Below are 57,671 nucleotides of genomic sequence, written 5' to 3'. Positions count from 1 at the left end.
GCAATATCGAACGCTTCTGTTCTGTCGACCACCGCCGCTGTCGCTCCGCACCCGTCAGGATCTCAACCTTGGCCATTCATACCCTGTTACGTCACAAATGATTCATCTGTGACGTAACTTGCGCCAATTATGCACACGACCAAAACCGGCTCACCGGACGCTCACGATCTAAATCCTACGCCGAAGCCATATACTGCTGGCATGCCCCTAGAAAGTGTTTTTGAACAGCACCATCTAAAAATTTTACGCTTATTTTATTGATCAGCAATTGCTGAAACAAGAAAAGGCGCTTGCGCGCCTTCTCCGTTGTTTCGATTTTGAGCAAATGTCACTTAGACGTGAGAGAGGTTTGCCGAGTGCTTGTCGTCGTCGAAGAGGATCTTGACCGCTTCGGTGTGATTCTGGAGCACGGCGACGTCCTTCCAGCTGTCGGTCGCCACCTGAACGCTGACGGTCGTGTCGTTGCCGCTGATCGTGGTGCGGACATTCGCGGCAGCCTCTTCACCGGTTGCCTGATGGCCAAGCAGGGTATCGAGGAGCTTCGAAACATCGACCGCATCGCCTTCGCTCGACTTGTAGTCGGTGATGACGTCGGCCATGTCGAGTTCGTGCAGGGCCGAAGGATCGAGCACGAACGTATCCGCGCCGGCACCGCCGGTCATCTGCGTCAGACCCGGCAGGGCGGCGAGGATATCGTCACCGTCCGTACCGACCAATGAATTGGCATGGCTATAGTCGCCATAAATAACCGCGCCAATCGACTTATCAAAGTCAACTTCAACAAAGGCTCCAGCAGTACCGTCCTCGAAAGTGAACTGACCATGGGCAGAGACCGCTTGTCCGTCGATCTCTTCTGAAGTTCCGACCGTGGTCAGCGAAATGCTGGAGATTCCAATCTCTGTCAAAGATTTGAGCTCGCCCACGTCGCTGATACCATCGTGATTTGCATCCTGCCACACTAACAGTTTGCCGAAGTCAAAATCTTTGCTGTCAATCACACCATCGCCGTTGCTATCGATCGTGCCGAGTGCCGCCAAACTGCTATTGTAGCTTCCGCCTCCAAACACGGTCGAGAAGATTTCCTTCCCATTTTCGATGCGCCCGTTGCCATTGATGTCCATACTCAGGACACCATCCTCACCGCCCATCCACGCAGTCTTATCAGCTACTCCATCCCCGTTGACGTCGAAAGCAACTCCGTTTTCCAGCGAGGTGAAAGAGATACCCGCATTGCCAAGATCAAGCACGATTGGATCACCAGATGGCGAGACAATCGAGACGTGCAACGTATAGGTGTCGTTGGAGTTATTGAACTTGTCCTGATATTCCTCAACCCAACTAGAATTCCATTCGCCTACTTTTAGATAATACGTTCCCGCGTTCAGGGTTGCGGTGAGATAAGAATCTAGGTTGGACGAACTTCCCTTGTCTCTGCTTGAGAGCACATCGGTGACGTCATCGTTTTGTCCGATCGTTTGTCCATCTTTTTGAAGAACCAACCACGTGTCGAATGAAGCTCCATCGACATCAAACCTAACTGTCGTACCGTTCTCGGTGATGACAAGCTTGTAGAAGTCGAACTCCTTAGCCGAAGTCGTAGCATTCACAGTTATAGTAGGACTTGTAACTGCGTTAGTGACATCGGCGTCAGTCGATTTGAGATAGGAATATGCTGCGTTCGTGAGATCCACAGCGTGCTCAACGTCCCTATTGTCGCCTTTCCCGAGGTTGTAGGAATTTGGTTCTGCTGCCGTGTCGGTAGCGCCTTGGATGGTAATATTAACAGTCTTCGCTGTCCCGTCCGCGGTTTTTACGACGAAGCTGTCGGAAAGCTGCGATCCAGAATTCAATGCGTTGACAACAGAGTTCGCATTATTGAGTGAATACGTCCAAACGCCCTGTGCGTTGATAGTATACGAACCGTAACCGCTTGGCGTGGAGGTTGCGCTGGATACTGCTTGCCACAGGTCGTTCTGATCGTCGGCGTCCGTCGACATAAGATTTCCGGTGACAATTGCTACACCGGCGTTCGTTGGGGTCGCCTCTGTAACCGTTCCAGACGATATCCCCGTGATTACCGCTGTGTCGTTGGCACCGGTCAGGTTTACGACAAAGCTCTGGGTGGCGGTGGCGTTCGAGCCGTCCGTCACGTTTAACGTGAAGGTTTCGCTCCCGTTCGACTTCAGGCCTTCGATCGCTCCGTCATTAGGCACGAAGGTGTAGGCACCGTTCGAGCTGTTCACATAGAGAACACCGTAGCTGCCGGTCTTCGCGATATTATACCCGCTCATCGCATTCGAAGCCGAGCCTCCCTGGATGCCGAAAGTCAGCGTATCAGCTGCATCTCGATCAGAGCCCGTCAACGTGCCGGTCACAGCATTGAAGCTGTCGTCGGCAGCCGTATCAATGTAGGTCTTGCCGCCAAGAGATGCCGTCAAAGTTGGCGTGTCATTGGTACCGGTCAGATTGACAACAAAGCTCTGAGTCGCAGTCGCGTTCGAGCCGTCCGTCACGTTTAGCGTGAAGGTTTCGCTCCCGTTCGACTTCAGGCCTTCGATCGCTCCGTCGTTAGGCACGAAGGTGTAGGCACCGTTCGAGCTGTTCACATAGAGAACACCGTAGCTGCCGGTCTTCGCGATATTATACCCGCTCATCGCATTCGAAGCCGTGCCTCCCTCGATGCCGTAAATCAGCGTCTCAGTTGCATCTCGATCCGAGCCCGTCAACGTCCCGATCACAGCATTGAAGCTGTCGTCGGCGGCCGTATCAATGTAGGTCTTGCCGCCAAGAGATGCCGTCAAGGTTGGCGTGTCGTTGGTGCCGGTGATGTTGATCGTCAGGCTGGCACTCGATGTCAGACCATGGGCATCCGCCATTGTGTAGGTGAAGACATCGCTCGCAGCCGCACCTTGGCCAAGCGCCTGGGTGTCGCTGTCATTGTTATCCAGCGCATAGGCATAGCTGCCATCGGAATGGATGGTGAGTATGCCATAAGCGCCTGCGATCGTGACGTCACCGTTGCCGGCCGGAACGGCTGTCGCCGGGCCTGCACCGAACTGGATCGCGGTCACATGCTTGCTGTCGAAGGCATCGGCGTCGGTGTCGTTGGTCAGAACGTTGCCGATTGCCGAAGCGTCACCCGCCGTGCCATTGGCAACGCCGCCGGCCTCGACCACCGGGTCACCGGTATTGTTGTCGGCAGCCGCATGCGGTGCGTCGTTGATGAGGTCGATCGCCTGCATCGTGCCGCCGGCGCCACCATTCTCGCCCTGGAAGGTGAACTGTTCGATATTCTTCGCCGTCGCCACGACGTGGCCGCCAAGGCTGAAGGTGAAGGTACCGTCAGTTGCCCTGACGATGTCGTAGTCGGACCACTTGCCGGCAAGCTTCACCGTATCGATGTCGCCGCCCGTGGTGTCGTCCACATCGTTGATCTCGACCTTGGTGCCGACCAGGCCGGTCAGGTCGATGGTGTCGCTGCCGACGCCGCCGTTGATCACAACCGTCGTCGGCGCGATTGCCGTGCCGCTCAGGTCGCCGACAGCGATGCTGTCGCCGGCACTTCCGAGCGTCACTTCGATACGCTCGATTTCATCGGCGCGGACAGTCGCACCATTGGCGCCGGTATAGCTGACCAGTATGTCGGTGGCATTGATGCCCGCAACGATATCGGTGCCACCGGTTGCCTTGGCGATGGTGAAGCTGCGCTGAACCGCATCGCCGGCAATCTTGAGGATGTCGTAGTCCAGATTGCTTGTCCCGGTTTCTTCGCCACCATCGACGATATCGTTGCCGTCGCCGACCTTATAGATAAAGGTATCGTTGCCGGCGCCGCCGGACAATACGTCGTTACCGCCACGGCCTTCGATGACGTCATCGCCGGCATTTCCGACGAGGGTGTTGGCGTCATCGGTACCGCGCAGCGTGTCGTTGTTGATCGTGCCTTCGGCATTTTCAAAATTGGTGATCAGGTCCTGGGCGATCAGCACGTCGGTCGCGTTGTTAAAGCGGTCAACGATGCCGAGCTGCAGGTCGATCTCGACGCGTGGAGCCGAGAGCTGGTTGTAGATCACCGTGTCGATACCATCGCCGCCATCAACGACAGCCGCAGGTGTCTGGTTGCCGGCGATGAACAGATCGTCGCCTCCGGCAAGGTTCGCGGTCAGCTTGGTGTCGGAAGTGAGATAGGCACTGGAGAGCGTATTGCCCTGATCGGAGCCGGTTATCTTCACGTCGGTGACGCCAACCAGATTTCCATGGCCGCTGGTCCCGACGATTGCGGTCTCGTAATCGCCGATCTGCACATCAAACTTCTCGACGCCGGCTGCGCCGAGCAGAGCGTCGCCTGGCGACATGCCAGCGATATTGTCGGTGAGCTGGATCTCGATACCCGAGGCCGTTCCGCCGATGCGGGTCTCATAGACCCCTGCGACAGCTGTCCCCTTGCTGATGGTTAGCGTATCGATATCTCCGCCGCCGTCGATTGTGTCGGAACCGTCGCCGCGAGTGTAGACGAACGTGTCGTCGCCGGCACCGCCAGACATCTGGTCGTCGCCATGGCCGCCCACCAGTGTGTCGTTGCCATCTTCGCCATAAAGCTTGTCGTTGCCGCCATTGCCTTCGATATGGTCGTTGCCGCCGGCAGCGAAGATGATGTCGTCACCGGGATCTGAATCCGGGTTGCCGTCGTCTTCGCCATAGAGCCAGTCGCCGTCGGAGCCGCCATAGATCAGGTCGTTGCCGCCGCCGCCCTTGGCGGTACCGCCGCCATTGCCGAGGATAAGCACGTCATCGCCGGAACCTGCGAACAGCCCGTCTGCGACATTGTCGTCGCCAGCGATCAGCAGGTCGTTGCCTGCACCGCCAAGAAGCGTGTCGGAACCTGCGCCACCGCGCAGGATGTTGTCGTTTCCGTCGCCGACAAGCACGTCGTTCGCCGAACCGCCGGTCAGGTTTTCGATACCGACAAGTGTGTCCGTTCCGACCGCATCATCGGCAGCGTTACTGTCGATCGCGCTATGGGCCGGAATGGCGGCCGGCCAGGTAGTGGCGTCGCCAAGATTGGCAAGTACACCCGTCGTCACCGACGAGTAGTCCGCGGTGTCGCCGCCGAGGGCCGAAGCGATGATCGCCGCAGCGTCACCCGATGCCGGGTTGGACGGATGGTTGAAGGCAACAGCACTGTTGCTGCCGCCATCGAGCAGATCGTCGCCCTTGCCGCCGATCAGCGTGTCGTTGTCGGCATTGCCATAAATCTTGTCGTCGCCTTCGCCGCCCCAGATTTCGTCGTCGCCGCTGCCTCCGTCGAGTGTGTCGTTACCGCCGAGACCAGAGATGAGATCGTTATCGGAGCCACCGAGAATATGATCGGCCTGAACGTTCGAACCCTGCAGGACATCGTCGCCGGCACCACCTTCCATATAAAGGGGATCAGTGCCGGACGTGTAGGACTGCGGCAGCAGAATGATGTCGCTACCGTCGGTACCGATGAACCGCTCGACGCCCGACAGCGTGCCCGGATAGTTGGCGCGGTCGAATACGAAGCCCGTAGCGCCGGCTGCGGAAACGAACTCAACCGTATCCACACCCGCTCCACCGTTGAGGCTATCGCCTTCACCGGAAAGATGATCCAGCGAAACGGTAACGGTCGAGCCGTCACCCAGCGTTACCGTCCGGCTGCCCTGACCGGTTGCGTCGTCGAGATCGGCGCTGACAATGAACGTATCGTCCCCGTCGCCACCGTTCAGGGTATCGCCGGACTTTCCGGACGTGATAACGTTGGCGCCGTCATTGCCCTGTACCCCGTTGCTGAGGTCGTTGCCGACCACGTTGATCGGCGCGGTGCCACCCAGCACGATATTCTGAACGCCATCGAGCGTCAGGTTGATGCCGGTATCGTCGTCGCCGCCGACAACCGTCAGGTTTTCCTTGGTGATCGTCGCATCCTCGTCGGTAACAGTACCGACCAGCTCGATGCGGTAACCCGCAAGCGTTGTCGCAGCATCATTGGCGAGCTGGATGGTGTCGTAGGTACCAACGAGGTTGGTGCCGTTGAAGACACGGACCGGATCGGTCAGATCGAGCACGACGCCATTGGCGAACTGGATCAGTTCGATGCCGTAAAGGTTATCCGTCGTTGCATTCTGAGTATATTCCGGCGCGCCGTTCAGGGCTTCTACCTGCCAGATGCCATCGCCGCCGCCAGTGAAATTCGGCGTGAAGAAGACGCGATAATCACTCGCTGCGCCGCCATAGGCTGCGGTGTCTGTTTCACCAGCAGTTGCATTGAGATCTGCACCGATATTCGTCGTACCGTTCCCGAACAGACTGTCGGAGTGCTTTCCACCCCACAGGACATCGTTGCCAGCTCCGCCAATCAGCGTATCGGCACCGGCTCCGCCCTTGAGGGTGTCAATGCCTTCGCCACCGGTGATGACGTCATTGCCCTTGCCACCCGTAATGGTGTCGTCGCCCTTACCGCCGTTGATGGTGACGCCGCCATTGGCCTGGTCGCTGAGGTAGTCGTCGCGCAGAGTGATGGTGTCGTTGCCGTCGGTGCCGGCGATTTCTTCGATATGGGCGATGGTGGTGACGTTGCCATCAAGCAGGAAGCCCTGCGTGCCAGTTGTCAGGACGATCTTGTCGTAGTCGGCACCGCCGTCGACGCTGTCCAAGGTCGTGGCCAGGCCGCTGGCGATCTGATCTGCCCCTAGATTGATGATATCGCTGCCAGCGCCACCATGGATCGTATCGGCGCCGAGGCCACCCCAGATCACGTCGTCGCCATTGCCACCGGATAGGGTGTCATCGCCACCGAGACCCGAGATCAGGTCGTTGTCGTCTCCGCCGTTGATTATGTCGGCGGAATTCGAGCCTCCGAGGATGTCATTGCCGTCACCGCCTTCGATGGTGATCGGTCCGCCGTCTGCCGTGGAGCCTGCTGCCAGAAGAATGACGTCGTTGCCATCGGTACCGACGATCTTCTCGACACCGGAAAGGTAGCCGGGAGCCGTGCTGTAGTCGGCCACGAAGCCCGGTTTGCCGTCCCGCTCGAGGATGATCGTGTCGCTTCCTGTACCGCCGACCACCTTGTCGGCGGTGCCGGCAAGACCATCGATATCGACCGCCAGGAGGCTGCCATCGCCCAGTTGAATGTTGCGGGTACCGGAACCGGTCACATCTGCGCCGAGGACGAAGGTGTCGTTGCCGGCACCGCCGTCGAGAATGTCGGCGCCGAGACCACCATCGAGATAGTCATTGCCGCCATTGCCTGTAAGCTTGTTGGCTTCGTCGCCACCGATGAGAACGTCGTCGGCAGAGCCGCCCAACGCATCGTTGATGCCGGTCACATTGTCGATGCCGACAATCTTGTCGGTGACGAGAGCACCATCGGTCGCCCTGTCACCGGCAACCGTCTGCCCGAGGACGATATGCGTGTCGTCGTCGAGATTGACGAAGACGCCGGAAGTCAGGTTCGAGTAGTTGATCGAGTCGATCGAACCTGCGGCATCGACGCGGACCACGAAGGTCTGCTCGGCCGTCGTGTCGTGATCCGAATCCGTTGCATGATAGGTAAAGGCCAGGTCGATGTAGTCGGCAGTGCCCGCAGGCGCCGGATGATCCAGCGGCTGCAGCAGGTTGAACGTGTAGCTTCCCGAAGCAAGGTCCGACAGCAACACGTTGAAGACGACAAGATTGGCGTCGGTCGCGCTCGCCGGAACGGTCGAGCCGATATAGGCCACGAGATACGCGCCAACGAATGCGAACTGTACCTGATTTCCATTCGAGGTCAGGTTGGCAAGGGCGCCCGCAGGACCGGAAACGGTTACGTTGTTGGCGGCAACCGGCTTTGCGAACGTGACCGACCGATCATTGTTTCCAATGTCCGGATTGGCGTCGTCATTACCCCACGAAATGGAGAGCGGCACGGCGCTGAGCGTCCGGGTGCCGTCTTCGAACACCGTCTGCATCTCCGGCGCGGCACCCACGGTCGCCACGCCATCTGCCACATCAATGTGGAACGGCTGATCAACGAAATCACCATCGCCGTCATAAACGCGGGCGACGAGATCAAGCGTGAGATTATCGCTGCCGGCGGGATGATCGAGATTCTGATGGAGAGTGACGACAAAGCTGCCGGGATGAACCACGGACACGATAAAGACCGGACTATCGACCGTATCGCCATCCTTGAAGGCAACGAGCTGCTGATCGACGCCGTTTGTCGTCAGGATGGCATACTTCAATGCCACGCCATCCGAGGTGAGGCCGGCATTGATCATCGGATCGCCATGAACGTCCGTGCCAATAGCGACATGGTTGTTCTTGTCGGCCCCAATCTTCACATTCAGACTGTCGAAGTCGAAGGAAACCGACGGCAGGCCAACTTCGGATACATTGCCCGAACCGGCAGGACCGGCGATGACCGGGCTGTCGTCGATGACATTGACCTGGAAGTTGTTCTTGACGATATCGCCGTCGCCGTCACGGGCGGTTGCCGTGAAGGTGAAGGTCAGCACGTCTTCGTTGCCGGCGCCGCTGGCCTTGACCGGATGGTCGAGCACTCCGTCGAGGTCGAAGTCGTAGCGGCCCGAACCCGTATCGGAGAGAGTGACCGTGAACACCGCAACACCGCTGGCGGAGCCCGCATGCGCCACAAGAACCGTGCCGTTCTGCGACAGCGTATAGACCAGTGCCTGGCCGCCCGAGGTCAGGCTGTCGAGGCCGATCGTTGTGTTGCCGCTCTTGACCGTCATGAAGGCTGCAGCGTCAGCCGCGCTGACCACTGTTGCCGCGACGCTTGCGCTCGCTGCAAACACGATCGAGCGGTCGCCCATCACCTGTGTGCCGGTAAAGCCGCCATTGGCAGTCGTGTTGGAGTCGTCGCCGCCCCAGGAGATATTCAGCGAGGCGCCGATCTTGTCGGTGATCAGGCCGCCGTTGAGCACGGCGCCGGAGAGTTCGACGCCGATCGGGCTGACATCTTCATTGCCGCCCGAAAGCGCTTCTTCTTCGACATAGCGGGCAAACACGGTGCCGGCCGTCGGCACGTCGTCGATCACCTTCACCGTGAAGATCGCCGGCGCAGTCGTGTCGCCGTCCGAGTCGGTTGCCGTAAACTGGAAGTTCAGCGCGATCTGGTCTTCGCCGGAAGCCGGATGATCCAGCGTGTCGACCAGCGTGAACGAGTACGAGCCGCTGCCATTGTCCGACAGCGTCACCGTGAACACCGTCTGGCCGGTTTCGGTGCCGGCATGCGCCGTCAGAACCGTGCCGTCGGCAGACAGCGTATAGACCAGGTCCAGGCCGCGCGAAGACAGATTCTGGGCTTCGAGATTGGCGATGGCCGCCGGGCCGAAGGAGACCGAACGGTTGCCGGCGCCTGATGTGATCGCCTCGTTGTCCGCATTGTCCGAACCCCACGAGATCGCAAGCGTCCCGCCGGTGTTCTGCGTCGTGCGATCCAGCAGGCCGAACAGAGCGTCGGCGTCGCCGGCACCGCTCATGTCCTCGTTGCCGGCGCCGATCACGGCACCCTGCTCTTCCTCCACAATCCCGCCCGCAAACGGCGTCCCGATCTGGGCAACGTCATCCACGATATTGACGGTGAACGTGCTGGACGAGCTATCGCCGTCCGAGTCGGTTGCCGTGTAGTTGAAAGTCAGCGACAGGCTGTTCTCGCTGTTGGCCGGCGAGGTGTCGTGGTCGAGCGGCTTGACCAGCGTGAAGTTGTATTCGCCGTTGTTGACGTCGGAGACAGTGGCGAAGAACACCACATTGCCGGCACCCGTCGTTGTCGGAGCCGTGTTGCCGGTATAACCGACAACCGTGCCGTTCGCCAGGATCGCCGTGTGAACTTCGACGCCGAGCGAGGTCAGCGAATTGCCAGCCTCACCGGCGACGGTCACGTTCGCATTGCGGAACGCAACTGAGCGGTCGCCCGGCTGGCCGTTGCCGTCATTGGCATTGTCGGCGCCCCACTGGATGTTCAGCGAGACATGTTCGGCCTTGGCCGAGTAACCGTCTCCAGCCTCATTGTTGCCGGAGTTGACGCTTTCGTCCTCGACCGTCGAGGCCGTGCCCGGGTTGGCAACCGGGCTGTCGTCGATGACATTGACCTGGAAGTTGTTCTTGACGATATCGCCGTCGCCGTCACGGGCGGTTGCCGTGAAGGTGAAGGTCAGCACGTCTTCGTTGCCGGCGCCGCTGGCCTTGACCGGATGGTCGAGCACTCCGTCGAGGTCGAAGTCGTAGCGGCCCGAACCCGTATCGGAGAGAGTGACCGTGAACACCGCAACACCGCTGGCGGAGCCCGCATGCGCCACAAGAACCGTGCCGTTCTGCGACAGCGTATAGACCAGTGCCTGGCCGCCCGAGGTCAGGCTGTCGAGGCCGATCGTTGTGTTGCCGCTCTTGACCGTCATGAAGGCTGCAGCGTCAGCCGCGCTGACCACTGTTGCCGCGACGCTTGCGCTCGCTGCAAACACGATCGAGCGGTCGCCCATCACCTGTGTGCCGGTAAAGCCGCCATTGGCAGTCGTGTTGGAGTCGTCGCCGCCCCAGGAGATATTCAGCGAGGCGCCGATCTTGTCGGTGATCAGGCCGCCGTTGAGCACGGCGCCGGAGAGTTCGACGCCGATCGGGCTGACATCTTCATTGCCGCCCGAAAGCGCTTCTTCTTCGACATAGCGGGCAAACACGGTGCCGGCCGTCGGCACGTCGTCGATCACCTTCACCGTGAAGATCGCCGGCGCAGTCGTGTCGCCGTCCGAGTCGGTTGCCGTAAACTGGAAGTTCAGCGCGATCTGGTCTTCGCCGGAAGCCGGATGATCCAGCGTGTCGACCAGCGTGAACGAGTACGAGCCGCTGCCATTGTCCGACAGCGTCACCGTGAACACCGTCTGGCCGGTTTCGGTGCCGGCATGCGCCGTCAGAACCGTGCCGTCGGCAGACAGCGTATAGACCAGGTCCAGGCCGCGCGAAGACAGATTCTGGGCTTCGAGATTGGCGATGGCCGCCGGGCCGAAGGAGACCGAACGGTTGCCAGCGCCTGATGTGATCGCCTCGTTGTCCGCATTGTCCGAACCCCACGAGATCGCAAGCGTGCCCCCGGTGTTCTGCGTCGTGCGATCCTGGAACTGCAGGCCGAGGAAGCCCCCGAAGCCGTCCGCATCGCCCGTGCCGCCCGTGTCCTCGTTGCCGGCGCCGATCACGGCACCCTGCTCTTCTTCAACAATACCGCCCGCAAACGGCGTCCCGATCTGGGCGGTATCGTCGTCGATATCAATCGTGAGCGTGCCGGTGGCGACGTCATTGTCGCCATCCTTTACGTCATAGGACACCGTGACGGAGACATTGTCTTCAAAGCCAGGATTGGAACCGTCATGGTTGACGGGCGCCAGCTGCTCGACATGGTATGCACCGGTCGAAGCGCTGTCGATGACCAGCTTGAACACCGGTACATACGTGCCATTCTGGTTTTGAGTGATCGTCAGCTGCGAACCATCTTCCGATCGGGCGAACCAGAAGCCGTAGGGCAGCGTGAGCCCGCTGCCCGACCACGAGATCGAGCCTGCGACATCAGCCCCGAAACTGTGGCCAAGGATACCGGAGGTGGCAGTTGTAGTGTCATCACCTACACCATTGGCATTGCCGCCCAAGGTATCGTCATCGAGCTTTAGCGTGTCATTGGAAACGACAGTCGGCGTGTCGTCGTCGACATTGATGGTCAGCGTGCCGGGCGTTGCGGCCGCGTCGCCGTCCTTGTCGGTGGCCTGATAGGAGATCGTGAACTGAACGTTGTCTTCCGTGCCGGGGATCGTGCCCTGCGGATGGTCGATCGGCGCAAGCTGGGTGACCTGGTAGGCGCCCGTTACCGTGTCGGTGATGGTGATCGAGACCACCGCGCGTTCGCCCTGGAAGATGGTCATCACCTTGCCGTCTTCGGACGGAGTCGCGGTGAAGCCTGCAGGCAGCGTCAGGCCGCTCCCGATCCACAGAACCGAACCGGCGCCATCGGCACCATAGGCATGCGCAAGGAAACCCGTCGCATTGACGGAGTCGGCGTCATCGCCGTTGCCAGCCGGATTGCCGCCGGTCAGTGTATCGTCGTCGAGCTGCACAAGCGCGTTCGCGCCGATCGTCGGAATGTCGTCGTCGACATTGATGGTCAGCGTACCGGGCGTTGCGGCAGCATCGCCGTCCTTGTCGGTGACCTGGTAGGAGATCGTGAACTGGACGTTGTCTTCCGTGCCCGGGATCGTGCCTTGCGGATGGTTGATCGGAGCAAGCTGGGTGACCTGGTAGGCGCCCGTTACCGTGTCGGTGATGGTGATCGAGACGACAGCGCGTTCGCCCTGGAAGATGGTCATCACCTTGCCGTCTTCGGACGGAGTGGCGGTGAAGCCTGCAGGCAGCGTCAGGCCGCTCCCGATCCACAGAACCGAACCGGCGCCATCGGCCCCATAGGCATGCGCAAGGAAACCCGTCGCATTGACGGAGTCGGCGTCATCGCCGTTGCCAGCCGGATTGCCGCCGGTCAGTGCATCGTCGTCGAGCTGAACCAGCGAATTCTCGCCAACGGTCGGAATGTCGTCATCGACCGTGACAGAGAAGCTGCCGATCTGCGAATCGCCGTCGGCATCCGTTGCCGTGTAGTTGAAAGTCAGCGGGAGAGCGTTGCTTTCGGAAGCATGGTCAAGGGCGCCCTTCAACTCGAACGTCGCCGTGCCATGCTCCGAGGTCGGATCGAGGGTGACAGTGAAGACCGCCGGACCTTCGATGCTACCCTTGAATGCGGTGATGGTGACGATACCATTGGCCGAGACCGTGGGCGCACCGTAGACGACCCCAACGCCGCCCGAAGTCAGACCCTGCGGCAGGCCGTCGCCATTGAACGCGATAGAACGGCCGAAGGTATCGCCTTCCGACTCGCCCTTCACATTGGCGTCGGCACCCCAGGAGATACCGAGGGTCGCCGAGGTGACGAGGCTCTCACGCGCTTCTCCCTCATCATTGCCGTTTGAAAGATCATCCTCGTCCACCGAGACCAGCGTCACGGCGCCGCCGATCGACGGGCCGTCATCACCAATCTCGATCGAGAACGAACCCGTGTCGGAATCGCCATCCTTGTCTGTGACGGTGAACGTAAAGTTCAGTCGCAGGGCGTCATCGGCACCGATCTCGCCGAGATCCGGATGGTCGAGAGGCTGCGACTGCGTGTAGGTGAAGGCGCCGGTGATCGGGTTGGTGACCGTCAGCGTAAAAACGGTGACCGTGGTCTCGCCAACGGTGATCGTGCCGGTGACCGTCAGGCCGTCAGCCGAGGTCGACACCGTGACCGGCTGACCGCCGGACGTGAGCGGCGCAGCAACACCGCTGCCGGTCCCTTCCGCCATGTCGGAAGTGCTCTGGTAATTCACCGAGGAGACAATGCCGAAATCGTCACCACCGTCGAAAGCGAGCGTGCCCGTGATCGTCTCGTTGCCGACGACGTCATCGGCCAGAACCGATTCGGAGAAGATGAACGGCGACCCCATGTCGAAGGCGTCCGGCTGATCGTCCGCCGCCGTCCGGTCGTCAAGCCCTGCGCCATCGCCAAATTCCGTGTCGCCGAGCAGCGAGGCGAGCTGAATGGGGTCGTTCTGGCTCTGCTGGATCGAATCTTCGAAGTCAGCGCCGGAGCTGTCCGGGCGTCCGCTGGCGCTGAAGGATCCGTCCGGGCCGGCTGCGACGTTGATGCCGCTGTCTTCCAGCGCCGCGAAGAGCACCTGCTGGGGGACCTCCACCTCGCCGATCAGCATCGTCGGGATCTTGGCCGCGCCGTTGACGATGACGATCTCGGTTCCGTCCGCCTGCACCAGGATGAGGTTGGCGCCATCGACCCGGATATCGTCGATCGACACGCTCGTCGCCAGGTGAACGATGTTGTTGGCGTCCGGGGCCACTTCCGCAGCCGGGGCCGCGGGAGCAGCCGCCGGCGCATTCGGATCGGTCGGTATGCGGTTCGTTGTCGGGGTGCGGCTATCACCGGCCTGCGCCACCTGGATCTCATGCTCGATCGGAGAAGGAGTAGAAGAGGCTGCGATCTCCTCCTGGATCTCCGACGAGAAATTCTCAGTCAGATTTTCTTCCGAGATGTTCGACAGGCGCGGATCTTCAACGGACATTGTGTAACCCCCAACAAAACTATGTCGGTATCAATCCCGTCTCTGAACATAACGCAAGACTTCCTTAACCTTCACGACATAGCGGGTTATGTGTAGAAATGAGTTTTTTCATAGAAGGTTAACTACAGTCGTTGAGGTAATATTAAAGCCAGACATCTTGTCCGGCCCCTTCATCGGTCGGCTACAAGCCACCGGCACCCGAAGCATCCGTCTGGCCTCGCCAAATGGACCGGCGTCAAAACCGGCAGTGGCCAGCAGGCCGAGCATGCACTAATATTCCAAACGGATCACCACGTGGGGCAGGCCAAGCGCTTATGCGTCCGGCTCAGCTGAAGAGGCGTCACGGCCAACTCAACCGTCGAATACCCCTGAATTGCCGATCGAACGTCTATTGACGGTGCGCGATAGGATGAGCGCCTTGCTACCGGAGCGAACGTGGCGAACTATGGCTCCTTGCTCGCGGAGCTTGCATTACGTGATCTTACGATTGTCATATGCTTGCGGCCGCCATCGCTGGGAAAACGTCTGCCATCAAAGAACCTCAAGAATTTTCCCAAGCGCAAGTATTTTGTCTTCCAATCGGCGGGTTGCTCACTTCCAGTTGTTATGCCTGATAGTTCCAATCGGTGAGATGGGGAATAGGCATGTACGAGCGGCTCATCGAGCATCGGGTCGACGAAGCTCTTTCAGATACCCCGGTGGTCCTGATCGTAGGACCGCGCCGGGCGGGCAAGACTACACCTGTCCGGAAGATGGCCCTGCGGGCGAATTGTTTATGTGACATCGATCACGTTCGTCCCTGCCGCTTTTACGCGCCTCAGCGACACCGATGACTGGATCGACGCTATTCCTGGAATCTTCGTGAGCTTGCTGGTGAGGAAATGTTCGTACTCGCGCAGGCCCGGGGAAAGGATACGCAACAGGTAGTCGTTCTCCCCGGTCATCAGCCAGCAGTCGACGACTTCGGGATATTTCATCACCTCGGCTTCAAAGACCTTGAGCTGGGAATCGATCTGCCTGTCGAGCTTGACCGACATGAAGACGGCAACCGGCAGGCCGATCCGTTCTTCATCGAGGTTGGCGGTATAGCCGGTGATGACCCGCTCGTCCTCCAGTCTTCGCAGGCGGCGCAGGCATGGAGAGGGACTGAGACCGACACGTTCGCTGAGGTCCTGGTTGGATATGCGTGCGTCGGCGAGCAGTTCGCGCAGGATCACTCGGTCGATTTTGTCGAGTTGAATAGCTTTGGCAGACGTCATATCTTTTTCTGGCATCCTTGGCAGAAACGTGCGCAATATTAGGTATTTCTGCACGAATACGCAAGAACTACCTTCCGAAACTTTCCTATCCTGCTGCCCGCCGCTGAACAGGGAGGAAGATCAATGGCAAAGAAGACTGGCCAATCGAGAATTGAAGTGTTGCGCGATCTGGAGCGGAGGATCCTTTGGCTCGCCTGCTGGATGATCGACCAGGCCAATCGGCGCGAGAAGATCGATGGCGTGAAGGTCGGTGGCCATCAGGCCTCCAGTGCCTCGCTGGTCTCGATCATGACCGCACTCTATTTCGACGGTCTCAATCCCGAAGACCGCGTGGCGGTCAAGCCGCACGCTTCCCCTATCTTTCATGCCATTCAGTATCTGATGGGCAATCAGACCGTGGAGAAACTCAAAAACTTCCGCGGTTACCGTGGTGCGCAATCCTATCCCAGCCGGACGAAGGACATCGACGACGTCGATTTCTCGACGGGCTCCGTCGGATTGGGTGTCGGCATAACCGCGTTCGCCTCCATCATCCAGGACTACATTGCCGCAAAGGGCTGGAAGAGCGCCCACGGAAAGCCCGGACGCATGATCGCGCTGGTCGGCGACGCCGAGCTCGACGAGGGCAATATCTATGAGGCGCTGCAGGAAGGCTGGAAACATGACCTGCGCAATTGCTGGTGGATCATCGACTACAATCGCCAGAGCCTGGACGGCGTGGTGCGCGAAGGGCTCTACAGCCGCATCGAGCCGGTGTTCAAGGCGTTCGGCTGGAACGTCGTCACCCTGAAATACGGTGCCCTGCAACGCGCGGCGTTCAAGGAGGCGGGCGGCGATGCGCTGAAAGCTTGGATAGATGCCTGCCCGAACCAGCTCTATTCGGCGCTGCTCTTCCAGGGCGGGGCTGCCTGGCGTAAGCGCCTCCTCGACGACATGGGCGACCAGGGCGACGTCAGCGCTCTGATCGAGCGGCGGACCGACGATGAACTCGCCACGCTAATGAACAATCTCGGCGGCCACTGCCTTGAAACCCTTTGCGAGACCTTCAACGGGATCGACGATGACCGGCCGACGGCCTTCATCGCCTACACCGTGAAGGGATGGGGCACACCGCTTGCCGGCCACAAGGACAATCATTCGGGTCTGATGACGAGTGCGCAGATGGAGGCATTCCAGCAGCAGATGAATGTACGCCCTGGCCGGGAGTGGGAGCGTTTCGAAGGACTAGAGTGCTCCGAGCGTGACGTCCGTGAACTGTTGGAAGGCGCACCCTTCTTTGCGCGCGGCCTGCGCCGCTATTCCGCCGATCGCATCGAAGTGCCGGCCACTGTCTCGGTCAGTCCGGCCGCCCTTCGCGAGGAAATATCCACCCAGGCCGCCTTCGGAAAAATCCTCGACAACATCGCCAGAACCGATACGGAGCTCGCGGCCCGCATCGTGACGACATCCCCCGACGTCACGGTGTCGACCAATCTCGGCCCCTGGGTCAACCGGCGTGGCCTGTTCGCGCGCAAGGATCTGGCGGACACGTTCCGGGCCGAACGGATTCCCAGTGCTCAGAGATGGGAATTCCAGCCGAGAGGCCAGCATATCGAGCTTGGTATTGCCGAGATGAACCTGTTCCTGCTTCTGGGTGCGGCGGGGCTTTCGCATTCCCTGTTCGGTGAGCGCCTGCTGCCGATCGGAACGCTTTACGATCCCTTCGTCTCGCGCGGCCTCGATGCACTCAACTACGCCTGTTACCAGGACGCACGCTTTATTGTGGTGGGCACGCCCTCCGGCGTTTCTCTCTCTGGAGAAGGTGGTGCACACCAATCGATTGCGCAGCCGCTCATCGGCATGAGCCAGGATGGTCTGGCAAGTTTTGAACCTGCTTTTGCCGACGAGCTTGCCGTCATCATGGGCTGGGCGCTCGACTACATGCAGCGCAACGGAGAAGGCGACCCGGATGAGAAGACCTGGCTGCGCGACGAAACCGGCGGGTCCGTGTATCTGCGGCTTTCCACGCGCCAGATCGAACAGCCTGGCCGCAAGTCCAATCCACGCTTTGCAGAAGAAGTGATCGCCGGAGCGACCTGGCTCAAGGGACCCGGCCCCAACGCCGAACTGATCATTGCCTACCAGGGCACGGTTGCGACTGAGGCAATCGCTGCGGCAGGCATGCTCGCCGATCGAAGACGCGACATCGGCGTTTTGGCGATCACTTCGGCCGATCGATTGCAGGCCGGATGGCAGGCTGCGCAACGGGCGCGCAGACATGGACCCGCGCAAAGCCACATCGAACGTCTGCTCGACCCCCTCCCCGCGCATTGCAGGATCGTGACCGTGATCGATGGACACCCGGCCACGCTCTCCTGGCTTGGCGGAGTGGCGGGCCACCGCACGCACAGCCTTGGAATCGAGCATTTCGGTCAGACTGGAACAGTCAACGACCTCTACCGACACTACGGAATCGACGCAGACTCGATCGCGCAGACTGCCATGCGCACGACGGCTGGAAAGCCGTTCTCCGCCGTCCGGTCCGGCTAAGGCGCCAACCACCGCGCTCCGTAAGACCCCTAGAAAACATAGCTTTAGCTTGAGCACCTGTCCCCAATCATCTGGTGACGGGTGATCATCTTTGCGCTTTTCCGGCCCGGAAATCAGGCGCGGAATCTACTTTTGACGAACGACACGAAAATTATTGACTTGAAGTCAATTTTTTGGTCTCAATATCGAGCGAGCAGGAAATTCGGCGGCAGGAGGGCCGCAGGATAGCCAAACAAACGCTCGTTGCAGGCCCGGAAACCAGACGCCGGCCGAAGCCGCCATTGGGCGCAAACACTTGGGAGGAGAGACAAGTGAACAGGAGATTTGCATTCGCGTCTGCCGTCGGGCTCGCTGCCATCATGGCGGCAGCGTCCGTCACTGGCAGCCACGCCGCGGACCAGAGGGTCACGCTTGCCCTTCCCGCGCAGTCCATTCTTTTCAGCCCGATCTACATCGCGGCCGACAAGGGTTACTTCAAGGACGAAGGTCTGGACGTTTCGACAGTGGTCGTCGCCGGACCGGGAACCTTGAGTGCGGTCGTCAGCGGCAGCGCCCAGTTCGGGACCATTGCGGGCGGGATCGTCCTGGCGGCAGCCGCAAAAGACCAGCCGACGCAGATCGTGGGTCTAACCCAGACGGCCTTCAGCACCGAGATGGTTCTGAGCAAGGAGGCGGTGAAAAAGACCGGTGTAGCCGCCGACGCCCCCGCAGATAAACGCGGCGCCGCACTCAAGGGCCTGACGATCGGCGTTGATGCCGTCGGGGGCCTTCCGCACTCCTATCTGCGCTACATTGCCAAGAAGTATGGCCTGGACGCCGGCAAGGACATGCAGGTAACCCCGCTCGCACCACCGGCCATGGTGGCAGCCCTCCAGCAGGGCCGCATCGATGGCTTCGTCTTTTCGCAGCCGTTCACGCTGCAGGCAGTGGATGAGGGCGCTTCGGTCTGGTTTTCGGGTGCTCGGGGAGACCTGCCGGAACTCAATCCGAATGCGTACAATGCCATCATCACCAAGCCGGGCTATTGCAAGGCAAATGCTGACACCTGCAAGCACTTCATGGGTGCCATCAACAAGGCGCTGTCGCTGATGAAGTCCAACCCGGACGAAGCACTCGGCTCAATCAAGAAGGTCTTCGGCACGATGCCGGAAGGCTTGCTGAAGCGGTCGTTCGATCTCTCCGTGAAGCTTGCGCCTGCCAATGCTTCGGTGACGGAGGAGGCCATGAAGAACACGGTCGAATACGTGAAAACGTCAGGGATTCTTCCCGCTGACGCGAAGCTGCCGCCGCTGGCGGATCTCTACGACAATAGCTTCAACGCACAGAAATGACGATGGCGACGGTAGAGACAATGGCTCCGTCTTCCAAGCCGGCGAAATTGCGCAACCATGCCGCGCGCGATCGCCTGATCGTCGTTGCGGCCTGGCTGGCGGTCTGGCAGCTGACCAGCGCTCTCGTGGGCGCGCAATGGGTCAGCTCGCCAGTGCTTGTCGCCAGGGAACTGGGGCAGTGGGCGCAGACCTATGACATCTATCAGCATGCCGGTTACACATTGCTGGCAGCGCTGCTGGGCTTCGTTATCGGTGGTGTGCCGGGCATGCTTCTACCCTTCGCAATCCGGCGCCTGCCTTTCGTGGCCAACACGCTGGAGCCTTTCATGGTGGCGGGCTACGCGGTGCCAAAGCTCGCCCTCATGCCGCTCTTCCTCATCTGGTTCGGCATCGGCATGTGGTCGAAAGTCGCCCTCGTTGCGAGCGTGAGTTTCTTCCTCATCTACTTCAACACGATGGCCGGAATTCGCGCCATCGAGCCACAGCTCGTTCGCGTTGCGGAGATCCTCGGCGCGAACGTGCGCCAGGTGTCGAGGAAGATCGTCTTCCCGGCGACTGTTACCTTCATCTTCACCGGCATTCGCGTGTCGCTGCCGCTCAGCATAGGCGGCGCGGCGATTGCCGAGATGTTTTCCTCGAATGTCGGCCTTGGATACCTCATCCAGATGTCGGCGACCAATTTCGATTCCACCGGCTCTTTCGCGGCAATCCTGGTACTGGCGGGACTAGTCGCGCTGACCAACATGGTGGTCGACCGGATCGAGCGCCGCGTCCAGGCATGGAAGCCGAGAGCCAACGAGTTCATAGCCGAAGGGATAGCCCCATGACCGCTGTTGCAGACTTCTTCGAGATCTCCAATCTGGGAAAGCGCTTCCCGCCCAAGGACGGCATGAGCGCGATCTGGATCCTGCAGGACATGACCTTTTCCGTTCGTGAAGGGGAATTCCTGACGATCGTCGGGCCATCGGGTTCCGGCAAGTCAACCATGCTGAATGCTCTGGCGCAGATCGACAAGCCGAGCAAGGGCGAAATTAGGCTGCGCGGGAAGGTGATATCCGATAGCAGCGACCGCATGCTGAAGCCCGGCTGGAACTGCGAAATCGGTTATGTGACCCAGGAGGATAACCTTCTTCCCTGGCGCAACGTGCTCGACAACGTCCTGTTTCCGCTCGTGGTACAGGGCAGGCTTAACAGCGAAACGCGCGCACGCGCCATCGAGTTGATGGCCGCAGTTGGTCTGAAGGGCTTCGAGAACTATTACCCGCACGAACTGTCCGGCGGCATGCGCAAGCGCGTGGCGCTCATCCGAACGCTCGCTTATGACCCGCCTGTCATCCTGATGGACGAACCGTTTGGCGCCGTGGATGCGCAGACGCGTATCTCACTCCAGACGGACCTGCTGAACCTTTGGCAAAGCGGCCGCAAGACGATCATTTTCGTCACCCATGACATTGGCGAGGCCATCGCGCTCGGTGACCGGGTTCTGGTGCTGACCCGCTCGCCCGCCCGGATTGCCGGGGAATTCCTGATCGACATTCCACGCCCCCGCGGCATCCACGATGTCTTCGCGATGCCTGGCTTCCCCGCAATATACAAAGACATCCGGTCGAAGGTGGTGTGATGGCGAGCGCAGGCGAAGAATACGGCCCGGCGCCGGGCAAAGGCTTGGGCCTTTCCTCCACGTCGAGGCTTTTCGCGGCTCGCGCCGCCCTTCTGATCATCTTGCTCCTGGGTTGGCACTGGCTTTCCATTGCACTGGGGCCTTATGTGCTGCCGGATCTGCTGAACGTCGCGAGACGGCTGCTGGAAATCAGCGCCTCGGGAGAGCTGCTGTCGATGACGGCCATCACCTTGGGCGAGGTTGCCGGCGGTCTGATCATCGGCGGCGGACTGGGCATTCTGCTGCCGTTTCTGGTCAGTCGGTCGCCACGGCTTGCGCGGACAGTCGAGCCGTTCATCAAGATGACGATGGGCGTACCCAAGCTTGCGCTGAGCCCGATCATCATCCTGTGGTTCGGGATCGGCCTGTTTTCGAAGGTCGTCCTGATCGCGCTGATGGTCTTCTTCATGATTTTCGTCTCGACCTTCGCCGGCATCAGGTCAGCCGATATCAAGCTGATGTCCATGTGCCGAATTCTGGGCGCCAACCAGACCCGGCTCACGCGCGAGATTCTCTGGTATTCCGCCCTCCCTTTCATCATGGCGGCGATCAAGACGGCACTGCCCTGGGCGATCAACGCCGCCATCGTGGCCGAGTTTCTGGCTGCCGAAGCGGGCCTCGGATACTACATCCGGCACGCCTACGACTCTGCCGATACGGTCGGTGCCTTTGCGGGCGTCGTCGCAGTGACCATCGTCATGGTGCTGGTCGATTTCTGCTTCTCCGCCTTCCAGAAACACATGCTTCGCTGGCGTCAGGTCGACGTCCACGCGGTCCATTGATTCGGACGTGACAGCGACCGCGGGTTCCACCGGGTTCGCAGATTGAAATTCGGGTGCGCGGCAGCGCATCCCTGGACAGAAACACCGCCCGCTTCGCAGGAAGGAGACAATCATGTCGATTACATCGCTAGGCTATATAGGTGTGCGCTCATCGAAGCTTGCCGACTGGAGCGACTTTGCCACCGATCTGCTGGGCATGCAGAAGGTCGACGGCAGCCGGTCGGGACAACTCTTTCGCATGGACGACCGCAAGCAGCGCCTGATCCTGACGAGGGATGGCGATGAAGGTTTCGATTTCATGGGTTGGGAGGTGGAATCCCATGATGCGCTCGACGCGCTGGCCGGCCGGCTTGAAAATGCCGGCGTGCCCGTTCGCCTGGAGGGCGGTTCGCTCGCCGGCGAAAGACATGTCTCCCGCCTCATTTCGTTCATGGACCCGGACGGGAACCGTCTGGAAGCATTCAGCGGGCCGGAGATCGCAAGCGACCCGTTCAAACCCGCACGCCCAATTTCAGGTTTCAAGACAGGCGCGCTGGGAATGGGACATGCCGTGCTCCACGCGCAGAAGGTGGAACAGTTGTTGCCCTTCTATCGGGATCTTCTGGGCTTTAAGGTCACCGACTACGGATTGACACCTTATCCGCTCTATTTCTTCCACGTCAACGGCCGCCATCACAGCTTTGCCATGGTCGGCTCGGGACGCCGTGGCTTCCACCACTTCATGGTGGAGCTCCAGATGCTCGACGATGTCGGCCAAGGCTACGATATCGCCCAGACCAAAGAAGATCTCGTGGCTTACAGCCTGGGCCGCCACTCGAACGACCACATGATGAGCTTCTACGCCAACACGCCGTCCGGGTTTTTCGTTGAATATGGATGGGGCGCACAGGTCATCGATCCGCAAAACTGGGAGCCTTTCGAGACCACCCAAGGGCCCTCAACCTGGGGCCATGAGCGCCTCCATCTGCCCGAAGATTCACCCGTCCGCCACAAGATGCGCGAGATGCGCTTTCAGACAGCCCGCGACGGCTTCCGGGCTGCAAACCCGCAAACCAATTGCGCGTGGCTGGATTCGGTCATCGCGCGGGAATGACAATTCAACATCAATCGGACCCAGGCATCGAACTCGAAATTTCGGAAAATTCAGAATGAAATTAGCAACCTACAAGACAAAAGACGGCTCAGTATTCTGTGGCGTGGTGATCGGCGACAGCATTTACGACGCAGGCGATATCCTCGGGCGCCCTGGATTGCACATGCGCGCATTGCTTGGGAGCGAAGCGATGGCGGAACTGCGTGCCGCGGGCACCAAAGGCGCGGCGATCCCCCTCGATAACGTGACACTGCTGCCGCCGGTGCCAAAACCTGACAAGATCATCTGCATTGGGCTCAACTATATGTCTCACATCAAGGAGACCGGGCGCGACAAGCCGCAATGGCCATCCATCTTTACACGCTACCCGTCGTCGGTTGTCGGCCACGGCCAAAGTCTGGTTCGCCCGAAGGCGTCAGACTGGTTCGACTTCGAAGGCGAACTCGCCATCATCATCGGCAAGCCCGGCAGAAACATCTCCGCAGCGGACGCGTTTGAACATGTTGCGGGCTACAGCTGTTTCAACGATGGTTCCATCCGCGATTTCCAGCGTCATACGACACAGTTCTGGGCCGGCAAGAATTTCGATCGCAGCGGCGCCATGGGCCCATGGATCGTCACGTCCGACGAGATGCAGGATCCAGACGCACAACAGCTCACGACGCGCCTGAATGGCGAGGTCATGCAGTCGACCTCGATTTCGGATCTCGCTTTCTCCATCCCGGAACTCATCGAATACCTGTCCACCGTGACCGAACTGCTGCCCGGCGATGTCATCGCAACCGGCACACCGAGCGGCGTCGGCCTGTTCCGTGAGCCAAAGCTGTTCATGAAGCCGGGAGATCGAATCGAAATCGAAATTTCGGGAATTGGAGTTCTTACGAACCTGGTCGAGGGCGAAGCGTGAGGACGAGACCGGTCATCAGGGCCAGTCTCGGCAGGCCAGTGCTGAAGACAGGGATGCCTGTCTCAGGTCGCCTGCAGCTGGTCCAGGGCGCTGCCGATCTCACCCGGCGCGTAGAGCATATCGACGCGGCTCAGCATGTCGTTGAAAAGCTCGACAGTCAGGGCCAGGACGCCCTCCTGCGTGATTTTTGGATCATACAGCCATGCGAGGACAAGTTCATCAAAAAGCCCGAGCCAAGCGCGCGCAGCGATGAAGAGATGGGGCCCGGGATCAGGGATTTGATAGTATTCGGTCAGGATCAACTGAATGAAGCGCTGTCGCGAATCTTCCCATATCTGCTTCACCTCGGAACTCGCACCACCGCGTGTGTGAAACTTGTACGACGCCGGTCGGGTGCGAATGTCGCGCATGTGCCTTGCGAGGCACGCCGTCAGCTTTTCGTCCGGCGTTGCCTCGCGGCGCGGTTCGCGATGAATCGCTTCAAGTCGTTCGGCCTGGCGCAGGGCGATTTCCGCATACAACTGCAGCTTGGACTTGAAGTAGTGGAACAGCAGCCCATGGGCCACGCCGGCTTCCTTGGTGATGTCGTCGATGGACACCAGATCAAATTCCTGACGGCTGAAAAGTCGTTCGCCAGCGTCAAGCAGCTTTTCGCGCGCGACCTCTCCCTTCTTCGTCGTTCGAACCTTGGTGCGTTTAGGCATTTCCCTCATCCAATTCGGTGGGAGCTTCGCGCACCCTGATGTCGAGTCTATTCGATTTTGTCCACATCAAAAAATTGACTGAAAGTCAACTTCAACCGCGCCGGCTTGGCGCAATCAAGAGCTTTGGGAATGGGAGGTTCGGAGGGAATCATGACGGAAGATAGCATCGATGTTGCCATTGTGGGAGGCGGTCCGGTCGGGCTTTCTGCCGCCATTCATCTCGGCAAGCTGGGGATAGCCTGCAGGCTGTTCGAGCAGAACGCGGCCACCTCTTTCCACCCGCGCGGTCATGTGATCAGCGGACGTACGATGGAGATTTTCCGCACCTGGGGCGTGGAAAATGCCGTGAATGAAGCCGCCCTTCCCATTGAGCGGCATGCCGGCATCGGTTTCGTCGAGAGCCTCACGGGTACGGAAATCGGCTCCATCCAGACACGCGGCGACGAGGCGCGGGATGCCCTCGAACGCAGCATCAGCCCAAGCCTGAAGAGATCCTGCCCTCAGGATGTTCTGGAACCCATTCTGCGCGAGGCGGCAGAAAAGCTGGAATCGGTCGATCTTCGTTTTGGAACGCGAGGGACGGAAATCGCCCAGACCGAAGAGACGGTGCGCCTCTCCTGGCAGGATGCGAACGGAACTCAGGGCAATACGACAGCGCGATACCTCATCGCGGCGGACGGTGCACGCAGCTTCGTCAGGAACGCGCTCAGCGTCCCGATGAGGGGCGGCTCGATGGGGCAGCAGATCGGCGTCTATTTCAAGGCCGATCTTTGGGACGCGGTGAAGTCCCGCCCTTACCTTCTGTGGTGGGTCTACAATGCGACGACGACGGGGGTGCTGATCTCGCTCGACGGGCGCTATCGCTGGACCTACAATTTTGCCTATTCGGCCGACGAATCCCGTCACGACTATACCGAAGCGCGGTGCCTTGAGATCCTGCGCGCCGCGATCGGCGATTCCTCCGTGGAGATCAAGATCGAAAACATCATGCCCTGGCGCATGCAGGCGCGGCTGATCGAGCAATTCCGCGCTGGCAGAACCTTCTTTGCCGGCGATGCGGCACATCCGCTGCCGCCGACAGGAGGTCAGGGCATGAATACCGGCATTGCCGATGTCCATAACCTGATCTGGAAACTGAAGCTTGTGCTCGATGGCGTTGCGCCCGACGCACTCCTCGACACCTACGACGCCGAACGGCGGCCGGTTGCAGGATTCAACGTCGAGCAGAGCGCCCGCAACGCGAAGAAGATGGCCGATGCCGGCCTTTCCGGAATCCTGAACGCGGACAACTCCGTTGCCGACGGCCTTTCGGGCGTGGATGCGTCTCGGATCAGGGCGCAGCTCGCCGCCGCGATCCCGGCCCAGCGAGAGCACTTCGACTACCCCGGTCAGACCTTCGGATATGGCTATCAGTCCGTGTTGATTACACCAGACGGGACGAGGCAGATCCCGCTGGAGGTGGATCACTATGTACCGAGCGCTAGGCCGGGTCACCGCGCGCCACATTTCTGGGCGCGGACAGCATCGGGAACCGTATCCTCCATCGATCTCTTTGACGGGTCCGGCTTCACACTTCTGACCGGCATCGAGGGTCACGCCTGGACCGCGGCGTTTGACCGGGCCATGCGCGATTGCGGACTTTCCGGCGTGGCCTACCGCGTCGGTCAGGGCATGGATCTCGAGTCTGAGACAGACTGGCTGGCGCTGTACCAGATATCGCAGAGCGGTGTCGTTCTCGTGCGTCCCGACGGCCACGTAGCGTTCCGTGCCGCTGCACGCGCAAAAGATCCTCTGGGCGTACTCGATGCGGCAATTCAGAAGGCGATAGGCCTCACACCAAGCGACATTGGACTTGCCCATGCCGGCTGATCTCAATGCCGCCATCGCTAGACCGAGGGATTTCGTATGACCGTGCCCGACTTCCATCAGGAGGTTCAAATCGCCAGCGCCGGCGGACCCGAGACACTTCAGGTCCGGCGGCAGCCGACACCCCGCCTGGGGGTTGGCAAAGTCCTGATCAAGGTTGCCGCGGCAGGGGTCAATCGCCACGACTGCAACCAGCGCGCCCAGGGTGCCGCCCATGACGGAACACTGGTTCCCGGCCTTGAGGTCTGCGGAAAGGTGGTCATGCTGGGTGAAGACTCGGAAGCTGGCCTCGCCGGAAAACGCGTCATGGCGCTTGTACAGGGTGGAGGCTATGCACAATACGCCATTGCCGAGCAGGCTCTGGTTCTTCCCGCGCCGGACGGTCTGAGCGATGCCGAGGCCGCCTCGCTTCCGGAAGCCCTATTTACCGCATGGTACAACTTCTTCGTGTTGATGAAGCTGGAACGCGATGGCTTCGGCCTGATCCACGGCGGGACAAGCGGCGTCGGACATGTCGCCCTGCAGGCTATGTCAGCACTCGGATATCGCGTTCTGGCGACAGCGGGGACGGATGAAAAGGTCGCCGCGGCGAAGGGGTTCGGTGCGTTCGAGGCTCTGAACTACAACGATCCCGCACTTGCCGATAAAGCACGCGCTGCAACCGGCGGTCACGGCATCAGTGCCTTGCTCGATCTCTCCGCAGGCGCGCATATCGACGCCGACCTCGCCATGATGGCGTCCGGGGGTCGGATCGCGCATCTTTCCGGCGGTAGCGGCAAGGCAATCACGGTGCCGCTGCGCAACCTCATGGCCCGCCAGATCTGGATCACCGGTTCGCTGCTGCGGCCGCTGGCGCTGGCGAGCAAGACCCTGCTGGCTGACATGCTTCGCCGCGATGTCATGCCGCTTTTCGATCAAGGCGCCATTCGTCCGCATATCGCCGCGCGCTTCCCCCTCACCGAGGCCTGGCGCGCCCATCACATGATGGAGCAGAACAGCCATATCGGGAAAATCGTGCTGGTCTCCGACGACAATATCCATGAAAGGGAGGATCAATCATGAAATTGTACTACGCGCCCGGCGCCTGCTCGATCGGGATCCATGTGCTGCTGGAGGAAATCGGCGCACCTTTCGACACACAACGCATCAATATCCGCGAGGGCGAACAATTTGGCGACAGCTACGTCGCCATCAATCCAAAATCGAAAGTCCCCTCGCTCCTGCGCGATGACGGCTCCCTTCTGACCGAATTTCCGGCCATCGCCTTCTGGCTGGCACGAACAAACCCGGAAAAGGGACTGCTGGGAGACAGTCTGGAGAACCAGACACGGGCTCTGGAAATTGCGGATTTTGCCGTCAGCACAATCCATATGCAGGGCTTCTCCCGCATTTTCCGCGCATCGAAGTTTACGCCGCGCGGTGAGGACGAAGGCTGGGTGCAGGAAAAGGGCAGGGACATTGTCCAGAACGCATTCCAGGTTATCGACAAAGTTCTGACCGGCAAGACATTTGCCCTTGGAGACCGGTTCACCATCGCTGACGCAGCGCTTTTCTACGTACTCTTCTGGGCCTGCGACAGGGTGAAGCTCAAACTGCCGGAACGTTGCGTCGCCTACTACGCGCGCCTCAAGTCGAGGCCGGCCGTTATGGCGGTGCTTGCCCGCGAACAGATCGTCATCACATGATGAGCGAGGCGATGCTGGAAAAAGGACCCGGTGCGTTTGCACCGAATGCGGATGAAGACTGGCCGGATTTGATCAGCCATCTGCGGGGCACGGTTGCCGGCCGATTGAATGTCTATCGCACCATGGCGCACCACCCAGCGCTGCTGGCGGCCTGGGAGCCGCTTCGAAACCACGTGGTCAAACACACGGCGCTCGGCAAGACGTTCAGCGAAATCGTCATCCTGCGCGCAGGGTTCAGGTTCGGTTCGGCTTACGAATGGGCACATCATGTCAGCCGGGGCCGCGCCCGCGGTCTCTCTGATGACCGGATCGCTTCCATGGCTGGTCCGCTGGAGGACATGGTCGAGGACGATCGCATTCTGGCGAGCGCGGTCGATATGCTGGTCGCCGACCAGGCGCTTTCTTCACTGGTTCAGAAACAGCTCCTCAGCCTCGTGGGTCTGGAAGGCATATTCGACCTGATCGCCACCGTTGGCTTCTACACCACGCTCGCCTGTGTGCTGAAAAGCTTCGGCACACCGCTCGATACCGATGTTGCAAATGAACTCGCCGAGCGACCGCTCTCGGCGGGCACACTACAGATGGGTGCGCCATGACGACTCCCAAAGCTCCAATCGCAGAGCAGACGATGGTTCACGACGAAGGCTTCACACACGATCCGCCGCCGGCAGCACGCCTGCTCGGATGGCGCTTGGAGCATTTCGATCCTGAAGCCCAGATATTGCGTTGCTCCTTTCATATCGGAGAACAGTTTCTCAATCCTGCGGGCGTGGTCCAGGGTGGCATTCTGGCCGCATGCTCGATGAGGCCATGGGGCCGCTCGCCTCCTTCATCAGCAGAAGCCCATCTTTTCGCAGACGCAGGAAATAAAGGTCTTGCATCTGTCCCGGCGCCGCGGGGCAGGATTATCCCCGAGGCGCAGTTCGTCAAGATGGGCCGCAACTTCGGCTTCATGGAGGGGCGCCTAACGTTGCCCGGGGGCGAAGTCCTGGCCATCGCGACCACAATGACGCGGCTTTTCCCACAGGACCGGTCCTAAAGGACAGAACCTAACGGCCGTTCATTCGGGGCGGCTTCGAAGACGTTTTTGCGGAGACAAGACATGGCGCGGTTTCCACGCGAAGTACCAGTCATCATCATAGGTGCGGGTCCCACGGGCCTGACCCTCGCCAATCTTCTGGTGACCTACGGTATCGATTTCATCCTCCTCGATCGCGAACCCGCGCCTCTGGAACTGCCGCGCGCCATCGTGCTGGATGACGAAGGCGCCCGCACCCTCCAGGTCTTTGGCCTCGACAAATCCTACGTGGCGAAGACGGTAGAGGCAGTGGGCTCCCGCTACTACACCGATCGCGGGGTCTGCTTCGCCGAGACCGGCGCAGGGCCGCGGACCTACGGCTTTGCGAAGCGCCATTACATCTATCAACCCGAACTCGAAGCTGCTTTGCGAAAGTCCGTGGCCGACCGCAATCCGGACCGGCTTTTCTATTCCGCCAACGTGGTCGACGTCATCTGCAAAAACGACAACGCGCATGTAAGGGTTGTCAGCCCGGACGGTACGGAACAGGAGATCATCGCGGATTGGGTCGCAGCTTGCGACGGAGGTCGAAGCCCGACCCGCGAACGGCTCTGCATTGCCATGCAAGGCAATACCTACAATCAGGACTGGATCGTCCTCGATATGCGCAACGACCCGGACCAGTCCCGGTTCTCCAAGTTCTTCTGCAGCAAGCTGCGGCCTGCTGTCAGCGTTCCCGCGCCCGATGGCGGTCGCCGATACGAATTCATGCTCCTGCCGGGCGAAACGCGCCATGAGGTCCTGGAACCGAGTTTCGTAAATGCGTTGCTGAAGCCTTTCCGGCCTTATGACGAGGCCGATATTCTGCGTAAAACGGTTTACACATTCCATGCGCGTATTGCGGAAAGGTTCCGACACGAGCGCATTGTGCTTCTCGGCGATGCCGCCCATCTGACGCCGCCCTTTGCCGGCCAAGGGATGAATGCCGGGCTTCGCGATGCTCATAATGTCGCATGGAAAATTGCCGCCCATCTGAAGGGCGGCGCTAAGGAGGCCATTCTCGACAGCTACGAGAGCGAACGGCGTCTGCCTGCGTGGGATATGATCCAGCTTGCCGTATCGATGGGCAAGTTCGTGATGCCGATCGGCGAAGACGATATCCGGTTCAGGGACCATCTGCTCAAGCACCTCGAACCCTTTCCCGCTGTACGCGACTATCTGATCAACATGCGCTTCAAGCCGAAGCCGAAACACCCCGTCGGCGTTTATCTCGACCTCCATGACCAGCTTTACGAAGCATCGCTTGTGGGAGAGATGATCCCGCAGCCCGAAATCAGCCGGGGCGTCGTAACAGAGAAACTGGACAGCCACCTTGGCACCGGCTTCGCACTGATCGGACAGAGCGCCGAAGCGGCGGCAGCCATGGCAGCGTTTAGGGAACGTAGCTGCCTTAGCCTACCGCTCACGCGGGTGGTTCTTTCGTCGAACCCCATGCTAGCGGACGATGGTGCGTGGCAAATCGCCCCGTCGAGCAAGGGGGAAGGTCGGCCTTTGCTGACGCATCGCGATCAGATCCTGCTCATTCGGCCCGATCGCTATTGCGCGGCGGCATTCTCCCCGTCTGAAATGGTCCCGGCCCTCGCGCGCTATGCATCATCTCATGCAGGTTCACACATCTGATGAGAGGAATGCATTTTACGGCTCGAAAGTTTCGTGGCGGACGGTCGGGGGACGGAAGCGCCGTCCGCCGCCTGTTCTTTTGTCATATGCGCGGTGCATGTCAAAGCTTTCCGCCACTCCCCGCTCCCTCGGCCACTGAGGCACCCGCACTGCATTTCATTTGCGGATGGAGCTTATAACCGGGCAGTCCGTCCGGCGGCAGTAAGGCGGAAGTAATTCCCGCCTTGCATTACGCGCGAGGTGCGAGCACGGGCCGGATGACGCGGAAACTTGTCAATTCGGCTTGTGTTTGGTGCAGTGACGCCCGGACCGCCTTCGCCTTTAACCGATACGAACCGTCGGTGATATGCGGGAAATCCGCTTCTATCGTCTACGCGGAAGAAGCACACTGTCAACTGACGGCCCCAAAAGCGAAAATCAATTCTCAACAATTCATTGTACAGGAAAATTGGTGCTTGGTAGGCAAGATATCTCACCTCTTATCGTTATATATAAAGAATATTTGACCGATCCGTCCAGTCGATCATCGCCGTCGGCGGGCAGATAAAAAAGCAAGAACGGCAGGTTCAGCCGGGCTTGCGCGACAGAAACAGAATGCCATGGACGGGTTTTCCGGCATCCATGCGAATGACGGTGTTTTCGACGCTCGGAGGGCCGAAGCCGAAGCGGGCGATCACGGCGCGGACATAAGCTTCCGAATGGGCATAACGCAGGGAATCCCGCAGCACGAAACCCTCCCCCTCGCCCACATCCTCGACCGAGAATGCGAAGAGGCCAGCGGGTGCCAGCAGGTCCTGCACCAGCGGAAAGACGGTTTCGAGCGAACCCAGATACATCAGCACGTCGGCAGCGGAGACGAGATCGGCGCGATAGGGCGCAAGGTCGCCGAACAGGCCGGATTGAGCCGCGGGAAGGCTGAGGTCGGACTGACCGAGGTGATCGTAGAGGCTTTTTGCCTGCGCCTTGGCAAGCATATTTGCGGAAAGATCGAAACCTTCGAGGCGTTCCGTTCTCTTGCGGATCTCGGCGCCGAACAGGCCGGTGCCGCAGCCGAGGTCGACCGTATTGCGGAAAGGTCCGTGCGGGGAGACCAGAGCCGCCAGCTTTCCGGGTACGGAATAGCCGAGCTTTTCGACCAGAGCCGTATCGAACCGATCGGCATAGTCGTCGAACAGGCCCTCTACATAGCGGCTCGGCGGCTGGTCGGGCGTTTGCCCGGCGCCGAGCAGCGCGAGTTTCAGGCGAGCGCCAAAAACATCGTCCGGCTGCAGGGAAAGTGCCTGATGATAGGCTTCCGCCGCAGTCTCCAAACCGGCTTTTTCACGATATTCGCCGAGCCGGAACCAGCCCGCGGCCCAGCCGGGCGCAAGTTCGAGCGCCTGTTCGATCAGTTCCGCCGCCGCCGCAAAATCCGCGCCCTCCGCCAGCATGCGGGCGTAGTCGGCGCGGCGGTCGGCGGTTGCATCGCCGGATGAAAATCGGCCTGTTGAAACGGGCTTTGGCGGCATGGATGATCCTCAAGGTGCTGGTTCTTTGCGCAGGCCACAAAAAAACTCAAGTTCTATCTGAGGGGAAACGCTTGCGGCGCAGCAAGGCCGCGGTTATGCCTTTCAGGCAATTCGGAGAAGGACAAGGATGGCGGACGGGGTCAACAGGTTCCTGGGCGATACGCCGGGTCGCACGATCATCAAGCTGATCGTGGTGTGCCTTTTGGTGGGTTTCGTTCTGGCGTTCTTCGGTTTCACGCCGGACAATATCGTCAACGAGATCCGCTACTGGTTCCTCGACCTCTGGTATAACGGCTTCCGGGCGCTTGGACGGGTCGGCAATTATCTCGTGCTCGGCGCGATCATCGTCATCCCGATCTTCGTCATCCTGCGCCTCATAAGCTATCGCCGCTGACATGACGTCCCTGATCAAACCTTCGCGGCGGGATCTTCTCGTCTTTTCCGGCATGGCGCTGGTGCTTGCCGGCTGCTCCACAACGTCGGTCCTGACGCCGACGGCCGGTGCCGAGGATGAAACGCAAGCCGCGCTTCCTATGGTCAACAAGCTGCGCCAGAGCCGTGGCCTCTCCGCGCTTACGCTCGACATGCCGGCACGCCAGGCGGCGGCCCGGCAGGCCGTGCGCATGGCCAAGGCCAACGAGATGAAGCACCTGATCGGTTTCGGCGACGATTTCGGCACCCGGATGAAGAGCAGTGACGTGGCGCTGCCGGCGGCCGAAAACATCGCCAGCGGCCAGGAGACGGTCACGGCCGCGGTGCAGGCCTGGATCGATTCTCCGAAACATCTCGAAAACATGCTCGGCTCCTACAAGGGGCTCGGGGTCGCCATGGCGCGAACTTCCGCCGGCGCCCGGCCCTATTGGGCCATGGTCCTTTCCGGCTGATCGATGGAGAGCGGGGAACCGGAGCGCCACCAGGAGGCCGGGACGACCGAGAGTCGGGCGATCCGGCCGTTCGACGTGACCCACCGGCTGGTGCTCGGCATTGCCATCCCGATGACGCTCGGATTTCTGACGACGCCGCTGCTTGGCCTCACCAGCACGGCAGTGGTGGGGCAGCTCGGCCAGGCCGAAGCGCTGGCAGGGCTGGCGATCGGCGCCATCCTCTTCGACCTCATCTATGGCAGCCTCAGCTTTTTCCGCACCTCGACCACCGGGCTGGTGGCGCAAGCCTTCGGCCGCGGCGACAGACACGAGCAGCAGGCGGTGTTCTGGCGGGCGCTTCTGAGCGCGCTCGGCCTCGGCGTGATCATGCTGGCGCTCTCGCCGCTGATCCTCAGGTTCGCGCCGGACCTGATGACCAGCGATCCGATCGTTGCCGACGTGACGCGGCACTATTTCGGCATCCGGGTGCTGACCAGCCCGGCGACGTTCGCCAATTTCGCCATTCTCGGCTTCGTGCTCGGGCGCGGCCAGGGCATGCTCGGCCTCACGCTGCAGATCATCCTCAACGGCACCAATATCGTGCTCGCCATCCTGTTCGGCCTCGTTCTCGGCTGGGGCGTGGCAGGTGTCGCCTGGGCAACCGCGGCGGCGGAAGTGACCGGGGTAGTGATCGGCCTCGCAATCGTCAGCCGGCAGTTCTCCGCCGCCGACAGGCCGTCGCGGGCGGACATTCTCGACGCAGCCAAGCTGCGCCAGCTGTTCCAGCTCAATGCCGATATCCTGATCCGCTCGCTGATATTGAACGGCGCGTTTGCGGTACTGACCCGGATCGGGTCGAGCTTCGGGGCGGTGACGCTGGCGGCCAATGCCGTGCTGATGAACATCTTCATGCTGTCGGCCTTCTTCCTCGACGGGCTGGCGGGCGCAGCCGAACAGCTCGCCGGCCGCGCGGTCGGGGCGCAATATCGACCCTCCTTCGACCGGGCGCTCAAGCTGACCGGGCTCTGGTCCTTCGTGATGGCGGGCGTGGTCGGACTGCTCTTCGTCGTCTTCGGCCAGCCGATCATCGAGCTTTTGACCACGTCGGCAGATGTACGGCAGGAGGCCACTCTCTATCTCGGCTGGGCGGCGGTGACCGGCCTGACCGGCGCACTCGCCTTCCAGATGGACGGGGTGTTCATCGGCGCCACGTGGTCGCGCGAGATGCGCAACATGATGCTCGTCTCATTTGCCGGTTATTGCGTCGGCCTCGCCGTGCTCGTGCCAGCGATGGGCAATCACGGGCTCTGGCTGTCGCTCAACCTGTTCCTCCTGATGCGCGGCTTCTTCCTGGCGGCCATGGTGCCACGCAAGGCGCGTCAGAGTTTCGTGTCGGCCCATTGATCGAGGCGGGTATCCCGCAGTTCGCGGATCGATGAGACGTTGTCCCGGTCGAGAAGGCCAGAGAGCCCCTTGACGATCGTCGCCGGCAGGCCCGGCCCTTCATAGACCATGCAGGAATAGAGCTGCACGAGATCGGCACCGGCGCGGATCTTTTCGAGCGCATCGGCCGCACTCGAGACGCCGCCGACGCCGATGACCGGCAGGTCCGGGCCGACGCGTTTGCGCATCTTGGCGAGAACGGCGGTCGAGCGCCTGTAGAGCGGCGCACCGGACAGGCCGCCCGCCTCCTTCGCCTGGGCCTGATCCTTCAACCCGTCCCGGGCAAGCGTGGTGTTGGAGACGATCAGCCCGTCGAGGGGATGGGCAGTCGCTTCCGCCGCGATATCGTCGAGGCCTTCCTCGGTCAGATCGGGTGCGATCTTGAGGAAGACCGGAATGGTCCGGCCATGCCGCAGAGCCTCTTCGGCGCGGGCGGCGAGTACGGCTTCGAGCAAAATCTTCAGGCTGTCGCGCGCCTGCAGATCGCGCAGGCCCGGCGTATTGGGCGAGGAGATGTTGACGGTGAAATAGGTGGCGAGCGCATAGAACTTTCGGATGCCGGCGACATAGTCGGCAACACGGTCGGCCGCATCCTTGTTGGCGCCGATATTGACGCCGACCACGCCTGGCGCGTTACGTCGTGCGGTCAGGCGGGCGAACGCCGCCTCATGACCTTCGTTGTTGAAGCCGAGCCGGTTGATGACACCACGATCCTCCACCAGGCGGAAGATGCGCGGCTTGTCGTTGCCGGCTTGCGGTTTCGGCGTCACCGTGCCGATCTCGGTAAAACCGAAGCCGAGCTTCAGCATCGCATCGGGCACTTCGGCATTCTTGTCGTAGCCGGCCGCAAGCCCGATCGGATTCGCAAAGCGGATGCCGGCGACCGTCTGGGCAAGCCGCGGATCGGCCGCCAGGCGGCATGCGGGTACGAGGCCGGTCTTCAACGCGGCGATTGACAGGCCGTGCGCAGTTTCCGGATCGAAAACGAAGAGGCTGCGCGTCGCAAGTCCGGCGAACGGGCCGATCATGGCATCCTCTCCGGAAAGGCGTGCAGGCCATCGACGCCGATCAGCAGCGGCATTTCCCAGAGCACCGAGGACACCGGCAGGGTGCCGTAAAGATGCGGGAAAAGGTCGCCGCCGCGCGAGGCTTCGTATTTCAGCGCCTCGCCGAGGGTGGGAGCATTGACCGCGACCAGCATCAAGCCAGCGATACCGGCAAAATGCAGCCTGGCGGTCTCCTTCGCCTGGGGGCCGGTCGAAAAATGGATATAACCGTCCTTGAGGTCGATTTCGGCGCCCTCGAAGACACCTTTTTGCTTTGCCTGGCGCCAGAGCGTTTCCGGCACGATCTTGTACACTATATCCGTCATCATCAACTCTCGGGGACCTGCTATTCTCCGACCGTTTGCCGCAAAGCCCGGCACTTGTCCACCGTTACAGCAGGAGGACCATGATATGAAAACGCTCGCATTGATGACTTGCGCACTGCTCTTGCCCCTTCCCACCGCCGCGCAGCAACCGCAGACGAACCGTTTCCAGCTTCAGCGCACGGAAACCGGCATCGTCCGTCTCGATACCGAGACCGGCGCGATGACGCTCTGCCGCGATGAAAACGGCACGCTCGCCTGCCGCATGCAGCCCGACGAGAGGGCAGCCTACGAGCAGGAACTCGACAGGCTGGCAAAACGGGTCACCGCGCTTGAGGAGCGGCTCAGCAATATTCCACCGGACACCTTGCCAAAAGCGCTGCCAAGCGATGCGGAAGTCGATCGTTCGTTGTCGATCATGGAAAAGTTCATGCGGCGCTTCATGGCGATCGTCGGCGAATTTGCGAATGAGCGGGAAGCCGATAAACCACAACCCAATCGTACGTGATTTCCCGCACTTGTTTCGGGTCAGCGAGAGGTTTACAACTTCCTCAGATTCATTGGCACGACTATGCTCTTGGGAGGGGGCGTGGAAATGCAGACACTCACGATCATCATCGCAGACGACCACCCGCTGTTTCGCGGAGCGCTCAGCCATTCGATGCGGGGCATTGCCGAAGAACTCGTCATCATCGAGGCCGGCGATTTCGAGGCGGCGCGGCGGGCGGCCGATAACAATCCCGATGCCGACCTGATGCTGCTCGACCTTGCCATGCCGGGGGTCAGCGGCTTTTCCGGACTGATGTCGCTCCGCGCCGAATTTTCCGGCCTGCCCATCGTCATCGTCTCGGCCAGCGACGACTGCGCCACCATCCGCCGGGCTCTGGAGCTCGGTGCTTCAGGCTTTATCTCAAAATCTTCCGGGCTCGACGATATCCGCGCCGGCATCCAGGCGGTGCTGGAAGGCGATATCTGGGCGCCGAAGGGCGATCTCACAGGGCCGGAAGAAGATCCGGGTCTCACCGAGATCATCGAACGGCTGAGAACGCTGACGCCGCAGCAGAACCGCGTGCTTTCCATGCTCGGCGAGGGGCTGCTCAACAAGCAGATCGCCTATGAACTCGGCGTCTCCGAGGCGACCATCAAGGCGCATGTCTCGGCAATCCTTCTCAAGCTCAATGTCGATAGCCGCACCCAGGCGGTAATCAAGCTCGGCAAGATCAACATGGCATTGGTGGCCTGACTCAGGCTGGGACAGGAACAGGATTTTATTCCTTCTATCCCTTTACGCGAGGCCGAGGTTCCGTTAAAATTCGGGTTGCGCGCGAGCCGGCAGCCCGCTGGAACGAAGCGTTCAAGAGTCTGGTCGACAAAAGTCTGATCGGTTAAGGGTTGATCGAGAGGTTCGCAGAGCGCTGGCATGTCCGGCTTTGTCTCGCGCGCCGGTCACGGGTACGGACGACGATGCTGTCACATGCTACGATCTGGAGCGCGATCGATACGCTCGCCCAACGCCACCAGTTGACGCCCTCCGGGCTGGCGCGACGCGCCGGCCTCGATCCTACCTCGTTCAACAAGTCGAAACGGCTGGGGCCGGACGGACGGCTGCGCTGGCCATCGACCGAATCGATCGCCAAGGTGCTCGAAGCGACAGGCGCCACGATCGACCAGTTCATGAGCTACCTACCCGCCGTTCCCGGCCGCTCCTCGATCCCGGAGGGCAATTTCCCGCCGCAGAACGGCTCCATCCCGCTGCTCGGTTTTGCGCAGGCCGGCGCCGGCGGCTTTTTCGACGATGGCGGGTTTCCGGCCGGCCAAGGCTGGGACGTGGTGGAGTTTCCGGTCGATCCGTCCCGCAAGGCCGGCGTCTATGCGCTGGAAGTCCAGGGCGAATCGATGATGCCGCTCTATCGCGACGGCGACGTGCTGATCGTCGAGCCCGGAGCGCAGGTGCGTCGCGGGGACCGCGTGGTCCTCAAGACCAAGGAGGGCGAGGTGATGGCAAAAGTGCTCGCCCGCCAGAGCGCCCGGACTGTGGAGCTCCTCTCCCTCAATCCGGAACATCCGAACCGCACCTTCGATCTTTCCGACGTGGAATGGATAGCCCGCATCATCTGGGCAAGCCAGTGAGTGAGTAGGAAACTGCTCCTACCCGGCCATCAATAAAGTCCGTTCGGGAAATAACGCAGGTAGATATCCTGCAGGCGACCGTTGCGCGACAGAACGCTCAGTGCCTGGTCGAAGGCGGACGTCAGGAGCGGATCGTTCTTGCGCAGCATGATCGACAGGCCTTCGCCGAGGAATTTCTCCGATAGGTAGGGGCCGTCGAAGAGAGCGCAGCATTTCGCCGAACCTTGGCCCGCTGCCCAGAAGGGCAGCCTCAGTCCATCAGAAAAGACGGCATCCACCTTGCCCGTCTTCAAGGCCCCCAGCACCGCCTCGTCATTGTCGAACGGTACGGCGGCAATCTTCGGGAAAAACGCCTTCAGCATCAGCTCATGGGCGGTCCCCCTGACGACCCCGACGGGTTTGCCGGAAAGCGCCGCCGCCGTATCGCCGTCGATCCTGGCCTTCAGGTTGCGGGCGAAACGGGCCGGTACGCCCAGATAAGGCCGCGAGAAGGCAAACCGCTGGCGCCGCTCCGGCGTCACTGCCATGCCGGCCATGACGGCTTCGCCGGCCCCGCCTTCCAGGGCCTTTTCCAACTCGTCGAAGGGTAGCGCCTGGATCTGGCACTTCGCCTCGATCTTCAGCTCGGCGCAGATTTCGCGGGCGAGGTCGACATTGAAGCCGGCCAGCCGGCCTGTCTGGTCGGCGAAATTGAACGGCGGGAAATCGACGCTTGTCAGGATACGCACCCGGATGACAGTGGAAAGATCAGGGCGCGCGAGCCGCTCCTTGGCATCGAACATCAGCGGCAGCGGATTGCTGCCTTCGGCAGCCCGAGCCGGGACCGCGGCGGCAACCATCCCGCCGGTGAGAAGGCAAAGCCGCAGAAGACGGAAGAACCCCTTGATTTTCGGGGACGCAATCATGGGATGCATCTCTATGGTCCAGATAGGCAAAAGGTGGCACTCGTCTGTGGGCGGTGTAGCAGAGACATGCGCTTGAGGGAATATCCATCAGCAGCGCTGCCGGTGCAAGACGATGCGCGCAACACTTCGGCGCTGCCCGCAAATCTGTCGGCCAATCCGGGCGCCGCAGCCGGTGACGCGGAATTCCTCGCCCTTTCGGCGTTCGGCTTCTCCAGGCCAATGCTTTCGGCACTAAACCACAGGACGCGGCGCAACGATGTCACCGACGACGATCGCCCGTCTTCAGGCCGCTGGTCATTACCCATGTCCGCAGTTCCTGGATCAGCGCGTTGTTCTCGCTCGAGTAATGCGGCCTGGGTTGCGGGGCTCGGGATTGGCGGCCGTCTGTATCGAGATGCGCCAAGCCAATGCCGCGATGAAAGACGATGCCGAACAAGACCGATGCATGATGAGCGCGCCTTGGCGCAGATCATGCGCCGGGTCTGGTCCGGCACATGTGTTCCGACAGGCGCATGTCAAGAGCCGCCGGCTGTGGCGCTCGCTTCTGCTCGCGCGCCGGACGGTGATGAACGAGATGCGCTCGATCGAGAATGTGGTGCGGGCCATTCCGCGGGAGGGCGGCATAGGCGTCGTCCCAATCGCTGAAGCGGTGATAGATCATTTGTATCCTTCCATCCCGTGCGGCTGGTTTTGCTCGACATTTACAGCACCGTGCGAACACGCCACAATTCCGGAAACAGTTCGACGTCAAGCATCTTCTTGAGATAATGGGTGCCGGAGGTGCCCCCGGTGCCGCGCTTGACGCCGATCACCCGCTCCACCGTCGTCACATGATTGAAGCGCCAGCGACGGAAATAATCCTCAAAATCGACGAGCTTCTCGGCGAGTTCGTAAAGGTGCCAGTCGTTGCCCGGAGCGGCATAGATCGCCCTCCACGCTTCCGTCACCTTGGGATTCTCACTTCTCGTCTCGCGCCAACGCGAACGGCTGGCGTCATCACCGATGTCGAAACCATTGCGCGACAGGAGAAGCAAAGCTTCGTCATAGAGGCTCGGACGAGACAAGATATCCTCAAGCGCCGTCATGAGATCAGGCCGGTGCGAATGGGGCGCAAGCATCGCAACATTGCGATTGCCAGCAAGGAACTCGATGGCGCGGTACTGATGGGACTGGAAGCCGGAGGATTGGCCGAGCGCGTTGCGGAACTCGGTGTACTCGCTGGGGGTCATGGTGCGCAGCACGTCCCAGGCATTATTGAGCTGCTCGAAGATGCGCGCCACCCGGGCGAGCATCTTGAACGCCGGTCGCGGATTGTCGGCGCGGATCGATTCAACGGCTGAGCGCAACTCATGGATGGCGAGCTTCATCCACAGTTCCGACGTCTGGTGCTGGATAATGAAGAGCAACTCATCATGCGCTCCAGACAGCGGCAATTGCGCCTTCAGGACGTCGTCGAGCCGAAGATAATCCGTGTAAGACATCTTCTGGCGAAACGACATTTCAGCGCCGTCTTCGGCGGGGTCGTAAGGCTGTACGCTCACGTCACGGGTTCCTTCTGCTTGTATTCCGCCGTATCCCAGAGGCTATTGGTCATGATATCCGCGAGGATATCGACCGCGGCCAGGACATCCTTTTCGCCGATATAGAGCGGTGTGAACCCGAAACGGATGGCGTTCGGAGCCCGGAAGTCGCCGATCACGCCGCGCGCGATCAGGGCCTGCATGATCGCGTAGCCTTCCTCGTGCAGGAAGGAAATCTGGCTGCCGCGCTTCGTGCCATCCCGCGGGGAACCGAGTTTCAGCATCGGGCAGCGCTTTTCGACCTCCGCGACGAACAGGTCGCAGAGTTTTATCGACTGGCGGCGCAGGTCCGCCATGTCGATGCCGTCCCAGGCATCGAGTGCTGCGTCGAGCGCTGCAAGCCCGATGATCGGCGGCGTGCCGACCCGCATGCGGTCGATACCGCCGCCCGGACGATAACCGAGATCGAAGGCGAAGGGCTGTTCGTGCCCCAGCCAGCCGGACAGCGCCGGCCGCACCTTGTCCGCATGGCGCGGAGCGACATAGATGAAGGCTGGCGCGCCTGGCCCGCCGTTCAGGTACTTGTAGGTGCAGCCGACCGCGAAATCCGCGTCCGTGCCAGAAAGATCGACCGGCAGGGCGCCGGCCGTATGGGCAAGATCCCAGACGGTGATCGCGCCGACGGCATGCGCCTTTTCGGTCAGCGCCTTCATGTCGTGCAGACGGCCGGTGCGATAGTCCACCTCCGTCAGCATGACCACGGCGACGGTTTCGTCGATTGCGGCTTCGACCTCTTCCGGTTCGGCGATCTTCAGCTCATGGCCCTTGCCGAGCGAGCCGATCAGGCCCTGCGCCATATAGAGATCGGATGGAAAGTTGCCGCTGTCGGAGAGCACGACCCTGCGTTCCGGCACCAGTTCCAATGCCGAGGCGAGTGCCTGATAGACCTTGATCGACAAAGTGTCGCCCATCACGACCGTGCCTTCCGCCGCCCCGATCAGCCTGCCGATCCGGTCGCCGATCCGGCGCGGCATCATCATCCATCCGGCCTGGTTCCAGCCCTTGATCAGCAGTTCGCCCCATTCGTCGGTCATCAGTTTTCCGACACGCTGCTTGGCAGCGAGCGGCAGCGGTCCGAGCGAATTGCCGTCGAGATAGATGGCACCTTGGGGAAGGTGAAAAAGGGAGCGAGTCCTTTTGAAATCTGTCATTTCGACATCACTTCGCCAGTGGTTGGTAGGTAGAGCCATTCGCGGGTCGCTGTACTGCCCACAACAAGGCTTACAGGCTCGCTTGTTGCCCGGCCACGACCTCAAGAGAACGGTCGAAGTCATCTGCGTGGTTTGAAAGGACGTAGTCGACATCCTTATCGCCCCGACCGGACAGGTTGACCAAGATACCTTCAGTGGACGGGCGGCGCGCTGCCAGCTTGATGGCGAACGCGAGCGCGTGGCAACTCTCAAGTGCGGGGATGATACCCTCGGACCTGGAAATGCGAAAAAAGGTGGCAATGACCTCGTCGTTGGGAACCGTCGCGACATGGATGCGGCCTAGATCGTGCAGCATTGCGATCTCGGGGCCGACACCCGGGTAGACCAAACCCGAGGCGACCGACGATACCTGTGCCGGGGCGCCATCTTCCTGTTGCAGAACAATGGACTGCGCCCCGTGAAGAGTTCCTGGCCGTCCGAAGGAGAGCGTCGCCGCGTGCTGTCCAACCTCGCCCGACTTGCCGAGCGGTTCAACGGCATGGAGAATGACGTCAGCGTCGTCGAGAAAGCCCGAATACATTCCCATCGCGTTCGATCCGCCGGCTAGGCACGCCACGACGTGGTCCGGCAGGACACCGCCGTTGAGTGACAAGTACTGACGACGAGCCTCTTGGCCTACGACGGATTGGAAGTCCCTGACAATCATCGGAAAGGGGTGGGGTCCGATCGCCGACCCGATCGCATAAAGAGCGTATTCGCGCTGTTCTACATAGGCATTGAATGCGGAATCGCTTGCCTCCTTCAGGGCTGACTGTCCTGCAGTCGCCGCGACGACACGAGCGCCAAGGAGACGCATCCGTCCGACATTTGAGTTCTGCTTCTCGACGTCGATCGCGCCCATATGGATCTCGCATTCGAGGCCGAAATAGGCAGCCGCGCTTGCCAGCGCAACGCCGTGCTGACCCGCTCCTGTTTCTGCGATCAGCTTCCGCTTACCCATTTGGCGAGCCAGCAGCGCGAACCCCACGCAGTGGTTGATCTTGTGCGCGCCCGTATGGTTCAGATCTTCACGCTTCACAAAAATGCGAGCGCCGCCGACCTCATTGGTGGAGTTCTCAAGCAGCTGGATAGGCGTCGGGCGCCCTTGGAGACCGATCCGAACCTTTTCGAGGGCGAGCTGAAAATCGGAAGAATCTCGCAGTGCGCGATAAGTCGATTCAAGCTCTTCCAGGGCGGGCCATACCTCGCGCGGATAGTGATTGCCGCCAAACCGCCCGTAGTAACCCTCTCTATTGGGAAATTTGCTCAGATATGGGAGTAGTTCTCGCTGCATTTCCAACCTCCAGATTTAAGTGGAGGCTACCGAACCTATTCTATCCTGTCTTGAACATGATTTGCGTCGGGCCGCAGTCGCCAAAGGTCCTCGCGCAAGCGGTGGCCCCCAACAACGATGGATGCTCACGACGTCGATGCGCGTCGAATATCCCGTGAAAGGACACCTGGCGGCACGCCGAAAACTTTCTTGAACTCTCGGCTGAGATGAGCTTGATCGCTGAACTCCAGCATGTGCGCGACTTCGCTGATCCCCACCCCCGCGCATATCAATTCTCGAGCCTTCGCAACCCGAACCTGGCGAATATAGGTCTGGGGGGCCATCCCCAGCGTCGCGCTGAAGCACCGAATGAGGTGGCTCCTGTGCACTCCCAGTTCGCGTGCGAGCTCTTCCGTCCGCATCGCGCGGGTGCCGTTCTTCTGGATTAGCAGACAAACTCTAACGGCTAATGTCTCCCGGTCGCTCGAGGCAGGGCCTGTTGAGAACTCGCACGCTTCAAGGACGCTGCGAAGCGGGGCTTCGAACGCAGCGTCATCCGCGCAGGCCGTGAAGAGAGCATCGATAAGCTCGCGGGTCGCTGAGCCCCGGCTGAGGAAGGGGGTCTGAATTTCAGGCCGCCAATCACCGGATTGAAGGTCAAGGCAACTCTTCAGCACTTGTTGCGTCAGATAGAGGGTCGCATAGTCAGCATCGTCCCCAAAACAACGCGCCGAGTGAACCTCGTAAGGGTTGAAAAAGAAGACATCTCCTGCGCGTACGCCTCCCGTCCATCTTCCCGATCTAATCTCAGCCTCACCTCGCCTCAGCGCCACTACCGAATAAGTGCTATGCAAATGGGGATCGAACCGGCTCGCCGTTGCGTAAGTCCGCAAAATATTGGATTGCTGCAAGGCAAAGCTTAATGATCTGACATGCGTCATAGGGTCGTCCAGTTTCCTCGCGCTGCATCACACGTGAGAGACGCCACCTTCCGCCTTTGCAGGCTCTGTTGCTCGCCAACAGAAGCACGCCTCGCGGTGGCCGTAGCAGGAGCTTAATTGTAGCTCTTTTGCCCGGTACGACAAGCGTCCCATGCTGGCTCAGTACCGCGGTGACGCAGCTTTGGTATAAGTTAGTGTGGACACAAATCTTGAGATTTGACGCGGGACACCGGCGTCAAATGATATCGCATTGGTGGAACCCCGTCCTGCATCCGGACGGCTGTATGCGTGGCTTCGACCGTTTCAAAAATGCTTGGGGCTTTCTCAGAGGTCCCCGTTATGATGCAGGCATCCGGCTCGGCGAGCGATTGGAGAAAGACATGGTCGCGCTTGCGGTTGGGCCTTCGCTTCGTGTCGCGGTGGTGGCTGCCCCAGCTATCCGAGCCATCATCCAGTGCCGATGGAGCCCGCCGACCTCACGGCGCATCGGTGTGTCGCCTATGGCGACGCGCATGGTGACTGGTCTTCCTGGACGTTTGAGCGCGACGACCGAGAGGTAACGGTCACGCCAGGTCGCAGGCCGGTGTTCAACGATGGCGACTTGCTTGTGGCCGCCGCCCTTGAGGGTTTCGGCATCCTATACACTCTGGACGACCTTGTAGCCGCGCCGATTGCCGACGGCCGTCTCATCCGCCTGCTGGAGTCATGGCGTGAACCGTTCGCCGGCTACCATCTCCTTTACCGAAATCGGAAGGGGACGATGGCTTTCGAACTATTCAAGGAAGCGCTTGGAGAGCGCGCGGCCACGATGGGACAAGATCCCGTGCCCGTTCTCGCCTCGAAACCGCTTTGGCCAGAGAGGGTCAATGGGCCTAGAGAAACCCCACTACACTCATTAAATCTTACTTTGACCGTACGCCGCTTGGCGAGAGGCTCTCAATGATGTCGAGGACGGATAAAGCCAGCCTCACGCGCATACACGAACGAAAGCCCGGTTTGCGCGCTTGCGCTCACGAATTGATGTGACGTTCACGCCGGGCCGGCCGCATGCATCTGACGTCTTTTTCAGGGGCTGCGCCGGCACCGCGTTGTTCCCCCACATGCTATTCCGCTTCGGACCAATGAGGATACGTAACGTAGGCGGTCAGCGCGCCCTCCGCGTGGGAGCGAATGATCACGGCGTTCCCCTTCGGCATATAGATGATCTCACCAGGGCCCGCGGTGAGCTTCTCGCCATCCGCTTCGACCGAAACTTTTCCTTCTAGGACAACCATCACGTCATCGACGACGATATCGGTCTCCAACACCTGGTCGGAACCATACCGTCCGTACCCGATCGTGACCGGCCCCCCATGTCGTTGATCCGCCAGGTTCGCGGCAAAGATGTCGGCATCCTGTCCGGGCGAGCGTTCGAATACGGCATCGGCTGGTTCAAATCTGAGGACTTTCATCTCTTTTCCTTTCTGAGTTTCGGTGCAGTTAGATGATTATCGAGTGCGACACCGGAGCCGCCCGCGATGATGTCGGCGAATGTGGCAGTGGCGTCGGCGCATGTGCTCCTGCCGAGGACGACATCCGCCGCCAGGCATTCCCCCGCAGCGACGAAGGCTCGGCATCGCCTCTCGAGTTCGGAAGGAGCGAGGGCGACATGCGGACCGAGAACAGAGACGAACATCCGAATGCTGTTCTCGAGCAGATCGGAGAAGACCGAGGCTTTTTCCGGGGTGCCGGCGAGGGCCGCTCCGACCGCATTAAATTCGCCGGCCACGTCGCTCGCGCAATCGATATAGGCCCGCGCCAGCTTCTCGACCGTTTCCCGACTGCCTATCTTGCTGTTCTCCATGTGTTCGCGGAACGCATCAACCTTCTCAGTGTCGATCCGGCGATAGAGTTCAAGCAGGAGATCGATCCGTCTGTGGAAATGATCATAGGCAACAGGCTTCGAAACACTGGCCCGCTCGGCGAGGCGCGCCAGCGTGAGCCTGTCGGTCCCCTCCTCGAAAACCATGCGTCGTGCGACTTCAAGGAGTTGGCGATGCCGCTCCTCGTGCGAAAGACGTACGGCCCTGGTCGATGCTTCAGATTTCTTCGTCATTATATTGGAGGAACCTACTAGTCGTAACTTCGTTCCCTTTTGTGTCACGATTATAGACGTCGAACGGATGCGGCAGATGGCCGAATGCGAAACCGTGCACGACAAAGACCGGCTTTTCGCCCTCTACACCGACGACGTCATCTTTCGCGATGTCGCGTTGGATGTACTCGCAACGGGAAAGACGAGGTGCGGCAATTGTTGGAAACTGTCTATGCTGCGATGTAAGGGTATTCCATGACCCTGACCTCAGTTTACGCCGATGAGAATGGCGGTGGAGCGGAATGGATCATAGCGGGCAAGCACACCGGCGATTTCATGGACTTTCCAGCAACCGGAAAGTCCTGGTAATCGCGTCCGGCATCGATCATGAGATTCTCGAACGGCCTCGTCAGTCATCGCAGCGATTATTGGTCGGTTTCGAGTTTTACCAGGCAGGTGGGCCTTGAGTGAAATAACTCACGAAGGTAGATCGTCTGCTAAGCCGGCCGAGCCACTATTCGGCGTGCGTGGCCATCCGAGCGATGTCCGCCAAGCTGAGAGCCTCGTATCGAGCCAAGACTTGACGCTTGGCGTCGGATTCGATGTCGGTAAGGCTGCTGTTCACGGCGCCCTCCACCGGGCAGCCTGGGTGGTCGCGTGACTCCGAGAAGGTAGACCAACCAGGACGACCGAGCGCCTCGAACACCTCGGCGACGGATACGGAGGCCAGTGGTCTCACCATACACCAGCCGCCACTTCTTCCCTTTGTTGCTTCGATCAGCCCATTCTCACGCAAACCGGCGAGCATGCGCCGGACCACAACTGCGTTGATTGACAACATCTTCGCGATCTCGGCCGATGACATTACCCGCTCCCGGAGCGACAGATGAATGAGTGCGTGCAGAACACGGGGAAGTCTGAGGTCAGGCGTCACGCAAATATCCTTAAATGTAGCATTAGGGGTTACATTATACGGTTTTGCCGCATATATGTTACCCGCTATGTTACATATTGGAGTGCCAATGTGAATCGTCGTCAAGCCCTTGGGGTTCTCGCGGCCCCAACCCTTCTCCCCTTCATCAGAGGCACTCGCGAAAACGCGAGCCCCAACGGAGAATACCAGATGCCAAAGCTTAACTACCGAAATGTTGAGGCGAATGGCCTGCGGATGCGGATTGCTGACCACGGCGAAGGACCGCTTGTCCTGCTCTGCCACGGCTTTCCGGAATCGTCCTACGCATGGCGCCACCAGCTTGCTGCTCTCGCCGAGGCGGGATACCGCGCTGTTGCGCCTGACCTCCGGGGATTCGGAGGAACGTCGGTCCCTGCCGACACGGAGGCATATGCGCTTCAGCACCTCGTCGCCGATATGGTTGCCATCACAGACGCCCTCGGGGCCAAGAACGCAGTCATTGTGGGCAACGACTGGGGCGCAACGCTTGCTTGGCACGCTGCGCTCTTGCGCCCCGACAGGTTCTCTGCGGTCGCTGCTATCGGCGTGCCGATCATGGGCCAGCCTCCCGTGCCGCCGACGCAGATATTTCCGCAGACCGAGGACGCGCTTTTCTACACGCTCTATTTCCAGGACGAAGGCGTTGCAGAAAAGGAGTTCGAAGCCGATATCCGCCGAACGCTGCTTAAGATCTACTATGCAGCATCGGGCGAGGCAGGGCCCCGCATCGAGGGAGACGGGACGCCCAATCCATTCGGGATGATTTCGCGAAAAGGTGGCTTGCTTTCGTCTCTGCCCATGCCGGAGCGTGACCTGACGTGGCTGTCCGGTGGGGATTTAGCTGTTTTCGTTTCTGATTATGCTCAGAGCGGTTTTCGCGGCGGCCTGAACCTCTATCGCAACTTGGACCGCAATTGGGCGCTTCAAGCCGCATTCGCAGGCCTCAAGGTCCAGATGCCTGCCCTTTTTATGGTCGGCTTTCGCGATAGCGGACTGTCAATGCCGGGTATGCGACAGATGATCGAGGCACAGAAGACCCTCGTCCCACAGTTGCACGAGCCGATCTTCCTTGATGCCTGCGGGCACTGGGCGCCCCAAGAGCAGTCAGCGCGAGTTAGCGAGAACCTTCTCCGGTTTCTTGCGGAGGTCGCGCCGCAAGAAAGATAACTATAGGAGGCCTAGCTTCCGACCGGAACCCATTGGATGTTGCGGAAGCGCTTGGCGCTGCCGGTTGCTCACCGACTGGCGCACCTCGCTTAAGTTTGTTCACCGCCCAGCCGCCTTTTGCGCCCGAAACTCCAGTACGCAGCACCTTCACTTGGTGCGACGCCCGAGAGGTGGCGACTGAGGTGCTTCTCTCGCGTCCAAAGCACTAGTTGGAAGGGAAGTCGGTCGTCAGTCATTGTGACGTCTTCGGAGGCGAGCGTCAGGTGCCGGCGATATGTGCCTGTGATCTGGTGGCACTGCCAGGGCGCTGGAAGTGCAGTGCGTCAATGCGACCCACCCACAGGTGTCGAGTGAACAGGATCTGAGGTTCAGTTGTAGAGTGGCAGGTCACTGCCGCCCTCGCTGCTCAAGTTTAGCGATTTCGGCGTCGGCCAACCCCAACGTCTGTTCCCCCGTCACTTTCAGAAAGACGAGCGCCCTCTCCCGGTAAGCGACATGCTTTTCAGGCGCCCTGTCCCAGGACTGCTGAATGGTGGTGCCCGGGGAGGCGATCTTCATTCCGTCACTAGCAAAAAGTGCTAACGCTACTTGATCGATGAGATCTGATGTCACTACTGAACCTGCTCATCTGGATAGATGGGTCAGCTGACGACTGACATTGTCAATTTTGGGATCCGGCTGTTCGATTGAGCGTTTTCTGTGCCCGGCGCCGGTGCCCCATAAGCAAACACTGTGAGGCTACAACCTGGGCTTAATGGCGGAGATTGGCGCATACCTTGCACGCGCCAATCTCGATATACATGGTCCAATGGGTCTTTTATGGATCAGCTTTCGGTCTCAACTTCGGGCGAAGCATAGTTGGCTCGTAGGAACTGCGCCGGCGTAGTCGGTTTGCGACCAAGGAGTTTCTCCAGGTCGCCGGTCTTGCCCTCCCACTCGCCAGCGTTGACGCCGTGAACCCACATAAGCACAAACCCGGCAGCCGGTTCGGGCAGGCCGGCTGACACGAGGTTGGCAATGTACTCCTGATCGGAGACGGTTTTGAATGGCACAGGCTTGCCGCTGATATCCGACAGGATCTGCGCAATGTTCGAAAAGGACACCGCCGGGTCGCCATACAGAGAATAGGACTTGTTCTCATGGCCAGCCTCGGTCAGCACGACGGCATGGGCTTCCGCCAGCTCCTCACGGCAGGCATAGCCCGCCTTGCCTGTACCGGCCGGCGTAAGGACACCCTTCTGCAGGGGATCGCCACCAACATAACCCTGGATATTCTCGAGAAATGGCGGATGGCGCACCAGCGTATAGGTCAGGCCGGAAGCCTTGAGTTTCTCCTCGACGAAGAGGTCCTCATCGGTGACCTGTGGTAGCTTGATGGCGGAATCGGCATTGTGGATAATCGGCATGTAGACGATGTGCGTGACGCCTGACTGCTTCGCCGCGTTGATGGCGTTCTCGTGCTGGGTATTGCGATCGGTAAAGGCGTGGGTTGACACGAGCATTACCTTGTCGATTCCTTCAAATGCCCGCACCAGTCCCTCATAGTCGAAGTAGTCGCCCTTGCGAATCTCAATCCCGTCAGCGGCTAGATCTGCCGCTTTGCCTGGATCGCGCGCGAGGCCAACAATATAATTGGCGGGCACGCGCTTTAAAAGATGTTTGAGGGTCAGGCGGCCGATGTTGCCGCTCGCGCCGGTGACAAGGATTCTGGTCATTGATTTTCCTTCCGCTTGATGGGGTTGGCGCAACGCAGCTGCGCAGCAAACGAAGTTGATTTCGGGGACGAAGAGTGGTCAGACGACGATCACGATCTTCCCGATTGTTTGTCTGCCTTCGAGCTGTTCGTGTGCGGCCTTCATGTTCTGGACGGTCAGTCCGTCGAGCTGCGTCGAAACGATCGGGCGCAGGCCACCTGAGACAGCGCGATCGGCGATGTCAGCGAGGATTTTGCCCTGACCGGCCAGATCGAAGCCGCTGATCACCCTTGCGAACACCATTTCGGTGTGAAGCGATATGGATTTCGAAACGATTGGACTTGCGTCGAACGGTGGCGCGATATCGACCGCCGACAGATGCCCGAAGGGCCTCAAAAGCTTTGCGATCCAGCTCAGATTTTCCGCAGTTCCTGCGGTCGAAAACACCATATCCACATAGTCAATGCCGGTGGCGCCGAGCTGAGCAGTCACGTCCTGGCTGTGATCCGTGACCATGTCGGCCCCCATCATCTCGCACCACTCCTTCGATTCCGGCCGTGAGGCGGTAGCAATGACGAAAGCGTCAGTTTTGGCTTTCAGCAGCTGGATTGCCATGGACCCCACACCGCCGGCACCACCGACAACGAGCACACGGTCAACACCGGACGGCAGCGTATCGCGATCGCGGAACATGGCCTCCCATGCCGTGAGCCCCCCGATAGGCAACGAAGCGGCATCGACAAAACTAAGCTGGTCGGGGATCTTTGCGACGACACGGTGGTCGACAGCGAGGCATTCTGCCCAGCATCCGTCGCGAGTAACGTCACCGGTGCCCATTACGCGGTCGCCGACCGCGAAACCTTTCGCATCCGAACCGACCTGGAGCACCACACCCGTGAATTCCCAGCCCAGAATGACGCGACCACCCGGTTCCGCACTACGCACGCTTCTGATCAAAGCCTCGCCGGGATTGAGCCCTATCGCGCGGATGTCTATCAGCAGATCAGCATCCCACAGCTCGGGGTCGGCTACGTCCCTCTCCTGGATCGCATAGGCACCCAGCGCATGTGCCTTTTCGTAAGCAAGCGCTCTCACAGCACGAACGGATCATGAAGGGTCAGGTTGAGACCTGCCAAGGGACCGCCTACCTGCTGCTGCCTGCCGCCGATCGCGAGTGTACCGAGATCGACAGCGGCGAAGCCGGCCTGTTCGAGCACTTCGCTCAGCGCACTCTTCGCGCTGGCATCGTCACCCGAGATAAAGAGGACGGTTCTTGGTTTTTCGGGCGATGCGTCCTCGATCCACTGCATGGGGATTGAGTTGAACGCCTTGACCACCTTGGCACCCACCGCCTGATCAGCAACGATCTCGCTCGATGTAGGACCCGAAACGTCGCCGAGATCGCTCGGGTGGTCGGGGTCGATCCGGTTTGTGGCGTCGATCAGGGTGCGGCCGGACCAGTCGGGGACTGACGCGAGCGCCTCCGGGACACGTGGCCACTCGACGCTCAGCACGACAACATCCTGCTCGGCGGCCTGTTGGGGGGTACCGGCGAACGCACCCCGACCCAATTTGCCGACGACATCAGCCAGCGTGTCAGGCCCACGGCTGTTGCTGAGCAGGACCTCGTGGCCGTACGGCATTACATGTCGAGCAATTGTCTGTGCGACCACACCTGCTCCGATAAATCCGAACTTCATGGAAGCCTCCTGTAATTCTGCAACCGTGTGTTGGCTCGGCGATCATCGAACACCTTGCGCGTCGAAATCGTTGTGCGAGTCAGTTAAGCCGGGGCAGACTTTGGTTCCAGTACAGACTATTTTGTAAGTATCAAATTTAGGAGACCACAATGACCGAGACGAGTTTCCGATGTGGCCTGGAAGCAGTTCTCGCCATCCTTGGTGGTAAGTGGAAACCGCTTATCGTTTATCATCTCGCTGGCGGCTCAAAGCGCACCGGACAACTGCGCCGGCTGGTCACCAATGTGAGCGAAAAAATGCTGATCCAGCATCTGAAGGAACTGACGGATGATGGCGTCATTCAGCGAATTGATTTCCAAAAGGTGCCGCCGCACGTAGAGTATGAATTGACCGACTTTGGTCGAACTCTCGCCCAGGTACTCGCGCCGTTATGCGAATGGGGAACCCAACACAACGCGAAGGTCGCAAAGATCGTACAAAAGCGGAATCGTGCGGCGACGGTGGCTTAGCGCCTCTCTGGCAAGGGGTATGTTTCCGCAACGCTCAACGTTTCCGAAGAGTTTGGACTGCCCGAACCGATCCAGTTTGCCCAGCCCTGTTAAGACAGTGCAGACTTTGGTTCCGGTACCGACTATATGGTAAGCGTAACAAACAAAGGGATCAGATGACTGGAGCGAGCTTGCAGGTGGCGGGCAACGGATCTTGGCCATCCTCAATGTCCAGTCCAAGCCGTTCATCGGTTATGTCCGTCCGGGAATTTATGGCGGCAGGCTGACACACCGTCGTCTTATCCGCTTACGCCGGATGTTGCTGGGCGCTGAGGCCTCAATCGACGGTGAGGCTGGTGGCATTCATGAGCGGGCAGTCGTCGGAGATCATGAAGACCGCCGCCATGGCGATTCCCTCCCCCGTCGCGATCCCCGCCCGGGTGCAGCTTCATCGTCTCGGCCCTCGCCGCTTCCGGATCGGCAAAGCCGTGCCAGTAGTCGATGACCTTCTGCGTCGTGACACAGCCGGATGCCAAAGCATTCACGCGAACATTCTTCGGCGCATATTCGAGCCCGAGCGACTTGGTCATCCCGAGAAGAGCATGCTTTGCGAGCGGATAAGGAAAGGTATGCGGGATGATGGCGAAGGCATGGGTCGAAGCGATGTTCAGGATAATCCCGTCGCCCTCCTCGATCAGTCCCGGCAGGACGGCCTTCGAGCAGTTCCAAGCCCCCTTCATATTGATATAGAAGCAGCGATTCCATTCCTCGTCGCTGGTTTCCAGCGGCTCGGCAAAGACGTCGACCCTGGCATTATTGACCAGTGCGTTGATCCTCCCGAGCTCGCGTTCACCACCCCTCCGTCCAAGCGGAGAACTGAGATAAGCGCTCCTGCCAAACCAATGCTGCGGCATTCCCAGGCAGGCGCGGATGCTTCGAAATGGACTATTCACAACGACAGACCTTCCGTCGTATCTACCCCGGCCTGGAGAAGCCGCGCCGGTGCATGGCTGAGCCCAGTTGTGATCCTTGTGCTGCGCGGCGGGAAGAAAGACAGACGTGGAAAATAAGCAGTCAAGTATTAGGGCGGCAGCATGGATGATGACGTCTATCGCGTTGCTCCTGCTCATGGCCGTTTCGGGGCGCGCCGTAACCCGTGAGATAGACGTCTTTCAAGTGATGGAAATGCGCTCCGTCATCGCCTTCTTCATGCTGTTGCCGCTTATCCATCGCGAAGGCGGCATCAAAGCGATGCGAACCGGCATTCTACCAAGCCACATAGGCCGCAACGTTGCCCACTATGTCGGCCAGTTCGCCTGGCTGATGGGTCTTACATTGATCCCTTTGGCGCAGGTCATCGCAATCGAGTTCACGGCCCCTATCTGGGCTGCTCTGATGGCGGCTGCGTTTCTCGGGGAGCGGCTGACCTGGCGCAAAAGCGTGGCGATCCTGTTTGGTCTGGTCGGCGTGGCGCTGATCCTGCGCCCGGGCGCGGCGGTGCTCAACCCGGGTCACCTCATCGTGCTCGGAGCAGCCTTTGTATTCGCCATTTCCTTCATCACCACAAAGGCCCTGACACGTACAGACAGTGCAACGAAAATCATCTTCTGGATGCTCGTCATTCAGTCGATCATCGGAATAGTCCCGGCACTGAACGTTTGGGTCTGGCCATCCGCAGCGACATGGCCATGGATCTTCCTGATCGCGTTTTCGGGCACTTTCGCGCATTATTGCATGGCCAAGGCATTGTTCTACGCCGACGCAACGGTGGTCATGCCGATGGACTATCTCCGTGTGCCGTTGTCGGCCCTCCTCGGTTATCTCCTATATGCCGAAGCTATCGATGGCCTCACGGCGATAGGCGCGGGCTTGATCCTTGCCGGCAATCTTTTCAACCTGCGCCGACCGAATGCCAACCGGATACAGGCCACTCCGTCCTGAAGGTCGTCGGGAAGACCCTTCGATATCGCGTTAACGCTAAAATCGATGTGAGCAGTTTCACTGGCCAATCTCCCCCATAACCGCACACCCCGTCGAGCGAAAAAATATGCCGATCCTTCATCTTCACGGCCCCGGCGCGTGCCTCGCGCTCAGCCCGCGAGCCGACTGCCGGGAACACCTGACCGTGCAAGGGCCATCAGCATCGGACCAACAGCAAACTCGCCTCTTGCAGCACGGCGGGTGAGATCGCGCAGATAACCGCCGGCCGAGTTGATGTGCCCTCCCCTCTCGAGAATGCAGGCCATGACGGTCGCCGCGTTTACCCTCCCCATCGCCATACACGCTTCCTCATAGGCGGTAGGGTCGACCCTTAGCATGGTGCGGACAACGGCCGCCGCCGCCATCAGATCGCGCCAGTCATCGATCCTCCCGCCCGGCCCATAGTCTGCGATCTGCGGGCAGGCCTGGAGCACGAGCCCGAGCGGGAAGGACTGCAGAGATCTCGGCGTGACGTTTTCCTCTTGGCCGCTTTCCCGGCTTCGGTAGCCTTCGGCACGCTCATTCCGCGGTTGGGGATCGTTCGCCAAGGGTGCGTCACGCGTGCTCTCGAAGCGCGGTTCAGATTCATAATTGTATTTAAGATTGGAATTCTGTTTGTGGCGCTCAATCTGAGACTCTCTGGCGTCGATTTTTTGCGTTTTTGCCCGAATTTCCAATACGTTGATAATCTCCGAGCGCAACATCACCATCTCCTCCAGGAGGGGAGAAATGGTTTTGACGGTGGGGACACGCGGAATCCGCCCCACCAGCGTCCGGAAGAGGTCGAGGATCCTCCCCCACTCGCCGGGAACGCCTTCGTCAAAGGCTGCGGCAATCAGCTTGGCGACATCACGCCGGCAGATGGTGAGCCGGTCGCGGGTGATCCGCAACAATTCTCGATCGGCAACCACCTGGGCGGCGAGGCTCTCGATTTCGCCAGCACGCGCCAGAAGCGGCGCAAGGCTGAAACCGAACGCTTCGTTGATCTCTCCCGCCCTGCTGCGACGGGCGTAACGTTTCCCGTTCGGACTGTCCTTGCGCAGGATCAAACCGGCGTCGATCAGAACGGCGAGATGGCGCCTCAGGGTCGCAGGCGTCATCCCACGGGCGCGGAGAGAAAGCTGGGCGTTCGACGGGAACACGACGAGGCCTCGAGCCTCGGAAATTTCGTCTTCCGGATAGAAGGTTAAGAGCGCGTCGAGTACCGTCAAGGCGCGATCGGTCACACCCAGCGATGGCCGTGCCTCGCAGACGGCTCTGAACAGTTTCCACTTGTTACGGGTAATTCCAGGCTCGATCGTTTCGGCGCGTTGCTGATTTGCCAACATGCCAAGCGACATCGCCCGCCGCCCAAAGGGCGTCGTCACATACCTACTCTCCATTTGCCTTCACTTTCGCTAAGGCAAAAGAAATCCGCACGCCCAAACGGCGTCTAAACTCTTGACAGTGATTCGAGGAAATGCGATTCTTGATTTGCTAAGATCTGAGAAGGGCTTCCACGACCATGTCGCTTGGGGGCCTTTTTCTTTTGCGGTTTACGCTCCTTTATTGTGTTGGAATTCTGCAAAGAGGCCTTCGAGCCTCTCCTGCACGAATTGATCGAACCCGGGCGCCGCCTTGTTGTCGAAAACAAAGGTTGCGCTCGATGCGTTCTTCTTGAACTGAACCGGAACTCCGGGAACTTTTGTGTTAACGGCAGGAGCCTTGGTTACGGCCGGACTTCTGGAAGCAAGCATCAGCACCCGATGAAATCGTTCATCGCTTGATAGCTGTGAGTTGTCCGCGGACAACTCCGCCAGAATCCGGTCAGGCTCGACATTCTCAAGGCGTTCACCCAGGTCCAGCCAGCGCCTGCGTCCGATCTCGGGGGCAGCGCCAATGGCCGTGATCAGGGCAATCGGCACCTGCCGTGTCACGATCAGCATCTTGGAGAGTGCTGCCTTATCAACGCCGAGCGCAGCCATGATGATATCGCGGGTAAAACCACGTTGCTCGAGCCGCAAAGCGAAAAGCGCCCGCTCGATATAGGATAAGTTCGTTCTGGCGCTGTTTTCCTGGCCTTGACTGACCACCAGCTGATCGTCGGTGAGTTCGCGGACGACAGCCCGGACACGGATGCCTAGTCTCTTGATTGCGGCCAAGCGACGATGGCCGTAGGCAACCTGGTAGCGGCCCTTCGTTTGCGGGTGCGGTCTTACCAGAATGGGCACCTGCTGGCCATGTTCGCGGATCTGCTCCACCAGCTCGTTCAGCTGAACTGCGTCGATCTCCAGTCGGTCTTCGACGAAGGACGCGTCGACAAGTCCAGGATCGATCTCGACGACGATCTGGCCTTGGGCGAGCTGCCGTTCAAGGTCGTTTGCCCGTTCGACCTTTTCGGTGATGTTGCCGAGCGTCTTGGTAATTCCACCCACGGGCGCAGGATTGCGGGCTTGTGGAACAAACCCGGCGATAGGGCGATTGTCGCGCAGCGCGGTAGGCTCGGGGCGGACCGAGGTGGACGAGGATATCTCGATGAGGTTCTTTCGTGCCATCTAATTACTTCCTTCCCCACGTGGATCGAATATGCGCCTCGATCTCCGCATTCACGAGATTAAGCGAGTCCCAGGCGCGGTCATAGGTGCCGCGGACGAACAGCGATCTTTCGACCTCATAGAGCGTTTGCTTCGTTACGCCGGCATCGGCGATGGCGGTCGATTTCAGCATCGCATTCTGAAGCATGCGGTTGCCGAAGATCGCGCGCATGAAACCCGTCATCTGGCTTTGAGGGCCATCATTGGGTTCAAATCTGGTAACGAGGTATCGCATCCAGTCATAACTCGTCCGGCCCCCTGCCCTTTCGACCACGGACATGAGTTCGCTCGTCATGGTCAGGAACTGGGACATCGACATCACGTCGAGCATTTGCGGATGTACGGTGATCAGGACGGACGTGGCCGCGCAGAGCGCTGACATGGTCAGGAACCCGAGCTGCGGCGGGCAATCGACAACCACGACATCGTAGAGACTTTCGATCTCGGTCAACGCCTCGCCGATCCGCGCGAAGAACATCGTCTCCGCAGTTCCAGATGCCATTGCTTTCGGGGTCTCGTGCTCGAATTCCATGAGCTCGAGATTTCCGGGGATCAGATGAAGGTTGGGGGTATAGGTCGCCCGCACGATTTCGGCGATCGGCCGCGGATCTTCATAGCGGATTGCGCCGTAGAGGGTTTCTGCCTCACCCACGTCGAGTTCCGGCTGATGGCCGAACAGGGCGGAAAGAGAAGCCTGCGGGTCGAGATCAACTGCCAGGACGCGGTAGCCTCTCAAGGCCAGATATTGCGCCAGGTGCGCCGCCGTCGTCGTTTTGCCCGAACCGCCCTTGAAGTTCATCACCGATACGATCTGAAGCTTGTCGGCGCCCTTGCGGGCCGGGACATATTTCGGAGTTCCGTTTCGCTCGTCGAGAACCCGGCGGATCCGGTCCATATCATCCGCCCCGTAGAGACGCCGCCCATTGGCAAGCGGATCCGGACCGTGGCCCTCGGCTGCGACCTGCCGGAGATAACCTTCGCCGATGCCGATGAACCCCGCCGCCTCTGCCGGGGAAAAGAATCGCATCGTCTTTTGGGAAAGAGGCGGGAAGATCTTAGCCTGGTGTTGCTGGAGCTGGTAGGACAGCTCCTGGGCGTCTGTTGCCAGAAGTGAAGGAAGATGCTCTTGATCGTCCTGGATAACGAGACTCGGCTGCAT

General features: G+C 60.1%; 46 protein-coding genes and 3 pseudogenes (1 of these 49 running past the window's edge). 25 read left to right on the top strand and 24 right to left on the bottom strand.

The window, feature by feature from the left end:
* Positions 1-76 carry the beginning of an IS66-like element accessory protein TnpA gene (tnpA, locus tag ACSQ8R_RS22280; RefSeq protein ID WP_436252705.1) on the bottom strand. Its footprint begins 311 nt before the window's first position, so only the first 76 of its 387 coding nucleotides appear in the window; it begins with the start codon at positions 74-76; its stop codon lies beyond the left edge, outside the window.
* Between the two features lie 256 nt (positions 77-332).
* On the bottom strand, positions 333-14,168 hold the full coding sequence (locus ACSQ8R_RS22275; protein WP_436255589.1) for a T1SS-143 repeat domain-containing protein: 13,836 nt from the start codon (positions 14,166-14,168) through the stop codon (positions 333-335).
* 644 nt (positions 14,169-14,812) lie between these two features.
* On the opposite strand from ACSQ8R_RS22275, the pseudogene ACSQ8R_RS22270 reads away from it, so the two are divergent.
* Positions 14,813-14,923 (top strand): annotated as a pseudogene (locus ACSQ8R_RS22270) (AAA family ATPase); the annotation flags it as partial.
* An 18-nt stretch (positions 14,924-14,941) separates the two neighbouring features.
* Here ACSQ8R_RS22270 and ACSQ8R_RS22265 read toward each other — a convergent pair.
* The gene (locus ACSQ8R_RS22265) at positions 14,942-15,463 is read right to left on the bottom strand and encodes an Lrp/AsnC family transcriptional regulator (RefSeq protein ID WP_436255588.1); all 522 of its coding nucleotides are present in this window, start codon (positions 15,461-15,463) and stop codon (positions 14,942-14,944) included.
* Between the two features lie 87 nt (positions 15,464-15,550).
* On the opposite strand from ACSQ8R_RS22265, the gene ACSQ8R_RS22260 reads away from it, so the two are divergent.
* The 7 genes from ACSQ8R_RS22260 (at position 15,551) to ACSQ8R_RS22230 (ending at position 23,729) form a co-directional block, all read left to right on the top strand.
* Entirely contained in the window at positions 15,551-17,956 is a 2,406-nt protein-coding gene (locus ACSQ8R_RS22260) for a transketolase (protein ID WP_436255587.1), read from the top strand.
* A gap of 311 nt (positions 17,957-18,267) precedes the next feature.
* A complete protein-coding gene (locus tag ACSQ8R_RS22255) occupies positions 18,268-19,287 on the top strand; it encodes an ABC transporter substrate-binding protein (RefSeq protein WP_436255586.1) in 1,020 nt (339 codons plus the stop codon).
* Between the two features lie 20 nt (positions 19,288-19,307).
* Positions 19,308-20,114: an ABC transporter permease gene (locus tag ACSQ8R_RS22250; RefSeq protein WP_436255585.1), complete on the top strand. Its 807-nt coding sequence runs from the start codon at positions 19,308-19,310 to the stop codon at positions 20,112-20,114.
* A complete protein-coding gene (locus ACSQ8R_RS22245; protein ID WP_436255584.1) occupies positions 20,111-20,908 on the top strand; it encodes an ABC transporter ATP-binding protein in 798 nt (265 codons plus the stop codon). Before ACSQ8R_RS22250 ends, ACSQ8R_RS22245 begins: the two co-directional genes overlap by 4 nt.
* On the top strand, positions 20,908-21,729 hold the full coding sequence (locus ACSQ8R_RS22240; protein ID WP_436255583.1) for an ABC transporter permease: 822 nt from the start codon (positions 20,908-20,910) through the stop codon (positions 21,727-21,729). The genes ACSQ8R_RS22245 and ACSQ8R_RS22240 overlap by 1 nt, the downstream gene beginning before the upstream one ends.
* Positions 21,730-21,841: 112 nt before the next feature.
* Positions 21,842-22,822: a VOC family protein gene (locus ACSQ8R_RS22235; protein ID WP_436255582.1), complete on the top strand. Its 981-nt coding sequence runs from the start codon at positions 21,842-21,844 to the stop codon at positions 22,820-22,822.
* Positions 22,823-22,877: 55 nt separating this feature from the next.
* Positions 22,878-23,729, top strand: a complete 852-nt coding sequence (locus ACSQ8R_RS22230; RefSeq protein WP_436255581.1) for a fumarylacetoacetate hydrolase family protein — start codon at positions 22,878-22,880, stop codon at positions 23,727-23,729.
* Between the two features lie 62 nt (positions 23,730-23,791).
* Here ACSQ8R_RS22230 and ACSQ8R_RS22225 read toward each other — a convergent pair whose 3' ends face one another.
* Complete coding sequence (locus ACSQ8R_RS22225) at positions 23,792-24,433, bottom strand: TetR/AcrR family transcriptional regulator (RefSeq protein ID WP_436255580.1); 642 nt, start codon at positions 24,431-24,433, stop codon at positions 23,792-23,794.
* A 150-nt stretch (positions 24,434-24,583) separates the two neighbouring features.
* Here ACSQ8R_RS22225 and ACSQ8R_RS22220 point away from each other — a divergent pair, with 150 nt between their 5' ends.
* From ACSQ8R_RS22220 to ACSQ8R_RS22195, 6 genes are all read left to right on the top strand, one after another.
* Entirely contained in the window at positions 24,584-26,302 is a 1,719-nt protein-coding gene (locus ACSQ8R_RS22220) for an FAD-dependent monooxygenase (RefSeq protein ID WP_436255579.1), read from the top strand.
* A gap of 36 nt (positions 26,303-26,338) precedes the next feature.
* Positions 26,339-27,361 carry an NAD(P)H-quinone oxidoreductase gene (locus ACSQ8R_RS22215; protein WP_436255578.1) on the top strand — a complete coding sequence of 341 codons (1,023 nt, stop codon included), beginning with the start codon at positions 26,339-26,341 and terminating at the stop codon, positions 27,359-27,361.
* Positions 27,358-27,984 (top strand): glutathione S-transferase family protein, encoded by a 627-nt coding sequence (locus ACSQ8R_RS22210; RefSeq protein ID WP_436255577.1) that lies wholly within the window; start codon positions 27,358-27,360, stop codon positions 27,982-27,984. The genes ACSQ8R_RS22215 and ACSQ8R_RS22210 overlap by 4 nt, the downstream gene beginning before the upstream one ends.
* Before the next feature lie 11 nt (positions 27,985-27,995).
* A complete protein-coding gene (locus ACSQ8R_RS22205; RefSeq protein WP_436255576.1) occupies positions 27,996-28,580 on the top strand; it encodes a carboxymuconolactone decarboxylase family protein in 585 nt (194 codons plus the stop codon).
* Positions 28,577-29,023 carry a PaaI family thioesterase gene (locus ACSQ8R_RS22200; RefSeq protein ID WP_436255575.1) on the top strand — a complete coding sequence of 149 codons (447 nt, stop codon included), beginning with the start codon at positions 28,577-28,579 and terminating at the stop codon, positions 29,021-29,023. The genes ACSQ8R_RS22205 and ACSQ8R_RS22200 overlap by 4 nt, the downstream gene beginning before the upstream one ends.
* Before the next feature lie 63 nt (positions 29,024-29,086).
* Positions 29,087-30,682, top strand: a complete 1,596-nt coding sequence (locus ACSQ8R_RS22195) for an FAD-dependent monooxygenase (protein ID WP_436255574.1) — start codon at positions 29,087-29,089, stop codon at positions 30,680-30,682.
* Positions 30,683-31,248: 566 nt separating this feature from the next.
* Here the strand turns inward: ACSQ8R_RS22195 and ACSQ8R_RS22190 are convergent.
* Positions 31,249-32,190: a methyltransferase gene (locus ACSQ8R_RS22190; protein WP_436255573.1), complete on the bottom strand. Its 942-nt coding sequence runs from the start codon at positions 32,188-32,190 to the stop codon at positions 31,249-31,251.
* 127 nt (positions 32,191-32,317) lie between these two features.
* Here ACSQ8R_RS22190 and ACSQ8R_RS22185 point away from each other — a divergent pair, with 127 nt between their 5' ends.
* From ACSQ8R_RS22185 to ACSQ8R_RS22175, 3 genes are read left to right on the top strand one after another with little or no spacing between them, the layout of a single operon-like run.
* The gene (locus ACSQ8R_RS22185) at positions 32,318-32,584 is read left to right on the top strand and encodes a DUF6460 domain-containing protein (protein ID WP_436255572.1); all 267 of its coding nucleotides are present in this window, start codon (positions 32,318-32,320) and stop codon (positions 32,582-32,584) included.
* A gap of 1 nt (position 32,585) precedes the next feature.
* On the top strand, positions 32,586-33,074 hold the full coding sequence (locus tag ACSQ8R_RS22180) for a CAP domain-containing protein (protein WP_436255571.1): 489 nt from the start codon (positions 32,586-32,588) through the stop codon (positions 33,072-33,074).
* 3 nt (positions 33,075-33,077) lie between these two features.
* A complete protein-coding gene (locus ACSQ8R_RS22175; protein ID WP_436255570.1) occupies positions 33,078-34,457 on the top strand; it encodes an MATE family efflux transporter in 1,380 nt (459 codons plus the stop codon).
* Here ACSQ8R_RS22175 and ACSQ8R_RS22170 read toward each other — a convergent pair.
* Positions 34,433-35,524: a quinone-dependent dihydroorotate dehydrogenase gene (locus tag ACSQ8R_RS22170; RefSeq protein WP_436255569.1), complete on the bottom strand. Its 1,092-nt coding sequence runs from the start codon at positions 35,522-35,524 to the stop codon at positions 34,433-34,435. The two genes, ACSQ8R_RS22175 and ACSQ8R_RS22170, sit on opposite strands and share 25 nt — an antisense overlap.
* Positions 35,521-35,871, bottom strand: a complete 351-nt coding sequence (locus ACSQ8R_RS22165; RefSeq protein ID WP_436255568.1) for a DUF952 domain-containing protein — start codon at positions 35,869-35,871, stop codon at positions 35,521-35,523. Before ACSQ8R_RS22165 ends, ACSQ8R_RS22170 begins: the two co-directional genes overlap by 4 nt.
* Positions 35,872-35,953: 82 nt before the next feature.
* On the opposite strand from ACSQ8R_RS22165, the gene ACSQ8R_RS22160 reads away from it, so the two are divergent.
* From ACSQ8R_RS22160 to ACSQ8R_RS22150, 3 genes are all read left to right on the top strand, one after another.
* The gene (locus ACSQ8R_RS22160) at positions 35,954-36,373 is read left to right on the top strand and encodes a hypothetical protein (protein ID WP_436255567.1); all 420 of its coding nucleotides are present in this window, start codon (positions 35,954-35,956) and stop codon (positions 36,371-36,373) included.
* 87 nt (positions 36,374-36,460) lie between these two features.
* The gene (locus ACSQ8R_RS22155; protein WP_436255566.1) at positions 36,461-37,108 is read left to right on the top strand and encodes a response regulator; all 648 of its coding nucleotides are present in this window, start codon (positions 36,461-36,463) and stop codon (positions 37,106-37,108) included.
* A 221-nt stretch (positions 37,109-37,329) separates the two neighbouring features.
* Positions 37,330-37,995 (top strand): S24 family peptidase, encoded by a 666-nt coding sequence (locus tag ACSQ8R_RS22150; RefSeq protein WP_436255565.1) that lies wholly within the window; start codon positions 37,330-37,332, stop codon positions 37,993-37,995.
* Between the two features lie 29 nt (positions 37,996-38,024).
* Here ACSQ8R_RS22150 and ACSQ8R_RS22145 read toward each other — a convergent pair whose 3' ends face one another.
* A complete protein-coding gene (locus ACSQ8R_RS22145; RefSeq protein WP_436255564.1) occupies positions 38,025-38,900 on the bottom strand; it encodes a transporter substrate-binding domain-containing protein in 876 nt (291 codons plus the stop codon).
* A 346-nt stretch (positions 38,901-39,246) separates the two neighbouring features.
* Between ACSQ8R_RS22145 and ACSQ8R_RS22140 the strand changes: the two are divergent.
* Positions 39,247-39,525: pseudogene (locus ACSQ8R_RS22140) on the top strand (IS110 family transposase); the annotation flags it as partial.
* A gap of 76 nt (positions 39,526-39,601) precedes the next feature.
* Here the strand turns inward: ACSQ8R_RS22140 and kynA are convergent.
* The 4 genes from kynA to ACSQ8R_RS22120 form a co-directional block, all read right to left on the bottom strand.
* Positions 39,602-40,441, bottom strand: coding sequence for a tryptophan 2,3-dioxygenase (gene kynA, locus ACSQ8R_RS22135; RefSeq protein ID WP_436255563.1), 840 nt, complete (start codon positions 40,439-40,441; stop codon positions 39,602-39,604).
* A complete protein-coding gene (kynU, locus tag ACSQ8R_RS22130) occupies positions 40,438-41,631 on the bottom strand; it encodes a kynureninase (RefSeq protein WP_436255562.1) in 1,194 nt (397 codons plus the stop codon). Before kynU ends, kynA begins: the two co-directional genes overlap by 4 nt.
* 70 nt (positions 41,632-41,701) lie before the next feature.
* Positions 41,702-42,964 (bottom strand): tryptophan synthase subunit beta, encoded by a 1,263-nt coding sequence (trpB, locus tag ACSQ8R_RS22125; RefSeq protein WP_436255561.1) that lies wholly within the window; start codon positions 42,962-42,964, stop codon positions 41,702-41,704.
* Between the two features lie 125 nt (positions 42,965-43,089).
* Positions 43,090-43,884 carry an AraC family transcriptional regulator gene (locus ACSQ8R_RS22120; protein WP_436255560.1) on the bottom strand — a complete coding sequence of 265 codons (795 nt, stop codon included), beginning with the start codon at positions 43,882-43,884 and terminating at the stop codon, positions 43,090-43,092.
* Between the two features lie 460 nt (positions 43,885-44,344).
* On the opposite strand from ACSQ8R_RS22120, the gene ACSQ8R_RS22115 reads away from it, so the two are divergent.
* Complete coding sequence (locus ACSQ8R_RS22115; RefSeq protein WP_436255559.1) at positions 44,345-44,827, top strand: LysR substrate-binding domain-containing protein; 483 nt, start codon at positions 44,345-44,347, stop codon at positions 44,825-44,827.
* A 160-nt stretch (positions 44,828-44,987) separates the two neighbouring features.
* Here ACSQ8R_RS22115 and ACSQ8R_RS22110 read toward each other — a convergent pair whose 3' ends face one another.
* The 3 genes from ACSQ8R_RS22110 to ACSQ8R_RS22100 form a co-directional block, all read right to left on the bottom strand.
* Positions 44,988-45,335: a cupin domain-containing protein gene (locus tag ACSQ8R_RS22110; RefSeq protein ID WP_436255558.1), complete on the bottom strand. Its 348-nt coding sequence runs from the start codon at positions 45,333-45,335 to the stop codon at positions 44,988-44,990.
* Positions 45,332-46,027, bottom strand: coding sequence for a TetR/AcrR family transcriptional regulator (locus ACSQ8R_RS22105; RefSeq protein WP_436255557.1), 696 nt, complete (start codon positions 46,025-46,027; stop codon positions 45,332-45,334). Before ACSQ8R_RS22105 ends, ACSQ8R_RS22110 begins: the two co-directional genes overlap by 4 nt.
* Positions 46,028-46,472: 445 nt before the next feature.
* Complete coding sequence (locus ACSQ8R_RS22100; protein ID WP_436255556.1) at positions 46,473-46,892, bottom strand: RrF2 family transcriptional regulator; 420 nt, start codon at positions 46,890-46,892, stop codon at positions 46,473-46,475.
* Between the two features lie 189 nt (positions 46,893-47,081).
* On the opposite strand from ACSQ8R_RS22100, the gene ACSQ8R_RS22095 reads away from it, so the two are divergent.
* Positions 47,082-48,077, top strand: a complete 996-nt coding sequence (locus ACSQ8R_RS22095) for an alpha/beta fold hydrolase (protein WP_436255555.1) — start codon at positions 47,082-47,084, stop codon at positions 48,075-48,077.
* A gap of 89 nt (positions 48,078-48,166) precedes the next feature.
* Here the strand turns inward: ACSQ8R_RS22095 and ACSQ8R_RS22090 are convergent, their stop codons facing one another.
* From ACSQ8R_RS22090 to ACSQ8R_RS22070, 5 genes are all read right to left on the bottom strand, one after another.
* Positions 48,167-48,364, bottom strand: coding sequence for a hypothetical protein (locus tag ACSQ8R_RS22090; protein WP_436257244.1), 198 nt, complete (start codon positions 48,362-48,364; stop codon positions 48,167-48,169).
* Between the two features lie 100 nt (positions 48,365-48,464).
* Positions 48,465-48,689: a hypothetical protein gene (locus ACSQ8R_RS22085; protein ID WP_436255554.1), complete on the bottom strand. Its 225-nt coding sequence runs from the start codon at positions 48,687-48,689 to the stop codon at positions 48,465-48,467.
* 212 nt (positions 48,690-48,901) lie between these two features.
* Positions 48,902-49,792, bottom strand: coding sequence for an SDR family oxidoreductase (locus ACSQ8R_RS22080; protein WP_436255553.1), 891 nt, complete (start codon positions 49,790-49,792; stop codon positions 48,902-48,904).
* 78 nt (positions 49,793-49,870) lie between these two features.
* Positions 49,871-50,866 (bottom strand): zinc-binding alcohol dehydrogenase family protein, encoded by a 996-nt coding sequence (locus ACSQ8R_RS22075; RefSeq protein ID WP_436255552.1) that lies wholly within the window; start codon positions 50,864-50,866, stop codon positions 49,871-49,873.
* Positions 50,863-51,471 carry an NADPH-dependent F420 reductase gene (locus tag ACSQ8R_RS22070; RefSeq protein WP_436255551.1) on the bottom strand — a complete coding sequence of 203 codons (609 nt, stop codon included), beginning with the start codon at positions 51,469-51,471 and terminating at the stop codon, positions 50,863-50,865. Before ACSQ8R_RS22070 ends, ACSQ8R_RS22075 begins: the two co-directional genes overlap by 4 nt.
* Before the next feature lie 149 nt (positions 51,472-51,620).
* Between ACSQ8R_RS22070 and ACSQ8R_RS22065 the strand changes: the two genes are divergently transcribed.
* On the top strand, positions 51,621-51,980 hold the full coding sequence (locus ACSQ8R_RS22065; RefSeq protein WP_436255550.1) for a winged helix-turn-helix transcriptional regulator: 360 nt from the start codon (positions 51,621-51,623) through the stop codon (positions 51,978-51,980).
* Between the two features lie 316 nt (positions 51,981-52,296).
* Here ACSQ8R_RS22065 and ACSQ8R_RS22060 read toward each other — a convergent pair.
* Positions 52,297-52,810 (bottom strand): annotated as a pseudogene (locus ACSQ8R_RS22060) (SDR family oxidoreductase); the annotation flags it as partial.
* Positions 52,811-53,057: 247 nt separating this feature from the next.
* On the opposite strand from ACSQ8R_RS22060, the gene ACSQ8R_RS22055 reads away from it, so the two are divergent.
* Positions 53,058-53,900, top strand: coding sequence for a DMT family transporter (locus ACSQ8R_RS22055; RefSeq protein WP_436257243.1), 843 nt, complete (start codon positions 53,058-53,060; stop codon positions 53,898-53,900).
* Positions 53,901-54,049: 149 nt separating this feature from the next.
* Here ACSQ8R_RS22055 and repC read toward each other — a convergent pair whose 3' ends face one another.
* From repC to repA, 3 genes are all read right to left on the bottom strand, one after another.
* On the bottom strand, positions 54,050-55,321 hold the full coding sequence (repC, locus tag ACSQ8R_RS22050) for a plasmid replication protein RepC (RefSeq protein WP_436255549.1): 1,272 nt from the start codon (positions 55,319-55,321) through the stop codon (positions 54,050-54,052).
* A gap of 153 nt (positions 55,322-55,474) precedes the next feature.
* A complete protein-coding gene (repB, locus tag ACSQ8R_RS22045; protein ID WP_436255548.1) occupies positions 55,475-56,473 on the bottom strand; it encodes a plasmid partitioning protein RepB in 999 nt (332 codons plus the stop codon).
* Between the two features lie 4 nt (positions 56,474-56,477).
* On the bottom strand, positions 56,478-57,671 hold a 1,194-nt coding region (gene repA / locus ACSQ8R_RS22040), incomplete at its 5' end, for a plasmid partitioning protein RepA (protein WP_436255547.1).

It is taken from the genome of Neorhizobium sp. LjRoot104 (genome assembly GCF_964253725.1).
Classification (GTDB): Bacteria; Pseudomonadota; Alphaproteobacteria; order Rhizobiales; family Rhizobiaceae; genus Neorhizobium.
Note: the sequence above shows the minus strand (reverse complement) of the source record. Positions and strands in the feature narration are given on the sequence as shown.

Excerpts from the sequence above, each read along its gene's own strand:
- ACSQ8R_RS22275 (WP_436255589.1), bottom strand. The coding sequence starts at position 14,168 with ATGTCCGTTGAAGATCCGCGCCTGTCGAACATCTCGGAAGAAAATCTG.
- ACSQ8R_RS22260 (WP_436255587.1), top strand. The coding sequence starts at position 15,551 with ATGGCAAAGAAGACTGGCCAATCGAGAATTGAAGTGTTGCGCGATCTG.
- ACSQ8R_RS22250 (WP_436255585.1), top strand. The coding sequence starts at position 19,308 with ATGGCTCCGTCTTCCAAGCCGGCGAAATTGCGCAACCATGCCGCGCGC.
- ACSQ8R_RS22245 (WP_436255584.1), top strand. The coding sequence starts at position 20,111 with ATGACCGCTGTTGCAGACTTCTTCGAGATCTCCAATCTGGGAAAGCGC.
- ACSQ8R_RS22240 (WP_436255583.1), top strand. The coding sequence starts at position 20,908 with ATGGCGAGCGCAGGCGAAGAATACGGCCCGGCGCCGGGCAAAGGCTTG.
- ACSQ8R_RS22235 (WP_436255582.1), top strand. The coding sequence starts at position 21,842 with ATGTCGATTACATCGCTAGGCTATATAGGTGTGCGCTCATCGAAGCTT.
- ACSQ8R_RS22230 (WP_436255581.1), top strand. The coding sequence starts at position 22,878 with ATGAAATTAGCAACCTACAAGACAAAAGACGGCTCAGTATTCTGTGGC.
- ACSQ8R_RS22225 (WP_436255580.1), bottom strand. The coding sequence starts at position 24,433 with ATGCCTAAACGCACCAAGGTTCGAACGACGAAGAAGGGAGAGGTCGCG.
- ACSQ8R_RS22220 (WP_436255579.1), top strand. The coding sequence starts at position 24,584 with ATGACGGAAGATAGCATCGATGTTGCCATTGTGGGAGGCGGTCCGGTC.
- ACSQ8R_RS22215 (WP_436255578.1), top strand. The coding sequence starts at position 26,339 with ATGACCGTGCCCGACTTCCATCAGGAGGTTCAAATCGCCAGCGCCGGC.
- ACSQ8R_RS22210 (WP_436255577.1), top strand. The coding sequence starts at position 27,358 with ATGAAATTGTACTACGCGCCCGGCGCCTGCTCGATCGGGATCCATGTG.
- ACSQ8R_RS22205 (WP_436255576.1), top strand. The coding sequence starts at position 27,996 with ATGCTGGAAAAAGGACCCGGTGCGTTTGCACCGAATGCGGATGAAGAC.
- ACSQ8R_RS22200 (WP_436255575.1), top strand. The coding sequence starts at position 28,577 with ATGACGACTCCCAAAGCTCCAATCGCAGAGCAGACGATGGTTCACGAC.
- ACSQ8R_RS22195 (WP_436255574.1), top strand. The coding sequence starts at position 29,087 with ATGGCGCGGTTTCCACGCGAAGTACCAGTCATCATCATAGGTGCGGGT.
- ACSQ8R_RS22190 (WP_436255573.1), bottom strand. The coding sequence starts at position 32,190 with ATGCCGCCAAAGCCCGTTTCAACAGGCCGATTTTCATCCGGCGATGCA.
- ACSQ8R_RS22185 (WP_436255572.1), top strand. The coding sequence starts at position 32,318 with ATGGCGGACGGGGTCAACAGGTTCCTGGGCGATACGCCGGGTCGCACG.
- ACSQ8R_RS22180 (WP_436255571.1), top strand. The coding sequence starts at position 32,586 with ATGACGTCCCTGATCAAACCTTCGCGGCGGGATCTTCTCGTCTTTTCC.
- ACSQ8R_RS22175 (WP_436255570.1), top strand. The coding sequence starts at position 33,078 with ATGGAGAGCGGGGAACCGGAGCGCCACCAGGAGGCCGGGACGACCGAG.
- ACSQ8R_RS22170 (WP_436255569.1), bottom strand. The coding sequence starts at position 35,524 with ATGATCGGCCCGTTCGCCGGACTTGCGACGCGCAGCCTCTTCGTTTTC.
- ACSQ8R_RS22165 (WP_436255568.1), bottom strand. The coding sequence starts at position 35,871 with ATGATGACGGATATAGTGTACAAGATCGTGCCGGAAACGCTCTGGCGC.
- ACSQ8R_RS22160 (WP_436255567.1), top strand. The coding sequence starts at position 35,954 with ATGAAAACGCTCGCATTGATGACTTGCGCACTGCTCTTGCCCCTTCCC.
- ACSQ8R_RS22155 (WP_436255566.1), top strand. The coding sequence starts at position 36,461 with ATGCAGACACTCACGATCATCATCGCAGACGACCACCCGCTGTTTCGC.
- ACSQ8R_RS22150 (WP_436255565.1), top strand. The coding sequence starts at position 37,330 with ATGCTGTCACATGCTACGATCTGGAGCGCGATCGATACGCTCGCCCAA.
- ACSQ8R_RS22145 (WP_436255564.1), bottom strand. The coding sequence starts at position 38,900 with ATGATTGCGTCCCCGAAAATCAAGGGGTTCTTCCGTCTTCTGCGGCTT.
- kynU (WP_436255562.1), bottom strand. The coding sequence starts at position 41,631 with ATGACAGATTTCAAAAGGACTCGCTCCCTTTTTCACCTTCCCCAAGGT.
- trpB (WP_436255561.1), bottom strand. The coding sequence starts at position 42,964 with ATGCAGCGAGAACTACTCCCATATCTGAGCAAATTTCCCAATAGAGAG.
- ACSQ8R_RS22120 (WP_436255560.1), bottom strand. The coding sequence starts at position 43,884 with ATGACGCATGTCAGATCATTAAGCTTTGCCTTGCAGCAATCCAATATT.
- ACSQ8R_RS22115 (WP_436255559.1), top strand. The coding sequence starts at position 44,345 with ATGGAGCCCGCCGACCTCACGGCGCATCGGTGTGTCGCCTATGGCGAC.
- ACSQ8R_RS22110 (WP_436255558.1), bottom strand. The coding sequence starts at position 45,335 with ATGAAAGTCCTCAGATTTGAACCAGCCGATGCCGTATTCGAACGCTCG.
- ACSQ8R_RS22095 (WP_436255555.1), top strand. The coding sequence starts at position 47,082 with ATGCCAAAGCTTAACTACCGAAATGTTGAGGCGAATGGCCTGCGGATG.
- ACSQ8R_RS22080 (WP_436255553.1), bottom strand. The coding sequence starts at position 49,792 with ATGACCAGAATCCTTGTCACCGGCGCGAGCGGCAACATCGGCCGCCTG.
- ACSQ8R_RS22070 (WP_436255551.1), bottom strand. The coding sequence starts at position 51,471 with ATGAAGTTCGGATTTATCGGAGCAGGTGTGGTCGCACAGACAATTGCT.
- ACSQ8R_RS22065 (WP_436255550.1), top strand. The coding sequence starts at position 51,621 with ATGACCGAGACGAGTTTCCGATGTGGCCTGGAAGCAGTTCTCGCCATC.
- ACSQ8R_RS22055 (WP_436257243.1), top strand. The coding sequence starts at position 53,058 with ATGATGACGTCTATCGCGTTGCTCCTGCTCATGGCCGTTTCGGGGCGC.
- repC (WP_436255549.1), bottom strand. The coding sequence starts at position 55,321 with ATGGAGAGTAGGTATGTGACGACGCCCTTTGGGCGGCGGGCGATGTCG.
- repB (WP_436255548.1), bottom strand. The coding sequence starts at position 56,473 with ATGGCACGAAAGAACCTCATCGAGATATCCTCGTCCACCTCGGTCCGC.